We start from the raw sequence: 57,671 nt of genomic DNA, 5'->3' as shown, positions 1-57,671 counted from the left end.
ATGACGGTCTCGGTGAACGAGACGGTGCGGCCGCGGCCGTCGGTGAGCCGGCCGTCGTCCAGGACCTGCAGCAGCGTGTTGAAGACGTCCGGGTGGGCCTTCTCGATCTCGTCGAGGAGCACGACGGAGTAGGGCCGGCGGCGCACGGCCTCGGTGAGCTGCCCGCCCTCCTCGTGGCCGACGTAGCCGGGCGGTGAGCCGATGAGCCGGCTGACGCTGTGGCGTTCCTGGTACTCGCTCATGTCGATGCGGACCATCGCCTCCTCGGAGTCGAACAGCGCCTCGCACAGCGCCCGCGCCAGCTCGGTCTTCCCGACCCCGGTCGGGCCCAGGAAGAGGAACGAGCCGACCGGGCGCCGCGGGTCGCGGATCCCCGCCCGCGACCGGATGACCGCGTCGGCGACCAGCTGAACCGCCTCGTCCTGGCCGACGACCCGCTCGTGCAGGATGTCGTCGAGGCGCAGCAGCTTCTCGCGTTCACCCTCGACCAGCCGGGAGACGGGGATGCCCGTCCACCGGGAGACGATGCCGGCGATCTCGTCCTCGGTGACCAGCTCACGCAGCAGCGGCTGGCCCTGCTGGCGGCCGGTGAGCCGCTCCTCCTCCCCGGCCAGGCGCCGGCGCAGGTCCGGCAGCTGGCCGTGGCGCAGCTCGGCGGCCGTGTTCAGGTCGTAGGCGCGTTCCGCCTCCTCGGCGCGGCGGCGGACGTCCTCGACCTGCTCGCGCAGCTCCTGCACCCGGCGGATGGCCTGGCGCTCGGACTCCCACTGGGCCCGCATCGCCTCGGCCTGCGCGCGCAGGTCCGCGAGCTCCCGGCGGAGCTGGTCCAGCCGGGCGACGCTGGCCGCGTCGTCCTCCTTCGCCAGCGCCGCCTCCTCGATCTCCAGCCGGGTGACCCGGCGTGTGACCTCGTCCAGCGGGGCGGGCATGGAGTCGATGTCCGTGCGCAGCATCGCGCACGCCTCGTCGACCAGGTCGATCGCCTTGTCCGGCAGGAACCGGTCGGAGATGTAGCGGTGGGACAGCACCGCCGCGGCCACCAGGGCACCGTCCTGGATGCGCACGCCGTGGAAGATCTCGAACCGCTCCCGCAGCCCCCGCAGGATCGAGATGGTGTCCTCCACCGTCGGCTCCTCCACCGCGACCGGCTGGAACCGGCGCTCGAAGGCGGCGTCGGACTCGATGTGCCGGCGGTACTCCTCGACCGTCGTCGCGCCGATCAGGTGCAGCTCGCCGCGGGCCAGCATCGGCTTGAGCATGTTGCCGGCGTCCAGCGCGCCCTCGGCCGCACCGGCACCGACGACGGTGTGCAGCTCGTCGACGAACAGCAGGATGCGGCCCTGCGCCGCCTTGATCTCGGTGAGCACCGCGGTGAGGCGTTCCTCGAACTCGCCGCGGTACTTCGCCCCGGCGATCAGCGCGGCCAGGTCGAGCTGGAACACCACCCGGTCCCGCAGCCCTTCGGGGACGTCACCGGAGTGGATGCGCCGCGCCAGCCCTTCGACGATCGCCGTCTTGCCCACCCCGGGGTCGCCGAGCAGCACCGGGTTGTTCTTCGTCCGGCGGGAGAGGATCTGGGTGACCCGGCGGATCTCCGCGTCGCGGCCGATGACGGGGTCGAGGCGGCCCGCCGCGGCCTCGGCGACCAGGTCCCGGCCGTACTTCTCCAGGGCCTCATAGGTCTCCTCCGGGTGCTGGGACGTCACCCGCTGGTTGCCGCGCACGGCGGTGAGCGCGCCCAGCAGCTTCTCCCGGGTGAGGCCGCTGCCGGCGAGCAGGCGCCCGGCCGCGGTCCCCGGCCCCTCCTCGGCCAGGGCGAGCAGCAGATGCTCGACGGAGACGTAGTCGTCCCGCAGCCGCCCGGCCTCCCGCAGTGCGGTGTCCAGCAGCCGGGCCAGCCGCTGCGTGACGTACACCTCCCCCGGCCGCGCCCCCGGGCCGGACACCCGCGGCCGCCGGTCCAGTTCGGCGGAGACGGCCTCCGCGAGCGCCGCCGGCTCCGCCCCGGCGTCGGCCACCAGGCGGCGGACGAGCCCGTCCTGCGGTTCGAGCAGCGCCGCGAGCAGGTGCTCGCCGTCGACCTCGGCCTGACCGAGCCGGATGGCGCGGGCCTGCGCCTCGTCGAGGGCCGCCCGGGACTTCTCGGTCAACCTGTTCATGTCCATGGATGCACCTCGCCTGTGGCAGGTCGGGCTCGCAGCAGCCGTTCAAGGTCGTCGATCCGGTCGAGCAGGTCGAGCACGATCCCGGTCGCGGTGTAGGTGATCCCGAGGTCACGGCGGAGCCGCTCGATACGCCCGGCCCGGGCCACCGCCCGCGCGGTGAGGACGTACCGGCCCGCCGCGTCGACGTCGGCCTCGAGCAGGCCCAGCGCCACCAGGCGGCGGACGAGGTCGGGATGCAGCCGGGTGACGGCGCAGAACGCCTCGATGTCCAGGGCCCGGCCCGGCCGGGCGCGGACGACCAGCGCGGTCACGACGGCTCCTCGGGTTCGGTCATGACGGCCTCCTGGGATTGAAGGACGAGGCCCGGGCAAGCTCGCGGAACAGCTCCGCCTCACGCTCCGTCGGGCTCGGCGGGACCATGATCCGGACATGCGCGTACAGGTCACCCGCCCCGCCGTCGCGGCCCGGCAGGCCCCGGCCGCGCAGCCGAAGCCCGCGGCCGCTGGACGTCCCCGCCGGCACGGCGACGCTCACCCGCTCGCCGTCCGGGGTGTCCAGGGAGACCGTCGCCCCCAGCACGGCTTCCCAGGGCGTCAGCGGCAGGTCGGTGTGGACGTCCCGCCCGTCGACCCGGAAACGCGGGTCGGCCAGCAGCCGCACCACGAGGTACAGGTCGCCCGCCGGCCCGCCGGCGCGGCCGCGCCCGCCCTGGCCGGCCAGCCGCAGGCGCTGGCCGTCCCGGATCCCGGCGGGAACGGTCACCTCGATCTCGCGCGGGCCGTCGGCGCCGGGCAGCGCCACCCGGCGCCGCCCGCCCCGGTAGGCCTCGCTGAGGGTGACCTGGATCTCCGCCTCCTGATCGGCGCCCGGCACCGGGCCGCCGCCACCTGGCCGCCGGGCGAAGCCACGCGCTCCCCCGCCGAAAAGGTCGGCGAAGTCGAAGCCCTCGAATCCCTCGAAACCTCCGGCGCCGCGGAACCCGCCCGCCTCGCGGAATCCGCCGAAGCCGGTGAACCCCCCGGCACCCTCGTGGCCGAAACCCCCGGCCGCGCGCCCGCTCGCCCGCCCGCCCGGGCCTCCGCCCGCGCCCGCGCCGCGGGCCCAGTGCTCGGCGCCCTCCGGCATCCGCCGGAAGTCGGCGCCGAAACGGTCGTAGCGAGCGCGCGCGTCCGGATCGGAGAGCACGTCGTACGCCTCGGAGAGCTCCTTGAACCGTTCCTCGGCGGCCGGGTCGGAGTTGATGTCCGGGTGGTACTTCCGCGCGAGCTTGCGATACGCCCGCTGGATCGTGTCGCCGTCGGCGTCCCGCGCGACCCCGAGGACCTGGTAGAAGTCCGGGTCGGCGGTGGTGCGCCGGCCGGCGCCGGCGCCGGCTCCGCCGCTCACGGCGCGCTCCGCCCGGAGCTCTCCCGCGGGCTTCGCCCGGAGCTCTCCCGCGGGCCGGCGCTCACGGCGACGGAGGCGGGCCGCAGCACCCGCCCCTCGGCCGCGTAGCCCGGCCGGAGAACCGTCACCACGGTGCCCGCCGGCGGCGGGTCGGGCATCGACGACGAGGCGGGCATCGACGAGGCGTCCACCACCGCCCCGACCTGGTGCCGGTTCGGGTCGAACGCCCCGGACTCGTCGTCCAGCCGGACGACCTCGCAGCTGCGCAGGGCGTCCAGGGCCAGCTGGCGGACGCCGCGCACCCCGTCGATCAGGGATTCCGGGTCCGCGGACGCGTGCGACAGCGCCAGCTCCAGATGATCGAGCACCGGGAGCCAGGCGAGCACCACCCGATCCCGCTCGGCGGCCCTGGCCGCGCTGATCTCCCGCCCGGTCCGCCGGCGGTAGTTGTCGAAGTCCGCCAGCGTGCGAAGCTGCTGGGCCTGGCACTCCTCGAGTTCCCGGGCGAGGTCCGGATGCTCAGCCATCGTCACGGGTGGTGAACTCGGCGTCGATCACATCGTCCCCGCCGGGCGCCGGCGCCGACTCCCGGGACGCCGAAGCCGACTCCCGGGACGCCGACGGCAGGCCGTACAGCACCTGCTGGAGATCGTTGACCAGCGGGCGGACCCGGTCGACGTCCGCGCGCTCGTCCAACGCCCGGCGCGCGTCGGCGATCAGCTGCTCCGCCCGCGCCTTCGTGTGCACGGGCACCTCGGCACCGAGCTCCGAGATCCGGCGTTCGACCTGGTAGACGATGGTGTCCAGCTGGTTGCGGGCGTCGGCGTTCGCACGCAGCGTCTCGTCCTCGGCCCGGTTGCGCTCGGCGTCGGCCACCATCCGCTCGATCTCCTCGGGCGGCAGGTTGGTGTTGTCGGAGATGGTGATCCGCTGCTCCGCGCCGGTGTCGGTGTCCTTCGCGGTGACGTTCAGGATCCCGTTCGCGTCGATGTCGTACGTCACGTCGACCTGGGCCTGGCCACGCGGCGCGGGGCGGATCCCCTCCAGCCGGAACCGGCCCAGGGTGCGGTTGTCCGCGGCCATCTCGCGCTCGCCCTGCAGCACCACGATGTCCACCGCCGACTGGTTGTCCTCCGCGGTCGAGAACGTCTCCGTCCGCCGGGCCGGGATCGTCGTGTTGCGCTCGATCACCTTGGTGCTGACCCCGCCGAGCGTCTCCACGCCCAGCGAGAGCGGGGTGACGTCCAGCAGCAGCACATCGGAGACCTCGCCCTTGAGCACCGCGGCCTGGATGGCGGCGCCGACCGCGACGACCTCGTCCGGGTTCACGGTCATGTTCGGGTCCTTGCCGGCCGTGAACCTGCGCACGGCGGCCTGCACCGCGGGCATCCGGGTGGCGCCCCCGACCAGGATGACCTCGTCGACGTCCTGCTCCGCCGTCTTCGCGTCCCGCATCGCCTGGCGCAGCGCGGGCGTGGTGCGCTCCAGCAGGTCGGACGTGCTCGCCTCGAACTGCGCGCGGGTGAGCGCCTCGTCGAGGTGCTGCGGCCCGTTCGCGTCGGCGGTGATGAACGGAAGGCTGACCTGCGTCCGGGTCACCGACGAAAGTTCGATCTTGGCCTTCTCCGCCGCCTCGAAGAGGCGCTGCAGCGCCTGCGGGTCGTTGCGCAGGTCGATCCCGGACTTCTTCCGGAAGTCGTCGGCGAGGAAGTCGACCAGGCGGCGGTCCCAGTCGTTGCCCCCCAGATGGGTGTCGCCCGCGGTCGCCCGGACCTCGACGATGCCGTCGCCCACGTCGAGAATCGACACGTCGAACGTGCCACCGCCGAGGTCGAAGACGAGGACGGTCTCGTGCGAGCGCTTGTCCAGCCCGTACGCCAGCGCGGCCGCGGTGGGCTCGTTGATGATGCGCAGCACCTCCAGGCCGGCGATGCGGCCGGCATCCTTGGTGGCCTGCCGCTGCGCGTCGTTGAAGTAGGCCGGCACCGTGATCACCGCCTCGGTGACCCGCTCACCCAGGAACCGCCCGGCATCGTCGGCCAGCTTGCGCAGCACCATCGCCGAGATCTCCTCGGGCGCGTACTGCCGCCCGCGCACCACGATCCGCACGGCGTCGTCCTTGCCCGGCACCAGATCGAAGGTGACGGTTCTCAGCTCACTGGCGACCTCGCTGTACCGGCGGCCGATGAACCGCTTCACCGAGGTGATCGTGCCTTTCGGGTTCAGAATCGCCTGCCGGCGGGCCAGTTCACCGACCAGCCGCTCCCCGCTCTCGGTGAAGGCGACCACCGACGGGGTCGTGCGCGAGCCCTCCGCGTTGGGAACGACGGTCGGCTGACCGCCCTCGACGACCGCGATGACCGAATTAGTCGTACCCAGGTCGATTCCAACAGCCTTTCCCACGATGCCCTCCCGATTTGAGCTCTCCCGATTTGGGCGCCCCCGGTCAGCGCTCCCCTGGTCCTGGGGTGCTCCCGGTCCCGGGTGCGGAAAGCCGCCGGTCAGACCACCTGTCAGTGCGATACCACCGGCCGGTGCCCCGAAACACCGGCGGTGCACCGGCCACCATTACTCGGGCAGCGGAAAAGGGCACATCACGGACCTGCGGACCGGGCGCTTCGCCGCTTCGGCCCCTTCGGTGGCTTCGGCCGCAGTATGGTCCGTCCAGCCGTCCGCGGAGCTGCCGAGGAGACCATGGATGAGCGCACGCCGGACCTTCTCCGCTCTCACCGGCCTCACTGCCCTCGCGCTGATGGGCGGACTGGTGTCCTGCGGCTCCGCGGGCGGTGGGAGCGGCGCGGGCGGCGCGCCGGCCCCGCGACCCGAGCCGCTGTCGATCTCGTTCGCCGCCCCCGCCTTCGACACCGGCACGGCCCGGGGAGTCAGGTTCGCCGCCGACATCCCCTGCGGTGACGACGCCCGGTTCAACTCCTTCGACCTCGCGCTCCCCGCCTCGGCGACGGACGTTCCACTCGTCATCTACCTGCACGGCGGNGGGTTCGTCTCGGGCGACAAGGCCACGTTCTGGAGTAACGGGCGGGACGATCCGGCGGCCGCCGGCCCGGCCGCGCCGCGGCNGCTCTCCGCCGGCACCGCGGTCGCCAGCATGAACTACCGACTGCTGGCCGCGGACGACGGCGAGGGGGTCATCAAGCCCCTGACCGACGTCGCGCACTGCCTGCAGTACATCCGCTACCACGCCGGTTCGCTGCGGGTCGACCCCGACCGGATCGGCCTCATCGGCAACTCGGCGGGTGCGGGGGCAGCGCTGTGGCTGGCCTTCCATGACGACCTCGCCAGCCCGGGCGCCGCCGACCCCGTGGCCCGGATGTCGACCCGGCCGCAGGCCGTCGCGGTGACCCAGACCCAGGCCACCTACGACATCGTGCGCTGGCAGGACGACGTCTTCGCCGACTACGCCGACCAGCTCGCCCCCGGCCTCCTGCAGCTCATCAGATCCGTCCCCGAGGGACGCCGGATGCTCGGGTTCTACGGAATCCCGGCCTTCGACGACATCAACCGGCCCGACATCGTCGAGTACCGGCACGACGTCGACCTGCTCGGCCTGATGGACGCCGACGACGTCCCGTTCTGGGTCGCCAACGCCCGAACCCCGGAATCGCTGCCGCTGGATTCGGAGATCATGTTCCACCATCCNTGGCATGCCCGCGCGCTGGGCGAGCGGGCGGAGCAGGTCGGCCTGGACGCGGTCGCCACCTGGGGCGAGGGGAAGATCCCCCGGATCTCGCAGGTCGACTACGTTCTGCAACAGCTCCGTCATTGACAGTGGCCGGCACTCGGGTGGACCCGGCATCCAGGTCTCGTCGCCCCGGGCCATGGAACACCCCGCCGAGTGATGTTCCTGCTGTCAGCACGAATTCTTCAGGCTCCTGCGCGCAATCGCGGCCGGGTCGGCGATGTTCTGATGGCTTCCGGTGGGGCAGGAGCAGACGGAGAGCGATGCCTCGGCCACCGGCGGATGGAAGGGGGCCCGGCGAGATGCTTTTCCGTGATCGAACACAGGCGGGCTATGAGCTTGGCCGGCGGCTGTCCGACCTGCGCGGCCAGGACGTGGTGGTGGTCGGGCTGCCCCGCGGCGGCGTGGTCGTCGCCTACCAGGTCGCACGCGCCCTCGGCGCGCCGCTGGACGTCATCGTCGTCCGCAAGCTCGGTGTCCCCGTCCAGCCGGAGCTGGCCATGGGCGCCATCGCCGAGGGGGACGTGCGGGTGGTCAGCGACGAGACGCGCGCGGTCGCCGGCATCACTCCCGCCGACCTCGCCATGGTCGAGGCCCGGGAGCGGGTGGAACTTGACCGCCGGGTTCGGCGCTTCCGGGGGTCCCGGCCGCGGATCCCGCTGCGCGGCCGCACCGTGGTCGTGGTGGATGACGGGATCGCGACCGGCGCGACGGCATCCGCCGCCTGCCAGGCCGTGCGCGCCGCGGGTGCCGCCCGCGTGATCCTGGCCGCGCCGGTCGCGCCGGCGGAGCGGATCCGCTGGCTGCGCGGCGACGCCGACGAGGTGATCACCCTGGCCGTCCCCGAGGAGTTCTTCGCCATCGGCTCCTTCTACGCCGACTTCACCCAGACCTCGGACGAGGAGGTGACGGGCCTGCTGAGGCGGGCCGTACTCACCGCCCCGCCGCCACCCGCCGAGACCGCCAGGACCGCCGAGACCGGTGGCCGGGGCCATCCGGAGCTCGACGTCAGCATCCCCCTGGACACAGCCAGGCTGGCCGGAACGCTCGCCCGGCCGGACCGGGCGCACGGGCTGATCGTGTTCGCCCACGGCAGCGGAAGCAGCCGGCACAGCCCGCGCAACCGGTACGTCGCCGAGGTCCTGGGCGCCGCCGGGTTCGCGACCCTCCTGCTCGATCTCCTCGTCCCGGACGAGGAGGCCGACCGGGCGAACGTGTTCGACATCGGCACGCTCGCCCGCCGGCTGGTGCGGGTCACCCGCTGGCTGCGCGAGGAACCGGCGGTCGCCCGCCTGCCCATCGGCTACTTCGGTGCCAGCACCGGGGCGGCCGCGGCACTGTGGGCGGCGGGCGAGCTCGGCTCCCAGATCACCGCGGTGGTCTCCCGCGGCGGCCGGCCGGATCTGGCCGGCCGCCGGCTGACCCTGGTGACGTCACCGACCCTGCTCATCGTCGGCGAACGGGACGAACTCGTGCTCGACCTCAACCGGCGGGCGCAGTCCGAGCTGCGGTGCGAGAACCACCTGGCGGTGGTGCCGGAGGCCACCCACCTGTTCACCGAGCCGGACGCCCTGGAGACGGTGGCGGCACTGGCACGGGACTGGTTCCTGCACCATCTGGCCCTGGTCGGGCATCCCGGCCGCTGACCGCGGAGCTACCGCAGGGCGGCCAGGTGCGCGCGAAGCCCCTCCCCGTAGGCCGTCGGCGTGCCCGAATAGTCCTTGATCAGCGCGGGGAACCCGCCGCAGTCGTAGGTGTTCCAGGCCCAGCCGAGATAGCTGTCACCGTGGTTGTCGAGCCAGGTCATCGTCCGGTCGCTGAAGTCGTGGTTGCAGTCGCTGTCGCCGAACTCGCCCACCACCAGCGGGACGGCCGCGGACACCGGCGCGATCTGGCTGTCGTAGCAGGAGGGCGTCACACACCCGCCGAAGTCGTACATGTGCCAGCCGGCGGCCAGGTTGCCGCTCGGGTCGGTCGGCCGGCTCGCCAGCCAGCCGGTCAGGTCACCGCCCCAGCCGTTGCCGGTCGCGAGGACGATGTTCGTCGCGCCGGTGCCGCGGACGGCGTCCAGCATGTCCTGCATACCGGCCACCTGGTAGCCGATGCCGCAGTCGCCGCCGTCACGCCAGCAGGCCCAGGAGATGTCGTGGGGCTCGTTGTACAGGTCGAACAGGACGGCCCGGTTGTTCTTGAACGTCGTGGCCACCGAGCGCCAGAAGTCGGGGGCGTGGTCGGCGTCGGCCATCTGCCGCTGGCCGGTGGCCTTCTCCGTTCCGGGGGCGGCCCAGTGCAGGTCGAGGACGGCGGCCATCCCGCGGGCGTTCAGCCGGCCGACGAAGTCGATGATCGCCTGCCGGTAGACCTGGCCGGAGTACTGCGCGGGAGCGCCGTTGATGCCGAGCCAGCAGGTCTCGTTCAGCGGGACCCGCACGGCGTTGACCCGCCAGGCCGCGATGGCCGCCACGGACGCGTCGTCGCTGGGGCCGTCGAAGATTCCCCAGCCCTGGATGCAGGCGTATTCGGTGCCGGACCGGTTCACCCCGAGCAGCCGTACCGGCGCACCGGCGGCGTCGACGATCGACGTGCCGGCGACCCGCAGCCCGGCGATGCTCCCGGTGCCGCCGCCGGCCGGCGGTGGGGACGTCGTCGCGGGGGCGGACGGGCTGGCCGTCGCCGACGGCGACCCCGTGGCCGAGGAGGTCGGCGTGGTGGTCGGCGACGGCGTCCCGCCCGAGGTGGGCGTGCCACCGGCCGGGGAGGCCGGGGGGGTGGCGGGAGTCGCCGGCGCCCCGGTCGTGGCCGGGCCCGGCGCGGTGCCGGGATCCGAGCCGCCCTCGATCGGGGTGCAGCCGCCGAGAACCACCAGCGCGGCGAACCCGATCGCGAGCACCCCGGTCCGCGACGTCATCAGCCGCAACCGCAGCCGTGACCTCAGTCGGGTGCCCAGCCCTGGCCGGATGATCATATTCATCTGTCGTTTTCTCACAAACCTGTCGACGACGTGTCGGTCTCGACCCCCCGGCCAACGGCCCCACCTACTCTGTCGCCGGGCGGGGGCTGAAACGTTGCCAACCGCGCCGAAAACGCACGGACTACGTGTCGCCACCTCGCCCGGAATTCCATGCACGCGAAGGGCGGTCACCACGGGCTGATTCGGCCACGCGTTCCGCACGGGCCTTCTGTCGCTTATCGCGGACGTTCTACGTCGACCAGGCCTACTGGCAGGAACACCGCTGAGCCTGGACCGCCCGGGACGACCCCGTCAGATCCGCATCGTCCGCGCCGGGCGCACGACGATTTCCGGGATGTTCAGGCGCAGCGGGAGGCCAACGACGTAGTACACGGCGTCGGCGATGTCCTCCGGCCGGGCGATGTGGGTCCCCAGCGCATTCTGCGCGGCCTCGAGGACCTTCTCGGGGAGGCGTTCGCCGGGTGCGGTCTCCAGCGGCACCCCGACCAACGCGCCGATGCCGGCCACCGACTCGGGGGTGAAGTTCCGCACCACGTTGGTCGCCACCACACCGGGCAGCAGGGACGTCACCCGGATGTCGTCGTCCTCGAGCTCCCGGCGAAGACCCTCGCTCAGGTACCCGACCGCCGCCTTGGTGGCGCCGTACACGCCGGAGTCGGGCTGCCGGGCCGCGGTCGAGGAGATGTTGACGAGGTGCCCGCCGCTGCCGGTGCGACGCATCGCCCCGACGGCGGCCCGGCAGCCCACGAGCAGGGCGAGCACATTGACGTCGAACATCTCCCGGGCCGCGTCGACCTCCTCGGCGAGGATCGCGCGGTTGCTGGCGATGCCGGCGTTGTTGACCATCACATCCAGCCGGCCGGACTCGTCGGCGACCCGGTCGATCAGGGCGGCGAGCGCGTCGTGGTCGCGCAGGTCCAGCACGTTGGCGGTCGCGGAGCCACCGGCGGCCGCGATCCGGGTGACGGTGGCCGCCATCGGCGGCGCCGTCCGGCCCACCAGGTGCACCGCCGCGCCGGCGGCCCCGAGACGAAGGGCGATCGCCTGGCCGATGCCGCTGGACGCACCCGTCACGATCGCGGTCCGGCCGCGCATCGCCGAGTCACTGGTCATGTCACTCTCCCCGCTACAGTAAACACGAGCGATCGCTCGTGTTTCACGAGCACGGAGAATACGAGTCATCGCTCGCATTCGTCAACGAGGTCCCGCCGCGGGTTAGGGTCCGAGCGTGGCGGCGAACCGCGGAGGAGGGCGTGCGCAGTGGTGCCCCCGAACGAGCTGAGCGCGCCGGCCGGCCCGAAACGCCAGGAGCGCGGCCGCCGCCGGGCGGAGTCGATCCTCGACGCCGCCGAGCAGGTGATCAGCGAGGTCGGTTACGACCCCGCCACCACGAACCTGATCGCCGCGCGGGCCGGTGTCTCCCCCGGCTCGCTGTACCAGTACTTCGCCAACAAGCAGGCGATCGCCGAGGCGCTGGCCCGGCGGTACGTCTCCTACCTCGGCGAGGCCGGCGACAGCCTGGTCGTCCCCGGCCTCGCGCTGCTGCCCACGGCGGTGCTCGTCGACCGGGTCGTCGACCCGCTCCTGGCGTTCAACCTCGCGCATCCGGCGATCAAGGCACTGCTCGCCGGCGCGGGTATCTCCGCGGAGCTCGCCGCCTGCACGCGGTCGCTGCAGGATGACATCTGCGACCGGGTCGAGGCCCTCATCGGCGAAATCGCGCCCCACCGCGACGCCGCCGGCCGCCGCCTCGCCGCGAAGACCTCCTTCCACCTGTTCACCGGCGTGCTCCCGGCCGTCGTCGCGGCCGGCCCGGACGAACGGCCGGGAATGATCCGCGAGCTCAAGGCCGCGATCACCGGCTACTGGAACGCGCTGCGCCTCGACCCGCTCGGCGCGGGCGCACCGCACCGCGCCTGAGAACGCGGCGCGGGCTGCTCAGGCCGCGCGGCCCGGGGCCAGCGCCAGCTGGCCGGCGTGCACCCGCCGCAACATCGTCGTGACCGCGCGAGTGATCTCGGGGAGCGCGTCCCGCAGCCCGGCCTGGGCCTCCTGGTACCGGTGCAGGTCCGGCACCCCGGCGGCGGCGAGCAGCCGCACCGGATCGGCGAGCCGCGCTTCCAGCCAGCCCACCGGGTCGTCGGTGAGCCGCTGGTCGAAGACCCGGTCACCGGGCTCGTTGTGCCGCATCGTGGGGTGGTGGTGGACCCGGTCCCGGCTGCCCGGGCCGGCCGCGATCGACTCCAGCAGATCCACCCGCAACACCGCCTCGTCCACGACGACCCGCTGCGAGGCGTAGACCGATCCCCGCCACGGCTGCCGTTCGACGAGCCGCAGCTCCACCCGTACCCCCCGCTCCGGGCCCTCCTGGCCGGGAGCCGGCTCCGGGTCGACGAAGAAGAGATCCTCGATAACCACGGCAAGTCCGTCGAAGCAAAACATTGTCAGCATGTGCCCACCTTTCGATCGGCGTGGCGCTGGCGTCGGCGGCAGCCCGGCCCGCGCAACAATGCTGGCACGCCGCGCGGGATCCCGTCCGCCGCACCAATCAGGCGTGACCGCCTCGAAACAGGCCGTTTGCGTGGACGACGTCCGGGGTTTCACCGCGCGGGCGACGCCGCGCCCGTACAAATCGGGTCGGCAGACATCGGTCAGTACACGTCGCGCAGATAGCGCCGGTCGGCGGCGAGCTGGCGGACATAGGCGGCCGCGTCGCCTGGGCCCAGCCGGCCGTGGACGGCGACGATGTCGCGCAGTGCCTGGTCGACGTCCCGGGCCATCCGCGCGGCGTCGCCGCATACGTAGATGTGGGCGCCCTCGTTCAGCCAGGCCCACAGCCGCGCCCCCTGCTCACGCATCCGGTCCTGGACGTAGGCCTTGGCCCGTTGGTCACGGGAGAAGGCCAGGTCCAGCCGGGTGAGGACGCCGGCCTCGGCGAGTGCGGCCAGGTCGTCGGCGTAGTAGAAGTCGGTGGCCCGCCGCTGCTCCCCGAAGAACAGCCAGTTGGGCCCGGGCGCGCCGCGGGCCCACCGGTCCTGCAGGAATCCGATGAACGGCGCGATGCCGGTCCCCGGACCGATCATGATCGCCGGGGTGGTGTCATCCGCGGGCGGGCGGAAGTGCGGCGCCCGCCGGACGAAGACCCGGACCGGACGTCCCGCCTCCCCGTCCGCGAGAAACGTCGAGCACACGCCGCCGCGCGGGCGGTCCCCGCTGCCGGTGAACCGGACGACCGACACGGTCAGGCTCACCGTGTGCGGGTCCACCAGCGGTGAGGACGAGATCGAGTACAGCCGCGGGCGCAGCGGCCGCAGCACCGTCAGCCACTCGTCGACGTCGGCGCGCACCGGGTGCTCGGCCAGGACGTCCACGGCCTGCCGGCACCACATCCACTTCGCCAGCTCCAGCTGGTTGTCCGGCCGCAGCAGCGTGCGCAGGTGCCGGTCGCCGGCCCGCTCGGCGACGAACCGCAGCAGGTCGGGCCGCAGGGTGGTGATGTCCAGGCGGTCACGCAACGCCGCGGCCAGCGGCATCCGTCCACCCTCGCCGAGGTCGACGCCGGTGTGCCCGGCGAGGCCGGTGGCGGCGAGCCATTCCGCCACCACGGCGGGGCTGTTCGCCGGCCAGACACCGAGCGCGTCACCGGCCGCGTACTCCGGCCCGCCGCCGGCCAGGTCGAAGGTGAGCCGCCGTACCTCCTTGGCCGATCCGGGCAGGTTCAGGAGCCGGTTTCCGACCAGCGGCGCCGGCCGGGGCGCACTCTCTCGCGGCGGGCCGCCCGGCGCCGGCGCCGTCGCCCGCGCCCGGGGCGCGCCGCCGGCGGCGGGTCGCGGTGCCGGCTGGCCGGCGGGGGCGCCGAGGGCGGTCAGGACGTGCCCCAGCCAGGCGCCGAGAGCGTCGTGGTAGTCGGGTTCGCAGTCGACCCGGTCGACGAGCCGGGACGCGCCGAGCTCGGCCAGGCGCTGGTCGAGGCGGCGGCCGTGGCCGCAGAAGTCCGCGTAGCTGGAGTCGCCGAGGGCGAGCACGGCGTAGCGGCGCCCGTCGAGGCGCGGCGCGCCCGGGGCGCTCATCCCGTCCCAGAAGCCCGCGCCGTTGTCCGGGGCGTCGCCGTCACCGAAGGTGCTGGTCACCACCAGCAGGTCGCCGGGGGCCCGGAGCAGGTCACCGGCCGGAGCCGCCATCTCCTCCAGGTGGGCCTGCCAGCCCGCGTCCCGCAGCCGGTCCCGGACGGTGGCGGCCGCCTCCTGGGCGGTTCCGGTCTGCGAGGCCCACAGCACCCGCACCGCGCGGCCCGCATCGGTGGCGGTCGCGGGCACGCCACGCCGGGTCTGTTCGGGGATGGCGGGGAGACCGGGCGCGGCAACCCTTGCCAGGGTGACGGCGCAGGCCTTCAGCTCGGGCTGGAACGAGATCGGGTCGACGGCGTCACTGGTGACCGCGTTGACGCTGAGCTCCTCGCCGAACAGGTCGTTCCAGTGGAACGGCGCGAAGCAGCCGCCCGGCAGGACCCGGTCGGTGACGACCGCGGGCAGCACGGCCCGACCGCGGCGGGAGGTGATCTCGACCCGGTCACCGGCGGCGAGACCCAGCCCGGCGGCGTCCGTCGGATGAATCTCGACGAACGGGCCGGGATTGAGCCTGTTGAGTTTGGCGACCTTCCCCGACCTGGTGAGGGTGTGCCACTGGTGGGCCAGCCGGCCGGTGTTCAGCAGGAACGGGTAGTCGTCGTCCGGCAGCTCGGCGGGCGGCAGGTGCGGCCGGGGGTGGAAGACCGCCCGGCCGGTCGGTGTCGGGAAGCGCAGCCGTGGGCGGGTACCGTCGGGCCGTTCCAGCACCGGCTGGCTGGCGCCGTCGTTGCGGTAGCGGATCGGGTTCCGCTCCGCCGCGCCGGGAGGCGCCGGCCACTGCACCGGGCCGGAGCGCAGCCGCTCGTAGCTGACGCCACGCAGGTCGTAACCGGTCTCGGGGTTGTGGAAGTGGCGGATCTCGGCGAAGACGTCCTCGGCACCGGCGTAGTCGAAGGCGTCGGCGAACCCCAGCGCGGCCGCCATCCGGGCGATGAGCCGCCAGTCGGGCTCGGCTTCCCCCGGCGGGTCGACGACCTGCCTGGTCAGCGTCAGGTTCCGCTCGGAGTTGACCATGACTCCGTCGCTCTCGCCCCACATCGCCGCCGGCAGGAGCACGTCGGCGTGGGCGCTCGTCTCGGTGTCGGCGTAGGCGTCCTGGACGATGACGAGCTCGGCGGCGGCGAGCCCGGCCAGGACGGTGGAGCGGTTGCCGACGGACGCCACCGGGTTGGTGCAGATGATCCAGCAGGCCCTGATCCGCCCGGACGCCATCCGCTGGAACATCTCGACGGTGCCCCGGCCGACGTCCTGGCGCAGGGTGCCCGGCGGCAGGCCCCAGCGCCGTTCGACGAACGCGCGGTCGGCCTCGACCAGCACCGAACGCTGGCCGGGGAGCCCGGGGCCCAGGTAACCCATCTCCCGGCCGCCCATCGCGTTGGGCTGGCCGGTGAGCGAGAACGGCCCGGCGCCGGGCCGGCAGATCGCCCCGGTCGCCAGATGCAGGTTGACCAGCGCGTTGGTGTTCCAGGTGCCGTGGGTGCTCTGGTTCAGGCCCATCGTCCAGCAGCTCATCCAAGTGCCGCCGGCGGCGCCGATCCACTCGGCGGCCCGGCGCAGGTCGGCTTCGGCGAGCCCGGTCAGCTCGGCTACCGCCGCGGGCCGGTAGTCGGCCAGGAAGCCGGGCATCCGCTCCCAGCCGTCGGTGTGCTCGGCGATGAACTCCCCGTCCAGGTGGCCGCCGTCGGCCAGCAGCCACAGCAGACCGTTGAGCAGCGCCAGGTCCGTCCCCGGACGGATCTGGAGGAACAGGTCGGCCTTGGCCGCGGTGGCGGTCCGGCGCGGGTCGACGACGATCAGCCGGGCGTCGGCGCGCACCCGCTCCATCATCCGCAGGAACAGGATGGGGTGGCAGTCGGCCATGTTCGCCCCGATGACGAGGAAGACCTCGGCGTGGTCGAAGTCGTCGTACGAGCCGGGCGGGCCGTCGGCGCCGAGCGACAGCTTGTAGCCGCTGCTGGCGCTGGCCATGCACAGCCGCGAGTTCGACTCGATCTGGTTGGTGCCGAGGAACCCCTTCGCCAGCTTGTTCGCCAGGTACTGCGCCTCCAGCGTCAGCTGGCCCGACACGTACAGCGCGACCGCGTCCGGCCCGTGCTCGTCGATGATCGACCGCAGCCGGCGCGCGGCCGTGGTGATCGCCTCGTCCAGCGGGACGTCCACCGGTTCCCCGCCGCGTTCGCGGCGCACCCGGGCCGACGCCAGCCGGCCCGGGGCCGCCAGCATCTCGGCGCTGGTCGCGCCCTTCGTGCACAGCCGCCCGCCGTTCGCGGGGTGCGCCCGGTCACCGCTCACCCGGCTGACCCGGCGCCGACCGCCCGTCCCCGTGTCGGTGTCGGTGTCCGTCTCGACGATCATGCCGCAGCCGACACCGCAGTACGAGCACACGGTCCTTGTCCGGGCTGGGGTCACCGGTCCTCCTCACTGGCCGACAGCACGGGCCGGTCGTCGCGCCCCGACCGTAGGTCGGGCGCGTTTCGCCCCGGTCACACCCCACCCGGCCGCCGATGACGACTACCGCACGACGGGTTCCCGGCCCCGGTGAGGACTGTTTTCCCCGCGCGTAACGGGTCGCCGGAGATCGCGAAACAGCGTCTTCCTAACGTGCCCCCATGAACGCACCCAGCACAGACCGGAATCGTACGGGCCGGCGGACCGGCCGGTCCGGACGATGGATCGACGACTGGAACCCGGAAGATCCCGTGTTCTGGCGGGAAACCGGCCGGAAGACCGCCCGCCGCAATCTCGCGCTGTCCGTCCTCGCGGAGCACTTCGGATTCTCCGTGTGGGTTATGTGGAGCATTCTGGTGGTGAAGATGGGGGCGAACGCCGACGGCGGGCCGGGCCCCGCGGGTTTCGCCCTGAGCATCGACCAGCAGCTCTGGCTCGTCGCCGTCCCCTCGGGCGTGGGAGCGTTTCTGCGCCTGCCCTACACCTTCGCGGTGCCGGTGTTCGGCGGCCGCAACTGGACGGTCTTCTCCGCGGTGCTGCTGGTCGTTCCCTGCCTGCTGATGATGTGGGCGGTGCACCACCCCGAGCTGTCCTTCGGGGCGCTGCTGGCGATCGCGGCGGTCGCCGGGGTGGGCGGCGGCAACTTCGCCTCGTCGATGACGAACATCTCGTTCTTCTACCNGGAGAGGGAGAAGGGGTGGGCGCTCGGGCTCAACGCGGCCGGGGGGAACCTCGGGGTCGCCGTTATCCAGAAGCTCGGCGCCGTCCTGATCGCCGCCGGCACCGGAACCGCGCTCGCCCGGATCGGGCTGATCTACATTCCGCTGGCGGTGGTCGCGGCGATCGGGGCACTGCTTTTCATGGACAACCTCTCCGCGGCGAAGGCCGACTTCGGCTCGACCGCGTCGGCGGCCCGGCGCGGCCAGACCTGGATAATGTCCCTGCTCTACATCGGCACCTTCGGTTCCTTCATCGGGTACTCGTCCGCATTCCCCGCGCTGTTGAAGAACCCAGCGCTGTTCAACCGGCCGGACGTCGCGCTCAGCTACGGTTTTCTCGGCGCGCTGGTCGGCTCGGTCGCCCGCCCGCTCGGCGGAAAGCTCGGTGACCGGATCGGCGGCGCCAGGGTGACCGTAGCGGCTTTCGGGGTCATGGCACTGGGCGGTCTCGGCGCGGTGGCGTCGATCGGCCGCCGGGGCGGAATCCTCGACGAGCCGAACTTCGGGCTCTTCTTCGCCTCGTTCATGCTGCTGTTCCTCGCCAGCGGGATCGGGAACGGCTCGACCTACCGGATGATCCCGGCGATCTTCGCCGCCCGCGGGGCCCGGAACGGCGGAACCCCCGCGGCCATGCTCCGGGCCCGGCAGGAGGCCGCCGGCGCCATCGGCATCTGCTCGGCCATCGGCGCCTTCGGTGGCTTCCTGGTACCGATCATCTACGCCGAGTCGAACAAGGCCTACGGGACGATCGCCCCGGCCCTGTGGTTCTACGTCGGCATGTTCGTCGTGCTGGCGGTCGTCACCTGGCTGTGCTACCTGCGCCGCGGCACCGGCGAGACCCGGCCCACCACCCCGGCCGGCCACACCGCCGGTACTGGCGACGACCACGACCTGAGCCCGCGCCACCCGGACGGCTATCCGGCGAGGCACCCGTACGTGGTCAGGATGATGTCGAGGCCCCGGGTGTCGGAGTCGCGCATCCGGTTCATCACGTAGGAGACGGTCAGGCGGTTGTCGGGGTCGAACAGCACCACCGAGCCGCCCCAGCCGCCCCAGGAACAGGTCCGGCCCTCCAGCCGGAAACCCAGGCCGTACCGGGCCGGGGGGCCGCCCAGGACCCGGTCCACGCCGTGGAACTGCTCCTCCCAGGCGCGCGCGCAGCCCGCCGCCGACAGCAGCCGCACGCCTCCCACGGCTCCCCCGCAGGCCAGCACGGCCTGCGCGGCGGCGACCGACCGGGCGTTCCCGTGCCCGTTCGCGGCCGGGATCTCCGCGCGGCGCCAGGCGACCGTGTTGGCCTCGGCGGCGTAGAGCCGCGGGCCGGTCTCCCCCGCGTCTGCCTGGCCGGCGCCGCCCGGGGGGTTCGCCGCCTCCGAGGGCGGCGGGATGACCGGGCAGACGCGGTCGTCGTGCTCCGCCGCCAGCCCGATGTGGAAGTCGGCGCCGAGCGGCCCGGCGACCTCCTCGGCGAAGAACGTTCCCAGCGTGCGGCCGGTGACCCGGCGGATCACCTCACCGACCAGGTAGCCCTGGGTGAGGCTGTGGTAGCCGGCCTGGGTGCCCGGTTCCCAGTCCGGCGCCAGGCCGGCCAGCAGCCCCGTCACGGCGGGCCAGTCGTAGAGATCCCGGATCGTCCCCAGGCCGCGCAGTTCGGGCAGCCCGGCGGTGTGCGACAGCGTGTGGCGGACCAGCACGTTCTCCTTGCCCGCCGCGGCGAACTCGGGCCAGTACCGGGCGACCGGCGCGTCCAGGTCGAGCACGCCGCGGTCGGCGAGGATCAGTGCGCACAGCGCCGTCATCGTCTTCGTCGTCGACCACACGTTGACGATGGTGTCCCGCTCCCAGGCAACGGTGCGGGCCTCGTCGACGTGCCCGCCCCAGATGTCGACCACCGGCTCGCCGTCGACGAGGACGGCGACCGAGGCCCCGCCGTCGCCGAGGTCGAGCTGGGCCGAGAGGACCTCCCGCACCGGTTCGAAGCTGTCAGTGGATGTCCCGTGTACCTCCGCCACGACCCGGGACCCTAGGCCAGATCGCCCAGGCTGGGCCAGTCCGTTTCGGCTTGCCCGCCGCGGGCTCAGATGGTGCCGTGCGCCCGCAGCACGGCCAGCTCGTCGTCACCGACCCCGGCCGCGCGAAGCACGTCGTCGGTGTCGCCGCCGAGCTCCGGCGGCCCGGCGGGCGGCGGTGCGGCCGGCGGCGGTGCGGCCGCCCCCCGCCCGGCGGCGTCGCCGAACCGGAACGGTGCCGCGGGGACCAGCGTGCCCGCGACGTCCACGAGCGTGCCGCGGGCCACGGCATGCGGGTCGCTCACCAGGTCCGGCCCGTCGTTCACGGGGCCGATCGCCGCCTCCGGGCCCGCCGCGACCCAGTCCGCCGCCGGCCTCGTGGCGAACACCTCCTCGAACCGCTCCGCCATCGCCAGCTGCTCGTCCTCGCCGGCCCGCATCCGTTCGACCAGGTCTTCGGCGCCGAGCACCCGGCACAGCGCCCGCCAGCTCCGCGGCTCCGCGGCCGCGACCGTCACCCACCGGCCGTCGGCGCACCGGTAGAGCCGGCGGCCCGCCGCCCAGCCCATGGCGGAGTCGGCACCCGTGAAGCGGCCCGGCGAGGCGGACAGCAGCCAGGTCGCGGCGTCGTCGAGGGAGACGTCGACGAACGAGCCGACGCCGGTGTGCGCCGCCCGGACGAGCGCGGCGGAGACGGCCGAGGCCGCGAGCGCGGCCGCCGTCGGCGCGGCGATCGGCGTCTGCGGCATCCACGGGAGCCGCTGCGCGATCGCGGCCAGCGCGCCCGAGTGGCCGAGGAAGGTGATCTCGTGCCCGCCACGGCCGGCGTACGGGCCGTCGAGGCCGAACGACGACAGATTCGCCCAGACCAGCCGCGGGTTCACCTCGGCCGCCTGCGCGTACCCGAACCCCGCCGCCTCCCGGACACCCGGCGGTGCGCTGTCGACGACGGCAGCCGCCGAGGCGACGAGCCTGCGCAGCACCTCGATCCCGGCGCTGCTGCGGGTGTCGAGCGTGACGGACCGCTTGCCGTGGTTCAGCCCGACGTGGGCCGGCGACGTCCCGGCCGGGCCGCGCAGCGGGTCACCGACCCCCGGCGCCTCGATCTTGACCACCTCGGCACCGAGGTCGGCGAGCAGCCGGGTGCAGTAGCCGCCCGGGAAGGAGCGCGAAAGATCGAGGACCCGGATTCCGCCCAGGGGTGGCTGCACCAGTCGAACCTATCGAGCCCGGCCGAGCCGATCGGGCCGGCCGGTCAGTAGCGCCAGTCGTCGGTGGCGACGGCACCCCGTTCCGGTTCGAAGGCCAGGCGGTAGCCACGTTTGGCCACGGTCTGGATGATCCGGGGGTCACCGAGTGCCGAGCGCAGCCGGCCCACGGCTACCTCGACGGCGTGCTCGTCACCGCCGCCGGGCGGCAGCAGGTCACGCCGGAGGACGACGTGGCCCGGCCGGGCGGCGAGGCGGCGGAGCAGCGCCATGCTCGTCCGGCTGAGCGGGCGGACCTGCCCGTCCACGACGACGGCCTGGCCGCGGATGTCGAGCCAGTGCTCGGCGGCGGGCAGCAGCTGGCCGCGCCGGCGCGGTATCTGCTCGACGATCTCGCGCACCAGCGCGCCCAGCCGGGCCCGCGGTGGCTGGATGACGGGAATGCCCCGTTCCAGCAGCGGACCGGCCGTCACCGGCCCGACGCAGGCCGTCACCACCGGACCGTGCAGCGCCTCCCGGACGGCCTCGCCCAGCCCCTGGCCGTCCGCGCTGCGCAGGAAACTCACCGCGGCCGGCGCGCTGGTGAACGTGACCGCGTCCAGTTCGGCGGTCGCGACCGCGTCGATGAGCCGCCGCAGCGGGGTGGTGTCCGCCGGCGCGATCCACCGGTACACCGGGACCTCGATGACGTCGGCGCCGGCGAACCGCAGCGTCTCGATCAGGTCCGGGAGGGGTTCGCCGTGCTGCTGCACCGCGATGCGCCGGCCGTCGAGGTCGTGCCGCTCGATCAGGTGCTCCAGCACCTCGTTGGACGACTCCGACTCCGGCGACCAGGCCTCGCGCAGCCCGATCGCGCGGATCGCGCCCCGGGCCTTGGGCCCGCGCGCCAGCAGGGTCGCCGAGCCGATCGCCTTGGTCAGCGGGTCCAGCAGGTCCCAGGCATCCGCGGCCTCCATCCAGCCGCGGAAGCCGATCCCGGTGGTGGCGACGACGACGTCCAGCGGCGCGCTGAGGCACCGCACGGTCGCCTCCCGCAGCTCGGTGTCGTCCGCCAGTGGCACGATCTGGATCGCCGGGCCGTACAGGACGCGGGCGCCGCGGCGTTCGAGCGCGGCGCCGAACTCCTCGCGGCGCCGCGCCGCGGTGATCCCGATGGTGTAGCCGGCCAGGGGTTCGACACCGGCGGAACCGGAAGTCAAGCGACCTTCACCTCGACCATTCCCGCCCGGGCGCGCACCTCGTACACCGGGACGGTGACACCCTGCTCGTCCAGGCACTCTCCCGTGCGCAGATCAAAGATCTGCCTGTGCAGAGGAGACGCTACCGTCCGGTGTCGCGCTCTGCTGCCGACGAGGCCGCGGGCCAGCACCCAGGCGCCGGTGAACGGGTCCTGGTTGCCGATCGCGAACAGCTGGCCGTCGTGGCAGCGGAACAGCGCGAGCTGGCGGTCGCCGACCAGCGCGGCGACGCCGCGTTCCGGCAGCAGGTCGTCGTATCGGCACACGGTGGTCCAGGTCATGTCGGTGTCCTCGTCCCAGTGGTGGCGACCGGGATCTCCAGGAGCACGGGCCGCGGTTGGCCGCGCTCCGTCACGAAGGAGATGCTCGGGTCGGGGGTGTCCGGAGCGTTGACGAACGAGACGAACCGGCTCAGCCGCACCGGATCGTCCAGCACCGCCGCCCATTCGTCCTCGTAGGCGCCGACGTGCCGCTCGATCGCCGCGTCCAGTTCCGCGGCGATGCCCAGCGCGTCGTCGACGAGGACCGACCGCAGATAGGCCAGCCCGTCCACCTGCTCACCGCCGGGGCCGGTGGACAGCGACTCGACCCAGCTGGACGTCCGCTGCAACCGCTCGGCGGTGCGTACGTAGAAGACGATGAACCGGTCGATCGTGCGGATCAGGGTCTCGGTGTCGACATCGGTGAGCAGCAGGTCCGCGTGCCGGGGGCGGAATCCGCCGTTGCCGCCGACGTAGAGGTTCCACCCGTTCTCGGTGGCGATCACGCCGATGTCCTTGCCACGGGCCTCGGCGCACTCGCGCGCGCAGCCGGACACCCCGGCCTTGATCTTGTGCGGCGAGCGGATGCCCCGGTAGCGCAGCTCCAGCTCGATGGCGAGGGCGGCGGAGTCCTGGACGCCGTAGCGGCACCAGGTCGACCCGACGCAGGACTTCACCGTGCGCAGGGCCTTGCCGTAGGCGTGCCCGGACTCGAAGCCGGCGTCTACGAGCCGGCGCCAGATCGCCGGCAGCTGCTCCAGCCGGGCGCCGAGCAGGTCGATGCGCTGCCCGCCGGTGATCTTCGTGTAGAGGTCGAAATCCCGCGCGACCGCCCCGATGGCGATGAGCTTCTCCGGCGTTATCTCCCCGCCCGGTATCCGGGGCACCACCGAATAGGTGCCGTTGCGTTGGATGTTGGCGAGAAAGGCGTCGTTGGTGTCCTGCAGCGCGGCCTGCTCGCCGTCCAGGATGTGCCCGTTCCCGAGACTGGCGAGAATGGACGCCACGACCGGCCGGCAGACGTCGCAGCCGCGGCCCCGGCCGTGCCTGCCGACCAGTTCACTGAAGGTCCTGATCCGTTGCCCGCGGACGATCTCGAAAAGCTCGGAGCGGGACTGGTCGAAATGCTCGCACAGCGCCTTGCCGACCGTGACTCCGCTCTCGGTGAGCAGGGTCGAGAGCATGGGGACGCACGACCCGCAGCCGGTACCGGCCTTCGTGCACGCCTTGATCTCGGCCACGGTGGTGAGGGCCGAGCCGGCGATCGCGGTGTCGACCGCCTCGCGGGTGACCGCGTGGCAGGAGCAGACCATCGCGTCGGGGGGCAGGGCGCCGGCGCCGGGCAGGACCCCGTCGCCGCGCGGGGCGAGCATCGCGAGCGGGTCACCGGGCAGCGGACGGCCGACCAGCGGCCGCAGGGAGGCGTACTTCGACGCATCGCCGACCAGCACGCCGCCGAGCAGGGTCGTCGCGTCATCCGAGACGACGAGCTTGGCGTAGGAGCCGGCGACCGGATCGTTGATCGTCACCTCCAGCGCGCCCTCGGTGGCCGCCAGTGCGTCACCGAAGCTCGCGACGTCCACGCCGAGCAGCTTGAGCTTGGTGGCCGTGTCCGCGGCGGTGAACTCAGCCTGCCCGCCGACGAGCCGGTCAGCGAGCACGGATCCCATCGCGTACCCCGGCGCCACCAGTCCGTAGACCCGGCCGGCGGCACAGGCGCACTCCCCGATCGCGTAGATGGCGGGGTCGGCCGTCCGGCAGCCGGCGTCGACCAGCACCCCGCCCCGGTCGCCGACCGCCAGTCCCGCGGCGCGCGCCAGCTGGTCACGGGGACGCACGCCGGCGGCGAAGACCACCAGGTCGGCGGGCAGCTCGGTGCCGTCGCCCAGGGTGGCCAGCAGGGTCGCGGACCCGCCCGTCCCCGCGGCGGCGGCCACCGAGGCCGTGCCGGTACCGAGGTGGACGGTGACTCCGAGCTCCTCGACGAGCCGGCGCAGCAGCGCCCCACCGCCCTCGTCCACCTGCAGCGGCATCAGCCGCGGGGCCATCTCGACGACGTGTACGGCCAGCCCGAGCAGGCGCAGCGCGCGGGCGGCCTCCAGGCCGAGCAGCCCGCCGCCGACCACGAGGCCCACCGGAGCGGCCGCACCGCCACCGCCACCGGCGCCGGCGCCGGCGCCGGGCCGCGCCGTCGCGCGCAGGGCCGCCGCGCGGATCGCGTCCAGGTCGTCCAGGGTCCGGTAGACGAAACAGCCCGGAAGACCGGCGCCGGGCACCGGCGGAACGAACGGGGACGAGCCGGTCGCCAGCACGAGCGCGTCGTAGCCCACGGTGCGTCCGCGGCCGGTGGTGACCGTCCGGGCGGCGCGGTCGAGCGCGACGACGGCCTCGTCGAGGTGCAGCCGGTAGTCGCTCCCGTCGTAGCAGCCGGCGGCGACCAGATCGAGGCTCTCGGCGCTGGCCCCGTCGAAGTACGACGACAGTGCCACCCGGTCGTAGGCCCGGCGCGGCTCCTCCCCGAAGACAGTGACCCGCCAGTGCCGGTCGACATCCCGTTCCCGCAGCGCCTCGACGAAGTACTGCCCCACCATGCCGTTGCCGACCACGACGAGGCGGCGGCCCGCGTCCGTACCCATCACCAGCCCTCAGCCCCCATGCGCCCGGATCCGTCACGGCCCGGCTACCGCCATGGTCGCCAGGAACTGTTGTCCCGACCGTGCGGGAGTGTTAACACCCGGGCAAGGCCCGCTCACCGCGACCGCCGTGCCGTTGTGCGGTCACCGGCGCAGCGGGGGCCCGGGGCGGCCAGGCCCTCAGGACGTCGGGAGCAGCCGGCGGGTCTCGGCGCCGAGCGCGCGCAGCGGCTGCGCGAGCGTGCTGTGGAAGAAGGCCAGGAAACCGTCGGGATCAGGCCCGCAGTTCATCAGGACGAGCCGGTCGAAGCCCGCCCGCACGTATCGCCGGGCCGCCTCGACGTAGCGGGCCGGATCGGGCCCGTAGGCGACGTGGGCCGCCATGTCGTCGGCCGTGATCATCGTCGTGGCGGCCGCGAAGTTGGTCGGGTTCGGCAGTTCGCTCATCACCTTCCAGCCGGTGAGCGCCCAGCGCGTCGTCCGCAGCGCGCAGTCCAGCGCGGTCTGCTCGTCGGCGGCGAAGGCGACCGGGATCTCCGCGTACCGGGCACCCTCGCCGCCGGCCGCGGCGTAGGCGTCCACGATGCGTCGCTTCGGCTCGGTGGCGAACAGCGCGTCGCCGCACTCCGCCGCCAGCCGGGACGAGCGCTCGCCGCTCGCCGCGATGGCGATCAGCGGGGGCACGGCGGGCAGGTCGAACACCCGGGCGTCGTCCAGGCGCAGGTAGCGGCCGTCGTACGACTGGTACCCGCCCTTCCACAGCAGCCGGATGATGTCGACGGCCTCGCGCAGCATCGCGTGCCGCCGGGTCACCGCCGGGTACTCGCGGCCGACGACATGCTCGTTGAGCCGCTCGCCGGAGCCCAGGCCGAGCATGAACCGGCCGTCGGAGAGCAGCGCGACGGTCGCCGCCGCCTGCGCGATCACGGCCGGGTGGTAGCGCATCGTCGGGCAGGTCACGCCGGTGGCCAGCCCGATCCGGTCGGTGCACTGGGCGATGGAGCCGAGCATCGACCAGGCGAAGGCCGAATGCCCCTGCTCGTCCAGCCAGGGGTGGAAGTGGTCGCTCAGCTCGACGAAGTCGAACCCCGCGCTCTCGGCGGCGACCGCCTGCCGGACGATCTCCTTCGGCCCGTGGACCTCCGTCATCAGCTTGTATCCGATGCGCATCCTCGCCCCTTCCGCCTGTTCCCGAGGCATCCCCGGGATCGGCGGCCTAACGCCCGTGGGCGGGCAGCCGGCTGGTGACGCCGTCGAGGAAGATCCCCATGCTGTGGGCGAAGACGTCGTCGGCCGGGGCGGAGAGGTAGACGTCGCCGGTCTCGCGCAGTGCCGTGACGTCACCCGCGGGCAGGCTGTCCAGAAGCTCGTCGAAGCCGGCGCCGGCGGGCACGCCGCCGCCGCCGCGACCGGCCCGGCTGCGCTGGATGGCGGCGCCGCCGGCCACAAGCTCGATCATGGCGATGGCGGTGTGGACGGCCTGCTCCCCGGCGAGCCCGGCGGCGCTGAACACCGCCACCGCGGCGTTGACGATGCGCAGCATGTTGGGGCCGTAGCCGTGCAGGTTCCGCCCCACCGAGTCGGGCAGCGGCTGGCTGAGGATCACCCTGCGCATCTCGCGCATCAGCGCCTCGATGTCGGCCCGCCAGCCGCGGCCGGTGCGCTCGATCCGGATTCCGCCCATGACGTGGTCCGCGATCAGCGCGATCAGCTCGTCGCGGCTGGCGATGTGGCGGTAGAGCGAGGCGTTGCTGGTGCCGAGCCGCTCGGCGACGGCGCGCACGGTGAGCGCCTCCAGCCCGTCCGCGCGCAGGATGTCCAGCGCCGCGCCGATGATCCGCTCGGTGGACAGGCCACCGACGCGCGGCCGGCGGCGGCGGTCCAGCTCGGCGCGCTGCAACCACCAGCGGGCCGAACCGGGCTCGACACCCGCGGGCGCGTACTCGCCCACCGCGGACCCGAAGCCGCAGCCCGTAACGGCACGGGAACGATCCGCCACAGGGCTGTCCGGCTCCATGTTGCCAGTATGCAAGGCCGTTCGGACACCCCGGCCGCCGATAAGCGACCAGGGGTCGCATACCAGTGGGGCGGCCGCCGCGTCGCCTCGTCGCGCTCGGGAAACGGCCGCCCGACCCTAGCCGCCCTGGCCCGCGGCTAGCCGCCCTGGCCCGCGGCGGCGGCGGCGAACGCACGCAGTTCGCGGGCGACGTCGGGACCGGACGGCTGGTACATGATCTCGCTGAACCCGGTCGCGGCCAGCCGGCCGAGCGCGCGCCCGATGCTCGCCGGGTCCCCGACCATCGTGCGGGTGTCGATGTGCTCCAGCAGCGGGCGGTCCCGCTCCGCGAGGTGGGTGACATGCCCCTCGAAGGTGAGCAGGTGCCGCTCCGCCTCGGGGGCGAGCGCCTCGAGCGCCATCCGCCACTGTTCCCCGCCGGGCAGCGCGTCCACCGCGGCCGCGCCCCCCACGGCGTACGAGGTGTGCCAGGGAATCACCCGCCAGGGCCCGATCGCCTCCCGCACCCGGGCGGAGTCGGGGCTCTCGCCGGCGTCCAGCACGGTGCCGGAGACCATCGTCGCGGTCGGCAGCGTGGGGTGCGGCGGGCCGATCGTTCCGTCCGCCACCTCGGGGGCTCGCCGGTTGCCGCGCGGGCCGAGGACGCTGAGCCACAGCGGGACCCCGACCGGCCGCGCGGCGGCCATCCCGGGCCAGTGCAGCATCCGGGCCGGCCGGCCGTCGAGCACGACGGTCTCACCGGCGAGCAGTCCGCGCAGGGAGGCGACGTAGTCGATCATCGCGTCCAGGGGCATCGCCGGCTGCCCGATCGCCATGCGCGCGGTGTAGCCCGTGCCGAAGCAGGCCCGGAAACGGCCCGCGGACAGCCGCGCGACCGTCGCGATACCGGACGCCATCGCCATCACGGAGCGCTGGGTCGGGATCAGGACCGCGGTCGCGAGGCCGACGCGGGTGGTGCGGGCCGCCGCCAGCGCCAGGTGGGCGAACGGGTCCTCCCACAGCGGCGCCGAGTCGAAAATCCACACTCGCGCGTACCCCAGCTCCTCGGCCAGGACCGCGAGATCGGCGAAGTCGGGTCCGGGAGGCAGCCCGCAGGATAATTCGTACTCGCTCGCCAGGGTCATGAAAACGTTCTACCAGGCGCGACCCCGGGACGGAACCAGAACGGCGAGATGCCGGACCGGCGGTCCGTTTTACGTGGCGGCCGCCGGCGCGGCGTTGCATACTCCCAGCACCGGATGCGTCGACGGCCCAGCCAGGTGGCAGGTAGGCAGGCAGGCGGGAACCAGGGAACGTGAGGAGCAGCGGGTGCCGAAGGGGTACGTGATCCTGACCGAGACCATCCACGATCCGGCCGGTATGGCGGCCTACAGCCGGCACTCCGGCGGCTCGCTCGCCGAGCACGGCGGCCGGGTGCTCGTCGTCGACGACGACGTCGAGGTGCGCGAGGGCACCTGGCCGGGCAGCCGGACGGTCGTCATCGAGTACGACTCGGTCGAGCAGGCGCGGGCCTGGTACGAGTCGGCGGGCTACCAGGCCGCGATCCCGCTGCGGCAGGCGGCGGCCGACTGCAACGTCATCATCGCCGCGGGGTTCGCCCCGCGGGCCGGCACCTGATCTCACCCTCTTGATCGTGACGGGCGTATCCAGCCCGTCAGAAACGGCGTTTTCTCCGACGACGGCGGTCGCCGTGGTGACCGCGGACGGGATGACGAAGTGACAGCCTTAACGATCATTTCCGGCAAGCTGACCGGCGCGGCCGCGCGGGACGGCCGACGGTGACCGCCTCGCCGGCGCGGATCGCGCCGATCCCGGTCGAGGAGTGGAACGACGACGCGAAGGAGACACTGCCGCGCTACCTGCGGCGCCCCGAGCTGTTCGATCCAAGCCGCCCGGACGCCCTGCCGATGCCGACGTCGCTGCGGCTGTTCGCCCACCACATCCGGCTGACGGAGCCCTGGCTGGCGTTCTCCGAGGTACTCGTCGGCAAGAGCTCCGTGCTGGACCCGAAGCACCGGGAGCTGGTCATCCTGCGGGTGGCCTGGCTCACCCGCTCGGACTACGAGTGGACCCACCACGTCCGCATCGGCCGGGCCTGCGGCATCACCACCGAGCAGATCCACGCCATCCCCGAGGGGGCGGCGGCCGGCGTGTGGACGCCGCTCGAGCGCGCGATGGTGGCCGCGGTCGACCAGATGCTCGGCCGGTTCCGCGTCGACGACGAGACCTGGCAGGCCCTGGCCGCCGAGCTGGACACCGCCCAGCTGCTGGAGCTTTCCTTCGTCATCGGCAGCTACTGCTGCCTCGCGCAGGTGTTCAACAACGTCGGCCTGAACGCGGAGCCGCCGACCGAGCCCCTCGACGCGCCGGCCATCCCGGCGCTGGAGGACTGACCGCGCCACTCGAGCCGGTACCGACCGTGCTGGCCTGGCCACGGCGCCAGGCCAGCCCGGTCCCCGCGAGTGGTGGCAATCGGATAGGAATGTCAGATGACCAGCATGCAGCGGGCCGGTCTGGACGAGCCGAGCACGCGCGACCAGTTGCTTGACGCCGCCGAACAACTCCTCATGGAGGAGGGTTACGCGGCGGTCACCTCACGCCGGGTGGGCGCCCGGGCGGGGCTCGCGCCGCAGCTGGTCCACTACTACTTCCGCACCATGGACGACCTCTTCCTGGAGGTCTTCCGGCGGCGCGCCGACGTCGGCCTGGAGATGCTGCGCGAGGTGGTGCGCTCCCGCCCGACCCTGCGGGAGCTCTGGGACCTGCGCGAGACCGGCCTGACCACCACGCTGTTCAGCCTGGAGTTCATGGCGCTCGCCAACCACCGCAAGAAGATCCGCTCCGCGATCGTCGAGTACTACCGGACGTACCGGCAGCTCCAGCTGGACGCCTTCAGCGCGGCGCTGGCGGACCTGGGCATCTCGCCGGAGCGCTGCCCACCGCTGGTGGCCCAGCTGGTGATGGTCGGCATCACCCAGATCATGGCCATCGACGGCGAGGCCGGCCTGGGCTCCGGCTACGAGACGGTCATCGACTTCATCAGCGGGCAGATCGACGCGCTCGGCCCGGAGCAGCCGGCCGGCCGCTTCCGGGAGCCGGCCGCGGACGGCGGCCCTCCGCCGGCAGGCGGGTGAAAGCGGCGTGTAGGGGCGGTGAAACCCACGGTCCCTAGCCTTCCGGGTGTCAGACTTCCCCCACCCGGAGGGATCCGAATTGGGTACCGTCCCCGCGGTCCAGGCCCACGGCCTGGTCAAGACGTTCCGTGACCAACGAGCCGTCGACGGCATCGACCTCGACGTGCGCCAGGGCGAGATCTTCGGGGTCCTCGGCCCGAACGGCGCCGGCAAGACGACGACCCTGAAGATGCTGGCCACGCTGCTGTCGATCGACAGCGGCCAGGCCGAGATCTTCGGCATCGACGTCCGGGCCCATCCGCACCGGGTGCGCCAGCTCATCGGCGTCACCGGCCAGTACGCCTCGGTGGACGAGGACCTCAGCGCGACCGAGAACCTCTGGCTGTTCGGCCGCCTGCAGGGGCTGCGGGCCGGCGCGGCGCGGTCCACCGCCGACGAGCTCCTCGATCGGTTCGGCCTGCGGGACGCCGCCGACCGGCGGATCTCCGAGTTCTCCGGCGGGATGCGCCGCCGTCTCGACCTCGCCGCGTCCCTGATCACCCGCCCGCCGCTGATCTTCCTGGACGAGCCGACGACCGGCCTGGACCCGCGCACCCGCGGCCAGATGTGGGACACCATCCGCGAGCTGGTGGCCGACGGTTGCACCGTGCTGCTCACCACCCAGTACCTGGACGAGGCCGACCAGCTCGCCGACCGGGTGTGCGTCATCGACCGCGGCCGCAAGGTCGCCGAGGGCACCCCGGACGACCTGAAGGGGCAGGTCGGCGAGTCGACCCTGCAGGTGCAGTTCGAGCCGGGGGCCGATCAGGCCGCCGCGGCGGAGGCGGTGCACCGGGTCCTCGGCGAGGAGCCGGTGCTCACCCCCGAGGCCGGCCGGATGAACGTGCCGCTCCCCGACGCCGACCGGGCCGCCGACGTGCTCGTCGCGCTGCGCTCGGCCGGGGTCTCCATCCGCTCGGTCAGCGTCGCCCGCCCCACGCTGGACGAGGTGTTCCTGGCGCTGACCGGCCACGACGTCCCGGCCGACCGTTCCGACCGGGACCCCGGCGACGCACCGGGCCCCGGCGACGCACCGGGCCCCGGCGACGCACCGAACCCCGGCGACGCGTTCGACCGGGACAGCACCGTTCTGGAGGCAGCCCGATGAGCCACGCCACCATCGGCGCCGAGGCCGCGTTCGCGCGGACGCACGCCCGGCCCACCGCCGCGGACACCGTCACCCAGACGTTCGCGATGGCCTGGCGGGCGCTGAAGAAGATGCGCCGCAACCCCGAGCAGTTCTTCGACGTCGCCCTCCAGCCGCTGCTGTTCACCTGGATGTTCGCCTATGTCTTCGGCGGCGCGATCTCCGGCGACGTGCACAGCTACCTGCCGCTGCTGATCCCCGGCATCGTCGCCCAGACCGTGCTCACGACCAGCATGGCGACCGGCGTCCAGCTGCGGGAGGACATGGACAAGGGGGTCTTCGACCGGTTCCGCTCGCTGCCGATGTCGCGGGTGGCGCCGCTGGCCGGGCCGATGGTCGCCGACCTGGTGCGCTATCTGATCGCGGCCGTCCTCACCTACCTGATGGGGCTGGCGCTCGGCTACCGGCCGGGCGGCGGGGTCGCCGGTGTGGTCGGCGCGGTGGCGCTGGCGGTGTTCACCGGCTGGTCCATCGCCTGGGCGTTCACCTGGATCGGCACGATCGCGCGCAGCGCCCGCAGCGTGCAGGGCATCTCGATGATGATCCTGTTCCCGCTGACCTTCCTGTCGAACGCGTTCGTCCCGGCGGACACCCTGCCGGGCTGGCTGGAGACCTTCACGAAGGTCAATCCGGTGTCACACCTCGTCTCGGCGACCCGGGACCTGGCCAACAACGGGACGATCACCGGCCAGGTCGGCTGGACGCTGCTCACCAGCCTGGTCGTGATCGCCGTCTTCCTGCCGCTGTCGGTCCTCACCTACCGGCGCCGCCTCTGACGGGCGGCCGGATCCCGGACCGGCGGGCCCCTGGCTCCGGGCGAGACGGGTGACAGCGCCGCGGGCCTCGGCCAGCAGCGCCGAGCCCCGGCCGTCGCCGTACTCCTCCTCGACCGCGGCCAGCAGGCCCGGGGCGCACCGCTGGAGCAGTGGCTGGACGCGCGTCCAGTCCAGCGGGCTGATGTGCGCGATGTAGCCGAACCGCCGGGCCAGCACCAGCAGCCGGACGACGTCCGCGATGACGGGGCCGGGCAGCTCGGCCGAGAACCGCAGCAGCCACGCCCCGATCGCGAACAGCCCCGAGCCGAAGACGGGGTAGTCGACGTGGCCGGACGCCGTGGTCAGCAGGCTCTCGGACCGCGCGAGGCAGGAGGAGTACAGCTCGCGCCCCACCGAGACCTGCTCGGCGCCGGCCGCGTACCGGGCGTAGGCGGCCAGTGCCACCGCCTCGCCGAACAGCAGCCACGGCTCCAGGCCGGTGTGCCGCATCCCGGCGACCCGCACCGCCCGCGACTGCCGGGCCGCCGCCAGGAACTGGTCCAGCCCGTCCGGGACGTGGCCGCGGAGGGTCGTCAGCTCCGCCCGCGCCACGTTCGCCATCATGCCGCCGAGCAGCAGGCCCGCCCCGGAAGCCACCCCGGAAGCCACCCCGGAAGCCTCCCCGCCCGGCCCTTCCGCGGCCGGGCCGAGCCCGGCGAGCAGTTCCTCGGCCTCGTCGAACTCGCCGCGGTGGATGGCGTCGGTCGCCAGCAGCGTCCGCAGGTGCGCGGCGTCGTCGAGCGCGCCGAGCCGCTGCATCACCGGCAGCGCGGCCCAGGCGTGGGCCCGCATGGCGGCGGGCCGCCCCAGCCGCAGCGTCAGCGCGGCGAGCTGGGCGCGCAGGCCCGCCGTGATCCACGGGCCGTCCTCGGGCCGGGCGAGCGCCAGCGCGCCTTCCGCGACCGCCACGGCGGCCTCGCAGTCGCCGGTGTTCTCGTACACGTGGGTCAGCCACGTCATGGCGGTCAGGGCGGAGAGCCGGTCGCCCTCCCCCGCCAGCCGTTCCAGCGTCAGCTGCTGGCTCCGGTACGGGTCGGTGTCGATGTCGGTGTCGGTGTCGGTGTCGGGGCGGACAGGCTCCTCGGCCATCAGCACCCGCAGCAGGGCGGTGACCCTGGGATCACTCGGCGCCGAGGCGTGCCGGGCCACGAACTCCCGGACCGGGGCGATATCGCTCTCCCCGAGGGCCATCCCTCCGCGCAGCACCGCCGCCGCGGCGGCCAGGGCCCCCGGCACCACCGCCGCCGGGGGCTCCCAGCCCCGGAAGGCCCCGCTGATCGCCTCGGCCAGCACCAGGATCCGCAGGTGCTCGCCGCGGATCTCCCAGAAGCCGGTCAACACCGCGACCAGGACCATCACCGGCTCCCGGTCATCGTCGGCCAACGCCGCCCGCAGCTCGTCGGCGAGGTTGCTCTCCTCGGCCGCGATGGCGTCGACAGCGTGGAACTGCCCCTCGCCGTGCAGCTCCTCGCCGTGGCGACCCGCGTAGCCCACCGCCCACCGCCGCCGCGCCCGGCGGAGCGCGGCGAGCTCCCCGGCCTCCGCCAGCCGCAGCAGGCCGAACTCCCGGACAGTCTCCAGCATCTGGTACCGCACCCCGCGGGACGTCTCGCGCACCCCCAGCAGCGACTGGTCGACCAGGCTCTGCACCACGTCGACGGCCTCCACGGCCTCCGCAGACCCCGCGGCGGCGGCGAGGATCTCCTCCGCGGTGTCCAGGGTGAACCCGTCCTGGAAGACCGCGAGCCACCGCAGCGCCCGCCGCTCCGCCTCGGCCAGCAGGTTCCAGGACCATTCGATCACCGCGAGCAGGGTGCGGTGCCGGTCGGGCGCGCTGCGGTCGCCGCCGCGCAGCAGCGCGAACCGGTCGGCCAGCCGCCGGTCGATCTCCTCGACGGACATCGCCCGCACCCGCGCCGCCGCCAGCTCCACGGCCAGCGGCAGCCCGTCCAGCCGCCCGACGATCGAGGCGACGGCCGCGGGGTCCAGCCGGGCGCCGGGGCGGGCCGCCGCCGCGCGCTCACCGAACAGCTCCGCGGCGTCCCGCGCCGCGAGCACGCCGAGCGGATACACCCGCTCGGCGCTGATCGCCAGCGGCGCCCGGCTCGTCGTCAGCACCCGCAGGTCGGCCGCCGCGGCCACGAGGAAGGCGACCAGCTCGGCGACCGCCCCGACCAGATGCTCGCAGTTGTCCAGCACGAGCAGGCTCGGCCCGGTCGACAGCTGCTGGGCGATGCGGACCCGCAGGTCCGCGCGCTGCTCGCTGGTCAGCACCCGGCGGCTGCTGATCGAGTCGCGCACCCCGAGCGCCGAACCGACCTCACCGAGCAGGTCCTCCGGCGCCCCGATGCCGACCAGCTCGACCACCCGCACCACCGGCAGGGCGCTGTCCCGGGCCAGCACCTGCGCCAGCCTGGTCTTGCCCAGCCCCCCGGGCCCGACGATCGACACCACCCGGGCCTCGGCGAGCATCGCCCGCAGCCCCGCGAGGTCGCGGTCGCGCCCGAGCAGCCGGGTCGCCCCGTGGCGGATCCCGGCTCGCACCGGCCGGTCGGCCGCGAGCAGCTCCCGCTGCACCCGGACGAGCACCCCACCGGGGCTGCTCCCCAGCCGGTCCCGCAGGTCACGCCGGTAGCGCTCGAACCGGTCGAGGGCGGCGCCCGGGCCGCGCACCGCGGCCTCGCTGCGCAGCAGATCGGCCAGCAGCCCCTCGTCACCGGGGTCGTTCCCGAAGGCGTCGGCCAGCAGCGGCAGCGCGTCGGCATGCGCGCCCGTCCGGCTCGACGCCCGCGCCAGCACCGCGCGGGCCGCGGCCAGCTCGGCCAGGGCCTGCCGGCGGACGTCCGCGAGCGGGCCGTCCTCGCCCGGCCGCGGCGGGGCGACGGACGCGCCCAGGGTGAGGGCCTCGCGGGCCGTCCCGGCGGCGGCGACCGGGTCGTCCGCCAGCAGCCGGCCGGCCTGCGCCACCAGCCCCGCCAGCAGGCAGCTGTCGATCTGCGCGGGCGGCAGCGCGAGCCGGTATCCGCCGCCGTCCCGCACCAGCGTGCCGGCCCCGACGATCGTCCGCGCCCGGGACACCACAACCTGCAGGGTCTTCGCCGCGTTGGCCGGCGGTTCCCCGCGCCAGACCTGCGTGACCAGCCGCTCGGCCGGCACCGCCCGCCCGCCGGCGCCCGCGAGCGCGGCGAGCAGGGCCTGTGGGCGATCGCCGGCCACCGGGGTGCCCTTCCAGCGCACCCCGTCCAGCAGGATCAGGTTGACGCCCACCCGGATCAGTCTAGGACCGCCGTCACACCAGCCTCAGGGGCGGAAGGAGTCCGGGTCGGCGGCGGTCCAGTCCGGCGCCCAGGAGCGGGGCGGCCCGGCGAGCAGCTCCCCCGGCTCCAGCCACTCGAAGAGGTCGGCGTAGCTGCGGGTGTTGGTGTGGGTGACCCGCCGCAGCAGCATCTCCGGGCCGAGCTGGCTCGGGCTGGAGCAGCCCAGTGAGGCCATCACCCGCACCGCCTGCTCGACGGTGGCCGCCTGGTAGCGGCGGACCCGCTCGGCCTTGTCGGCGACGTCCAGCGCGCGGGCCCGGCGCGGGTCCTGCGTCGCCACCCCCACCGGGCAGGTGTTCGTGTGGCAGCGCTGCGCCTGGATGCAGCCGGTGGCCATCATCATCGCCCGGGCGGAGTTGGTGTAGTCGGCGCCCTGCGCGATCCGCTTCACGATGTCGACGCCGGTGGCGACCTTGCCGCTCACCCCGATCCGGACCCGGTCGCGCAGGCCCACCCCGACCAGGGCGTTGTGCACCATGATCAGCCCCTCCGTCAGCGGCGTCCCGACATGGTCCTCGTACTCGAGCGGGGCGGCCCCGGTGCCGCCCTCGGAGCCGTCCACCACGACGAAGTCCNGGGTGACCCCCTCGGCCACCATGGCCTTGCAGATCGCCAGCAGCTCGCGGCGGGATCCGACGCACAGCTTGAACCCGACCGGCTTGCCCGACGCCAGCTCACGCATCCGGGCCACGAACAGGACGAGCTCGCGCGGCGTGCTGAAGACGCGGTGGAACGCCGGGCTGACACAGTCCACCCCGACCGGCACCCCGCGGGCCGCCGCGATCGCGGGGGTCACCTTCGCCGCCGGCAGTACGCCACCGAGCCCCGGTTTCGCCCCCTGGCTCAGTTTCAGCTCCACCATGCGGACCGTCGGCAGCGCGGCGACGTCCTTGAACCGGGCCGGGTCGAAGTCGCCGTCGGGCGTCCGGGTGCCAAAATAGCCGCTGCCGATCTCCCACACCAGGTCGGCACCGTGGCGCAGGTGGTACTCGGTGAGGCCGCCCTCGCCGGTGTCGTGCGCGAAGCCGCCGGCCGCCGCCCCGCGGTTCATCGCCAGGACGGCGTTCGCCGACAGCGCGCCGAAGCTCATCGCGGAGATGTTCAGCAGCGCCATGTCGTAGGGCTGGGAGCAGTCCGGGCCGCCGATCCGCACCCGCGGCTGCCCCGCGGCGGGATCGACGGGCACCGGGGCGGTCGAGTGCGGCAGGTACTCGTAGCCGACCTCGTTGACGTCCCGCTCGGNACCGAAGGCCTGGTCACCGTGAATGCCCTTGGCCCGCTGGTAGATCACCGTCCGGGTGTCGCGGTCGAACGGCCGGCCGTCGTAGTTGCGCTCGACGAAGTACTGCTGGATCTCCGGGCGGATCTTCTCCAGGGCGAACCGCAGATGCCCCAGCACCGGGTGGAAGCGCAGAATCGCGTGCCGCCGCTGCGTCACATCGCGCACGGCGAGCAGCAGCAGCGCGGCGGCGACCCCGACACCGGCCCACCAGCCCGCCGAGACGAGCAGCGCCAGGGCCGCCCCCACCGCGACCAGCACCGCCAGGAGGAGAACCGTCGCAACCGGCAACATCGCGAACCGCGCCTTCCCGCCCCGGCTTCGCGTGTGGCGACCCGCGCGGCCTGGCCCGAACACCCGACCCGACCGGTTCGCCCGCGTCCGCGGCAGGTCCGACCGTATCTCCCCGTTGCGCCCAACAGCGCACAGCGCGCTTTCCGTCCGGGTACGGGGGATTATCGCAAGGGTGACCGAGACCTCCGCGCCCTCCGCACCCTCCGCACCCGGCGCACCCGGCGGCCCGGACTTCGGCCGGTTCGTGGAAAACCTCCGCCAGTTGCTCGACGTGGTGGCCGACACCCGCCCACCGGCGGCGGTGGTCGCCCAGGTCGCCGACCAGTTCGCGCAGATCAGCGCGCAGCTCGCGAAGTTCGCCGTGCCCGAGGCCGAGCGGGTCACCGGTATGCGCCTGGACCTGGACGGACGCGGCCAGACGATGGTGCCCGCCGTGCGCTGGGACGAACGGGGCAGCGAGCGCGCCGTGGCCCGGGTGACGTTCGGCCGGCACTACCTCACCCTCGGCGGGGCGGTGCACGGCGGCGCCATCCCGCTGGTGTTCGACGAGGTGCTGGCCATGCTGGCCAACCATGAGCGGCCGTTCGCCCGCTCCGTGTACATGAACGTCAGCTTCCGTGGGCTCACCCGGGTCGAGGTGCCGCTGCGGGTGGAGGCCACGGTCGACCGGGTCGAGGGCCGCAAGCTCTTCCTCACCGGGCGCCTGTTCGACGGCGACACGTTGTGCGCCGAGGTCGAAAGCCTGTTCGTCCAGCTCCGGCCGGCCGGGGCGTAAGCCGGGGCGGGCCGGCGGCCACCCCGCCCCGAGCGGCCCGCGCGGGGAATTCCCCGCCGCCGAATACGGTCGTTCACTGCGAGCGTCGTCGCGTAATCGAACGGACAAGGAGCATCGGTGCCCGCTATTTCCCCGAGTCACCGCGACCTGCTGGAGTCAGGCAACACCGTCTCGCTCGCCACGGTCGGAGCGGACGGCCTGCCCCAGGTCACCGCGATCTGGGCCATCCTGGACGGCGACCACGTGCGGACGTCGCTGCACAGGAGCCGGCAGAAGTACCGGAACCTGGTCGCTCGCCCGCAGGCAAGCCTGTTCGCGATCGACCCGGGCAACCCCTTCCGGACGCTGGAGGTACGCGGAACCGTCGAGATCACCGAGGACACCGGCCTGGAGTTCCTCCAGCGCCTGCTGGCCGTCTACGGCACCGATCTGGAGCACTTCCAGGCCCCCGTCGACGACCGGGTGGTGGTCACCATCAATCCCGTCCGCGTCGTCGAGCTCGGGTAACCGGTTCGGCCGAACCACCGCGGCCGGCGGGGTCAGAGGACGATGGGGAGCCGGTGATACCCGCGGATGGTCGCGGTGTGAATGAGTTCCGCGCGGGAGAGGTCCACGTCCCAGGTCGGGAAACGCCGCAGAATCTCCTCCAGCGCGATCCGGCCCTCGATCCGCGCCAGCGCGGCGCCGAAGCAGTAGTGCACGCCCTTGCCGAAGGTCAGGTGCGCGTCGATCCGGCGGTGGATGTCGAACGTGTCCGCGGCCGGGAAGGCGCGTTCGTCCCGGTTCGCCGAACCGGTCAGCAAAGTGACGATCCGGCCTTCCTCGACGGTCTGCCCGTACAGCTCCACCGGTTTCGCCGCCACCCTGATCTGGATCGGGGACGGCACCTCGTAGCGCAGCGTCTCCTCGACCGCGTTCGGGACGAGGGACCGGTCGGCGACGATCTCGGCGCGCTGGTCCGGGTGCTCGGCGAGGACCTTGCCGAGCCAGCCGATCAGCCGGGCCGTCGTCTCGACCCCGGCCGCGTAGAGCATGCCCACGTAGTTCAGGATCTCGGCGTCCGTCAGCCCGCGTTCCGCGCCGGTGAAGACGTCGGTGAACCGGGCCTGGATGAGGGTGGTGAGGAAGTCGTCCGCCGGGTTGGCGCGGCGGAACTCCAGGAAGGGTGCGTACGGCGCCCCGATGCTGGGCAGCCGCTGCTCCTCCTGCGGCTTCTCCTCCTTGAGCCGGGCCGACTCCTCGACGTTGTCGCGCAGGCTCAGCAGGTACTCGTCCGGAATGCCGACCAGGGCGCCGATCNCCCGCATCGGCAGATGGCCGGCGAAGTCCTGCACCAGGTCGAAACCGCCGCTGCCCACGAGCGGGTCGAGGTACTCCGCGCACAGCTCCCGGATCCGCTGCTCCAGGACGAGCACTCGCCGCGGGGTTACGGCCCGGCTCAGGATGAGCCGGTGCATGTCGTGCTCGGGCGGGTCCTCGGCGATGAACAGACCGGGCGGCGTCGGTAATCCGGCCTTGACCATCTCCATCAGGATGCCCTTGGCGGAGGTGTAGGTCTGCCAGTCGACGGACGCGGCCTCCACGTCGGCGTAGCGGGAGAGCGCGTAGAAGTCGTATNGCTCGTTGTAGTAGAGCGGCGACTCCTCCCGCATCCGCTTCCACACCGGGTAGGGATCCTGGTCGATGTCGAAGTCGTACGGGTCGTAGTAGATGTCGGTGGTGGTGTTCACGCGGTGCTCCTGTGGACGTGCGCGGCGGGCGGGGACCTGTGGGCCGGTCGAGCTGTGGGCCTATGCGGGCTCGCACAGGGTCTTGATCTGGAGGTATTCCTCGAAGCCCAGCTGGCCCATCTCGCGGCCGAGGCCACTCTGCTTGTACCCGCCGAACGGGACGTCCGGGCCGTAGTAGATGCCGCCGTCGACGATCATCGTGCCGGCGCGGATCCGGCGCGCGACCGCCTTGGAGCGCTCGTGGTCGCCGGAGAAGACCGCGCCGGAGAGGCCGAAGACGCTGTCGTTCGCGATCCGCACGGCGTCGTCCTCGTCCTCGAACGGCACCGCGACGAGGACCGGCCCGAAGATCTCGTTGCGGACGATCTCGGCATCCTCGGGCATGTCGGCGAACAGCGTCGGCTCGTAGTAGTAGCCCTGCTCGAACCGCGGTGGGCGCCGGCCACCGATCACCGGTGTGCCGCCGGCCGCCTTCGCCCGCTCCACCATGCCCTCCACCCGGTCGCGGTGCCGCTCGCTGTTAAGCGGGCCCATCACGTTCTGCGCATCGAGCGGATCACCGTANGGCACCATCGACAGCATCTGGGCGGCGAGCTGGACGCCCTCCTCGAACCGGGAGCGCGGCAGCAACAGCCGGGTCAGCGTGGCGCAGCCCTGGCCGGCGTGGACGCAGACCATGAACGTGGACATGCCGATCGCGGTGGCGAAGTCGGCGTCGNGGAAGACGATGTTGGCGGACTTGCCGCCGAGCTCCAGGAAGCACTTCTTCACGGTCTCCGAGCCCAGCTTCATGATCCGCCGCCCGACCGCGGTGGAGCCGGTGAAGCTGATCAGGTCGACCCGCNGGTCGGTGACGAGCTCCTCGCCGCGGTCGTTGACCGAGCTGGTGATGACGTTGAAGACCCCGGGCGGGATGTCGGTGTGCTCGGCGACGATCCTGCCCAGCGCGCTGGCGCACCACGGGGTCGTCGGGGCCGCCTTCAGGACGACCGTGTTCCCGGCGGCGAGCGCCGGGGCGACCTTGGCCAGGTTCACCTGGGTCGGCTGGTTCCACGGGGTGATCGCGCCGACCACCCCGTAGGGCTCCCGCTCCGTCCAGCGGCGGGAGCGGAAGTGCTCGATCTGGCCGATGCCGTGTGCCTGCGTGAACTCGTAGCTCTCCAGCAGGTCGGCGACCCAGCCGATGCCTTCGACCGGCCGGTCGAAGGTGGAGCCGGAGATCTTGCTGGGCAGGCCCACCTCGGCGGTCGACATCGCTTTGAACGGCTCGGCGTGCTTGGACAGCGCGNCCTGCAGCTGGCGCAGGCAGCGCACCCGGAAGGCGACGTCGGTGCTCCAGGTGGTCTCGTCGAAGGCCCGGCGCGCGGCGGTGATCGCCGCGTCCACGTCGCCGGCCGAGGCATCCGCCGCGACGCCGATCACGGCCTCGGTGGCCGGGTTGATGTTGTCGTAGGTGGCCCCGCCGTCGGCGTCGACGAGCCGGCCGTCGATGAGCAGTTTCGCGAGATCCAGACCCGCATAGGTCATGCCGTGCTCCTGTCAGGTGAAGGGCTTCTCGGGCGCTCCTGCCGGGCGACCCCGGCGACCACCCATTCGGTCTGGCTCTTGGTCGCGGTGGCCGGCGGGCTCAGGCAGTCGGGCATGGCGACGGTGCGGCCGGGGCGGACCTCCGCCGACCAGGTGACGACCCTGTCCTCGGCGACCCAGGTCAGCTCGGCCCGGGGGCCGTCGACCGAGCCGGCACGCCGGCGGTCCAGCACGCCCCAGCCCGCACGCCGCAGCACCTCCAGCTCCAGTGCCTGCACCTGCGGGCCGGCGAGCCCCGCGCAGCCCCGGTAGTGCCCGGCGAGCCGGTCGAGATCCCCGGACCGGCCGAGCACCGCGTCGACGAGGTCGAGATCGGCGAAGGCCCAGCCGGTTCCCTCCGGGAGCACCAGGCACACCGGCGCGAACCGGTGGCCGCCCAGGTGGCTGGACCGCCACAGGTTCACCCCCGGGCGCGGACCGGCCGCCTCCAGCGTCACCGCCAGGCCCGCGCCGAGCCGGCCGCAGCAGGCGTCCCGGCGCCCGTGCCCGCACACCAGGACGTCGACGGCGGGGCTCTCCAGCTCCGAGGGAGCCGGGTCAGCGGCCGCCGCGACCAGCGCGCCGACGGTCTCGTACAGCGAGGCGCCGACAGCGCTCTCGAACCTGCGGTACCCGGCGAACCCGGGCTCGCCGGGCACCCGGGCGTGCAGGATCACCCGGCGCTCCTCCCCCGCCGGCCGCCGCTGCGCGGGGACCACCGCCTGCAGCCGGTAGCCCGGCGGGCCGATCAGCGGCTCCAGGGCGGCGGCCTGGGCGGTCTCGCCGACGTCCCGCGGCCACGGCAGCGGGATCTCGACGAGCAGGAAACCGGGGTAGCTGCCGGCCGTGCCCGCCGGGGACATCGCCGCCACGCGCGCCCAGTCGGAGCATCTGATCTTCGCTTCGGGATCCATGCCCTCAGCCTGCCGGTGCCCGGGCCGGGGCGGGGGCCGCGACGTGGTCGCGCAGCGCCGGCGTGACCGGGGGGCTGGAACGCCAGTCGGCGATGCCGTCGTCGCCGGCCGTCGCGACCGGCATTCCGCCCTCGTGCACCCAGGCCCAGTGCGCGTGGTTCAGCTCGTGGAGGCTGAAGCAGGCGTTCAGCGCGTTGTAGAAACCCATGTTGTCGACGCTCTGGTTCACCGACTCCTTGATGAGCAGCGCGGCCATGGTGGGGGTCGCTGCGATCCGCCGGGCGAACCGCAGCGCGGCGTCGGGCAGCTCGGCCCGCGGGAAGATCTTGGAGACCATCCCGAGGCGCCAGGCCTCCTCGGCGTCGATCGAGTCGCCGGTGAGCAGCAGCTCCTTCGCCCGGCGCGGGCCGAACTCCCACGGGTGCGCGAAGTACTCCAGGCCGCACATGCCGAGCCGGGTACCCACCATGTCGGCGAACGTGGTGTCCTCGGCGGCGACGATGAGGTCGCACGCCCACATCAGCATGAGGCCCGCCGCGTACACCTCGCCGTGCACGGCCGCAATGGTGATCTTCCGCAGGTTCCGCCAGCGGCGGGTGCTTTCGAAGAAGTGGTGCCACTCCTGCAGCATCAGCTTCTCGGCGCCCTGGCGCGTTCCGCCGTTGACCTTCGCCGACGGATGCTGGTGCGGGCCGGGAAGCATGTCCTGCCGGCCCTGGCGAGAACCCATGTCATGACCCGTCGAGAACATCGGGCCGTGTCCGCCGAGAATGACCACGCGGACGGTGTCATCCGCCTCGGCGCGCAGGAAGGCGTCGCCGAGTTCGACCAACAGGCCGCGGCTCTGCGCGTTCCGGGTCTCGGGGCGATTGAGCATGATCCGCGCAATCACCCCGTCGTCCAGTTCCTCGTACGTGAGGTATTGGTAACGCGAGCTCATGGAGGAGGCCCTTCTCTCCAGGCGGCACGGTCCGCTGACAAAGAGTCCGCTGACAAAGAGGCAGAAGCCCCCCACCTGCTGTCTTACCGTCCATATTTACACTAGGTTCAAGTACCTGTACTGTCAACCCGGCCGCGGGCGAAGTCTGGCGGGGCCCGTTTTTTCCCGCGGGTCAGGACGAGTCGGAGGGTGTGAGGCATGACCGAGACAGCGGCATTTCGCTATGACGGAAAGCAGGTTCTCGTGGTGGGGGGCGCCACGGGCATGGGCGCGGCGGCGGCCCGGGCAGCCGCCGCGCTCGGCGCGCGGGTCGTGGTCATGGACCGGGCCCCGGTCGACTTCCCGGTGGCCCGGCAGATCACCGTCGACCTCACCGACCCCGCGGCGCTCGACGCCGCGATCGACCAGGTCACCGGGCCGCTGCACGCCGTCTTCTCGGCGGCCGGGATCGCCGGTGGGCCCGCCGTCATGCGGGTCAACTTCATCGCCCACCGGCATCTCGCCGAGCGCCTGGTCCGGGACGGAACGCTGGTGCCCGGCTCGGCGATCTGCCTGATCTCGTCGGTGGCCGGCCTCGGCTGGCAGAACCATCTTCCCCTGCTGACCGAGTTCCTCGCCACCGCCGACTATGCCGCCGCCGACGCCTGGATCGGTGCGCACGAAGGCACCTGCACCTACATGTTCAGCAAGCAGGCCATCAATGCCTACGTCGCCCGTGAGTCCTTCCCGCTGCTCACCCGGGGAATTCGGATCAACGCGGTCTGCCCGGGGCCGACGGACACTCCGCTCGCCCGCGCCAACACCTGGCTCGGATTCGACGAGCAGTACCGGAAGGCGACCGGAACGGCCCCGTTGCGGGCCGAGGAGATCGCCGACGTGATGGCTTTTCTGAACAGTTCCGCGGCGGCCGGTGTCAGCGGCGTCAGCCTGCTGGTCGACTCCGGGCACGTGATGTCCTCGATCGGCGGCTCGTGGGAGGCCGGCCGGCCGGTCATCGACTTCCTGATGACCCAGCGCTCGGTCTGACACCAAAAGCGAACCGGGGCCAGCGCCGCCGTTCACGGCGCTGGCCCCGGTTGCGTTCCCGGGCTCGGTTCCCGGCCCGCTGCCCGGCTGCTCGGCCCTAACCCCGGAGGAATTCCGGGGCAGCCGGATTCCGCGACGGGAACGGCGGCAGGTCGAGCAGGGACAGCACCCCCGGCGCCGCCGCGCACACCCGGGGCACCGCGTTCACGATGCTCATCGCCGACGCCACCGCCACCGGGTCGCCGGTGTAACCGGCCGGTGCGGAGATCTTCAGGTCCAGGCTGATGCCGGGCAGGCCGTCGACCACCGCCCGGTAGCCGTCACCGGCGAAGCCCAGCTCCGCGAAGTCGTCCTCACGCAGCTTCTCCACATGCTCAAGGACGATCTTCGCCTCGTCGCCGACCATGCCCTTGACCCGGTACCTGACCCCGGCGATCGTCCCGGCCGGGATGTGGCCCGAGGCCACGTCGAAGGCCTCGTCCGCGTAGCGCAGTGTGTGGTCCTCGACGATCCGCTCGATCGTCACGCCGAGGGCGTCGGCCATCAGGTGCAGCGTCGTCGCGTGGTAGCTGGTGGTCACCCCGGGGGCCAGGATCGGCGAGGCCGCCGCGTCCCGCTGACCGAAGCCGAAGAACTTCGTGATGCCCTCGCCCTCCCAGTGGGCGTTGTTCATGAACTGGTACATGTGCACGCCGCGGACCTCGCGGGCGAGGGTCAGCGCGGACAGTGCGAGGCCCGCGGTGCCGTAGCCCGGATCCATCCCGACCGTGACGATCGACGAGCCGCCGTCGAGGCAGGCCCGTTCAAGCTCCTTGTACAGGTCGTCGTCCTGGGCCCGCGGGTAGACCAGCGTCGGCCACCACAGGTTCACCACGTTCTTGCCGGAGCGCAGGATGCGCAGCAGGTCCCCGAACGTCTCGCGCGGGTTCTCCACCCAGTCGCGTCCGACGGTGAAGCAGACNCAGTCCGCGGGCATGGCCAGCAGCGCGTCCCGGTCGCGGGTCGCGGCCACGCCGAGCGGGCCTAACCCGCACAGCTCGCCGACGTCCTGGCCGTCCTTGTGTTCGGAGTGCACCCAGGCACCCACCAGCTCCAGATCGGCGTGCCCGAGGATGCCCGCCACCGCCTCCCTGGCCACGGTGCCGGTTGTCCATTGGATGACGCGGTATGTCACGGTGTCCTCCGCGGTTCGAGTGGCCTGGCCTGGCCTGGTGGGCGGCGGCGGTCAGGTGACGGCGCCGTCGATCTTCATCTGGATGATCTGCTCGTCGGTGTGCCCGAGCTCGCGGAGCAGGTCGTCGGTGTGCTCGGCGAACTGCGGCGCCCGCCGGGTGTCCGGCGGCCGGTTGTCGAACTGGACGGGGTTGGCGACCAGCCGGCGCTGCCTGCCCTCACTGTCGGGGAACGTGCTCAGGTAACCGTTGGCGTGCATCTGCGGGTCGTCGAGGATGTCGAGCGGGCCCTGGACAGGGGCCCAGGGACCCTCCATCGTGTGCAGGTGGCTGACCCAGTGGGCGTACGGCTTCGCCGCGATCGCGTCGGCGATGTACTGCCCGGCCGCGGCGGAGTTGGCCATCAGCTTCTGCGCGGTGTCGAAGCGTTCGTCGTCGATCAGGTGGTCGAGCCCGAGGTGGCGGCAGACGTCCGCGAAGTAGCGGAAGGCCTGCGGCATGGTGAAGTTGATCCACCGCCCGTCGGACGTCCGGAAATGGCCGACGGTCGGGTTGAGCGCCACGTTCATCATCGTCTGGTTGAGCGGCACCGGCGCCTTCTCGGCACCGGTGAGGGCCGCGTTGCCCAGGTCGAGGGCGAAGGCCCAGGCCCCCACGCTCATCAGGGAGACGTCGACGACGGAGGGCTGGCCGGTGGTCGCGCGGCCGTACAGCGCGGCGGCGATGCCGCCGGCGATGGTCATGCCGCCCATCGAGTCGCCGTAGGCACCGGCCGGCATGCTCACGACCCGGGGGCTCTCCGGCGGGGTGACTCCCCAGGCGCTGCCCATCCGGCACCAGAAGGCGGAGCCGTCGTAGCCGCCCTTCTCCGCCCACGGCCCGCGCTGGCCGTGCGCGGACCCGCGCACATAGATGATGTCCGGATTGACCTTGCGGATGTCGTCGACGTCGAGCCGCAGCCGGTTGCGCGCGTCGGGGAGGAAGTTGGTGAGGAAGACATCCGCCTCGCGGCACAGTTCAAGCAGAACCTCGTAACCGGCCGGCGTGGCGAGGTCAAGCCCGATGCTGCGCTTCCCGCGATTGGGATGATCCATGATCGGCTGGAATGTGCCGTCCTTGGGATGGTTCACCATCCCCCGCNGGGCGTCACCCGCCACGGCGTGCTCGACCTTGATCACATCGGCACCCNACTCGGCGAGAATGCCACCCGCCGCCGGGGTGAACGTGAACTGGGCGACCTCGACCATCCTGACGCCCGCCATCGGCTGATGCACTGGCCCGCACTCCCTTCCCGAACGGCCTGAAAGGCCGCTGGACGCCTGTCGCCCCGACCGCTCCCTCGACACCATAGTTAGACTGAGTCAAAGTATGCAAGAGCCCGCGGCCGAGCCGTCGCGGCCGCCGGGGCGGCAGTGACCTCGGCATCCGCCCCAGCACGCCGACGCCACCCACCTGCCGGCATCCGAGCTGGACAGAGGGTTGTGCGACCCGCGCCCACCTGTTAAAAAGTAGATCCCGCGAAATTTGACTCAGTTTAAAACTGAGCTTCCACCCCAGGGCCGAAACGGACATAACGCACTCGTCGGGACGGAGCGGCCCAACGGGTGCCACCGGAACGCGGTTGGCCGGAAATACCGGCGCGGCCGACGACCGCTGCCCAAAAAAGATGGAAAAGCCTGTGCCGTCATGTCCCGGGCCGGGCCGGTACAGACGAGTCTCCCGTTCCTTTCCGCCGGGAGACCACCGGGAAGGGAAGTTCCACCATGAGGAATCACAGGTCACTCGCGGCCGTCGCCGCGGCCGGGCTCTTATCCGCCGCCCTCGCGGCCTGCGGCGGCGGCGCCGACGACAAGGCCGCGGCGGACACCGCGGGCCTCACCGGCGACCCGATCGTCGTCGAGGTGATCACGCCGCTGTCGAGTGTCACTCCGCCCATCGAGGTGTATCAGGGCGCCCTGGCCGCGGCCTCCGCGGTGAACGCCTCCGGCGGCATCAAGGGACGCCCGCTCGAGGTCAGGGTCTGCGACGCCGGCGGCACCGACGGCCCGGCCAAGGCCATCGAATGCGCCCGCAACCTGGTCGCCGACAAGGCGATCATCGCCGAGGTCGGCGACTACGAGGCCTACCAGGAGCAGGTCAACACCATCCTCGCCGCGGCGGGCGTGCCCAACATCGGGCCGCCGCCGCAGAGCCAGTCCGTCCTGAACTCCCCGAACTCCTTCCCCCTCGCCGGCTCGGAGGGAGCGGCGCTGGGCACCGTCCTGGCCGACGCCGGCGCCACGAAGATCCAGGTCGCCTACACCAACATCGCGCAGGCCGCCTCCGCGGTCCAGTTCAACGAGATCACCCTGGAGCGCGGCCGCGGCATGAAGATCGCGGGCAGCATCCCGATCGACCTGACCGCCACCGACCTCACCCCCGCGGTGACCCGCGGCGGCGACGGTGACGCGGTGGCGCTCGCCGCGATGCCCACCCACTTCGCCGCCTGGCTCAACGTGGCCAGGGGTGGCGACTTCGACCAGAAGATCTCCGCCAGCGCGTCCGCGCTGGTACCCAGCGCGCTGTCCGCGCTCGGTGACAAGGCCGACGGCGTCCTGGTCTCCGCCGGGCTGCCCATCGTCACCAGCGACGAACCCGGGATCGTGCGCTTCCGCGAGGAGATGGCCAAGTACCAGCCGGGGAAGGTCATCGACCAGATCAGCCTGTACGGCTGGCTCGACACGTGGGCGTTCGCCCAGGTGGCCCGCACGATCGACGGCCCGGTCACGCGCGAGTCGACGCTGAAGGCCTTCAGCGGTCTCAACGACTTCAACGTCTTCGGCCTGCTGCCGGACGGCTTCTCGACCACCAAGCCCTTCGATGCCCTTCCCGGCATGCCTCGCCTGTTCAACCAGCAGATCGTCGAAGGCGTGGTCAAGGACGGCCGGCTCGAGCAGACCTCCGAGGGCTACGTCCCCGTCTTCACCAAGCCATGACCGCGGCCAGCACGGGCGGCGGGAGCCGAAAGGTGGCGCAACGATGATTCGCTTCGCCCTGCTCGGCCTGGGGCTGGGGGCCATCTACGCGCTTGCCGGCCAGGGCCTGCTCCTCGTGTACCGAGGCTCCGGCGTCGTGAACTTCGCGCAGGGCGCGTTCGCCGCGGTGGGCGCGCTGGCCTTCTACCAGCTGCATCTGGAGGCCGGTGTACCAACCGCGCCCGCCGTCGTGCTGGCGCTGATCATCTCCGGTGCCCTCGGCGCCCTCATGCACCTGGTGGTGATGCGTCCGCTGCGCAGCGCCCCGCCGCTGACCAGGGTGATCGCCACCCTCGGCGTGATGGTGGCGCTGCAGCAGGCCAGCCGGATCATCTTCGGCACCGAGGTACGCCTCGTGCCCTCGTTCCTCCCCACCCGCAGCGTCCATCCGTTCGGCGGGCCGGCGGTGGGCGCCGACCGGCTGGTTCTGCTCGGGGTCGCGGTGGTGATCTCCGGCCTGCTGTGGCTGGTCTACCGGTACAGCAGGTTCGGTGCCGTCACCGCCGCGGTGGCGGAGAACGAACGCACGGCGCAGCTCACCGGCCACTCCCCGGACGTGGTCGCCGTCATCAACTGGACGCTCGGCGCCGTGNTCGCCGGGGCGGCGGGCATCCTCGTCGTCCCGATCACCGGTCTCGACGTCAACACCCTCATCCTGCTGATCATCCCCGCGCTGGCCACCTGCGTGGTCGCGGCGTTCGCGTCCTTCCCCATCGCGCTCGCGGCCTCGCTGGTCATCGGCATAACCCAGTCCGAGATCACCAACTACGTGAGCGCCGCGGGCTGGGGCGAGGCGGTCCCGTTCCTGGTCGTCGTGCTGGTGCTGGTCGTGNGGGGCCGCGGGCTGCCGCTGCGCAGCCACGTCAACGAGGTGCTCCCCGAGATCGGGACGGGTGTGCTGCGGCCCGGCCGGGTCGCGGCCGCACTCGCGGCGCTGACCGTGATCATCGTCTCCACGCCCGACAACTGGACGGACGCCTTCACCACCACGATCATCGGCGCGATCGTCTGTGTCTCCCTCGTGGTCGTCACCGGCTACGGCGGCCAGCTCTCGCTGGCGCAGTTCGCGTTCGCCGGCTGGGGCGGCTACGTCGCCTCGCGCCTCGCCGCCGTACACGGGTTGCCGTTCCTGCTGGTCCTGGTGATCGGCGTGGTCGCGGCGGTGCCGCTGGGCGTGATCGTCGGCCTGCCGGCGCTGCGGACCAGGGGCATCCACCTGGCCATCGCCACCTTCGGGCTGGCCTACTCCCTGCAGGCGGTCCTCTTCCAGAGCGTTCCGCTGACCGGCGGCCTGGCCGGCACCGTCGTCGAGCCGGCCTCGCTGTTCGGGTGGGCGGTGGACCCGGTCAGCCATCCGAAGCGGTATGCCGTCGTCTGCCTGGTCGCCCTGCTGCTGGCCGCCGTGGTGGCCGGCAACCTCCGGCGCGGGCGGTCGGGCCGGCGGCTGGTGGCGGTGCGCGGCAACGAGCGCGCGGCGGCCTCGCTGGGCATCAGCGTGTACGGGGCCAAGCTGGTGTCGTTCGCGCTGTCGGCGGCCATCGCCGGGCTCGGCGGCGTGCTGCTGGCCTTCCAGTCCAGCTACGTCGACTTCAACCAGTTCAACGTCTTCAACTCGATCGCCGTCGTCATCAACACGGTCATCGGCGGCGTCGGCTTCCTGCTCGGCGGCGTGATCGCGGGCGCGAGCAGCACGGGCGGCCTGACGTCGAAGATCCTCGGCGAGATCTTCCCGAACGGGGACATCAACCAGTACGTGACGCTCGCGCTCGCCGCCCTGCTCGCGCCGACGCTGATCAGCTTCCCCAACGGCCTCGCGGCCCGGGTCGCGGGCAGCCGCCTCCCGGCCGCCCTCACCGCCCGCCTCCGCTCCCGCACCGCCCGGCTCCGCGGTACCGGCACACCGGAGGCAGGCACACCGAAGGCAGGCACACCGGGGGCAGGGCCGGCGAAACCGGCCCACGTCCGGCCGGCGGTCCCGCACCGGGTGGCACCCAAGGTGCTGCGGGTGGCGGACATCGCCGTCCGGTACGGCGGCGTGCACGCGCTCGGCGGGGTCTCGCTGGACGTCCGACCAGGTGAGATCGTGGGCCTCATGGGCCCCAACGGCGCCGGCAAGACCACTTTCATCGACGCCGTCACCGGGTTCACCCGCCTGTGGAGCGGCAGCATCCACCTCGACGGCGACCGGATCGACGCACTGAATCCGCGCCGCCGGGCCCGGCTGGGCATCGGGCGCACCTTCCAGTCGCTGGAGCTGTTCGACCAGCTCAGCGTGCTGGAGAACCTGCGTACCGCGGCCGACCCCCGCGACTCGATCGCCTACCTCACCGACCTGGTGCACCCCAGGCGCACCCAGCTCACCCCCGCGGCACGCTCCGCCGTCGAGATGTTCGCACTCGCCGACGACCTCGACCGGCTGCCGTCCGAACTCTCCTACGGCCGCCGCCGCCAGGTGGCGATCGCCCGGGCGATCGCGGCCGAGCCGTCGGTCCTGCTGCTGGACGAGCCGGCCGCCGGCCTGAACGAGTCGGAGACCCAGGAGCTCTCCGACCTGCTGCGCCGGCTGGCGGACGAGTGGGGCATCGGCATCGTCCTGGTCGAGCACGACGTGCCCATGCTCAACCGGGTCTGCGACCGCCTGGTGGTCATGGACTTCGGCGAGGTCATCGCCACCGGCACCCCGGCCGAGATCCGCTCGGACCCCAGGGTGATCGCCGCCTACCTCGGCGCCGACAACACCGACAACACCGACAACGCCGACAACACCGCTCCCGAAGAGCCGGAGCCAACCGTCAGCCAGGACGTCGCCGCGGTCGNCGCGGGTGCGTTCCCGCTGCCGGGCTCCGGACAGCCGGTGGACCAGATCACGCAAAGCGAAGGGTCTGTGTGAGCATCATGGAAAAAGAGGACATGATCCTCGTCAGCATCGACGACCATTCGATCGAGCCGCCGGACATGTACCAGCGACACGTGCCCGCGAAGTACCGGGATCTGGCGCCGAAGGTCGTCCGCAACGACGCGGGCATCGACCAGTGGGTCTTCCAGGGCGCGGCGACGTCCACCCCGTTCGGGATGGCGGCCACGGTCGGCTGGCCGGCCGACGAGTGGGGCCGCGACCCCGGCACCTACACCGAGCTGCGGCCCGGGTGTTTCGACCTGAAGGCACGGGTCGACGACATGAACGCCAACGGCGTCCTGGCCTCGATGTGCTTTCCCAGCATGGCCGGCTACAACGCCCGCACCTTCGCCGAGGCGCCGGACAAGAAGCTATCGATGATCATGCTTCAGGCCTACAACGACTGGCACGTCGACGAGTGGTGCGCCGGCGCCCCGGGCCGGTTCATCCCGATCGGGATGCTCCCGATGTGGGACGCGGACCTCGCCGCGGCGGAGGTGCGCCGGCTCGCCGCGAAGGGTTGCCGCGCCGTCAGCTTCCTGGAGGCCCCGCACGCGCAGGGCTACCCGAGCCTGCTGTCCGGCTACTGGGACCCGATGCTGCGGGCCGTCGTCGACGCCGGCAGCGTGCTCTGCCTGCACATCGGCGGCGGGATGAGCCTGCTGAAGCTGCCGCCGGAGGCCCCGCCGGACCACTCGATCATCCTGTCGACGCAGATCATGACGCTGGTCGCGCAGGACCTGCTGTTCGGGCACGTGCTGGAGAGGTACCCGACACTGAAGATCGCCTTCTCCGAGGCCGGGATCGGCTGGATTCCCTTCTACCTCGAACGGGCCGACCGGCATGTGCGCAACCAGGTGTGGCTGCACAACGACTTCGGCGGCCGGCTGCCGTCGGAGATCTTCCGGGAGCACGTTCTGGGCTGTTTCATCACCGATCTCGCCGGGCTCAAGGCCCGGCATGACATCGGTATCGACATCATCGCCTGGGAATCCGACTATCCGCACACCGACACCACCTGGCCGGAATCACCCGAACTGCTGTGGGACGAGCTGACGGAGGCCGGGGTCACCGAATCCGAGACCCACCAGATCACCTGGCAGAACGCGTGCCGCTTCTTCGACTTCGACCCGTTCACGGCGGTTCCGCGGGAGCAGGCGTCCGTCGGCGCGCTGCGGGCCCGGGCCCGGGCCGCGAACGTCGACACCACCCGCATGTCGAAGGACGAATGGCGGCGGCGCAACGAGGCGGCCGGGATCGGGGTGCTCACGCGATGACGGCGACGACCCAGCTCACCGGCAAGGTGGCCGCGGTGACCGGCGCGACCAGCGGCTCGGGCCTGGCCGTGGCCCGGCGCTTCGCGGCCGAGGGGGCCTCGGTGGTCCTCCTGGCCCGCGGGCCGGACCGCCTCAAGGCCCTCGTGGACGAACTCGGCCCCCAGGCCGTGGGCCTGCCGACCGACGTCGGCGACCCGGACAGCGTGCGCGACGCCTTCGGTGCCATCGAACAGCGGTTCGGCAAGCTCGACATTCTCATCAACAACGCCGGGCTGCACCGCCCGTGCCCGTTCGACGCGCTTTCCGACGGCGACATCCTGGCCCAGGTCCGCACCAACCTGCTCGGCCCGGTCTACACCTGCCGGGCGGCGATTCCCCTGCTGCGGGCGGCCGGCGGCGGCGACATCGTCAACACCTCGTCCGAGGTGACGATCGAGGTCTTCCCCTTCGAGTCGGTGTACCGGCTCACCAAGGCCGGGCTGGAGGCGCTCGGCCAGGCCCTGAACCTGGAGTTCGAGAAGGAGGAGATCCGGGTGACGACCCTCGTCCAGGGGGTCGCCCTGGGTGCNGGCGGCGGGTCGACCGACTGGGAGAGCCAGGGGGCGCACAGCGACGTGGTGTGGCCCCGGCTGCAGGAGGAGGGCACGATCCGCCGGGTCATGGGCAAACACGGCGGTCAGACCGTCGAGAGCGTGGCCGACGTCCACGTCTTCATCGTCACGCGGCCGCGCGGCCAGAAGCTCGATGTCATCCGCGCCCGCAGTTACTAGCGCGGGGAGAGCCAGTGGCTGACTTCCACGACGCCGTGCCGGTCGACTGGATCGGTCCGGGCGAGACCGCGACCGTCATCGTCGACGGGTTCCCGGTGGCCGTCGCGAACGTGGACGGCGAGTACTTCGCCTTCCAGAACCTCTGCCCCCACCAGGGCAGCGTGCTGGGCGGGCGCCCGCTGGACGAGGGGTGCTTCATCATCTGCCCCCAGCACGCCAGCCGGTACGACGTCCGCACCGGCACCTGTGTGCGGCCCTCGTCCTCGGACGGGTTCAACCAGGATCTGATGGTGTTCCCGACCCGGGTCGAGGACGAGGTCGTGCAGATCCAACTCTGACCGGTCAGGCCGCGTGCTCGCCGCCGAGGTATGCGCCCTCGATCCGACGGAGGTCCCGCCGGGCCTCGGCGGCCGAGCCCGACCACACCACCCGGCCGCGCCGCAGCACGAAGGCCCGGTCGGCCACGGCGAGGGCCTGGCGGGCGTGCTGTTCCACGAGCAGGACGCCCGCACCCCGGTCGGCGGCCTCCCGCAGCGCGCGCATCAGCCGGGTGACGATCTGCGGCGCCAGGCCGAGCGACAGCTCGTCGGCGAGGAGGACGGCGGGCTCGGCGGCCAGCGCCCGGGCGGTCGAGAGCATCTGCTGCTCACCACCGGAAAGCAGCCCGGCCCGGCGCCGGAGAAGCCGCTCCAGCTCGGGGAACAGCTCCAGTGCCCGCTCGACGGGCCCGGGGCCGATCCGGAGGTTGTCACGCACCGACAGCCGCGAGATGACCGAGCGCTCCTCGGGAACGACCCCGAGGCCACCGCGGACCCGGTGGTGCAGGGCCCCCCGGGTCGGCTCCCCCCGCCAGCGGATCTCCCCGCCGAGCGCGGGCAGCGCACCGGAGAGGGTGAGCAGGGTCGTGGTCTTGCCCGCCCCGTTCGGGCCGAGCAGGACGACGATCTCGCCGGGCCGGACGTCGAGGTCGACGTCCCACACGCACGGGACCCGCCGATACCCGGCGGAGAGGTTCCTCGCCTGGAGGACGGGAGACGGTCCGACGCTCATCTCTTTCCACCTTCTCGATAGGAGATTTATACGGAGTTGAATTTGCGAGATCTTCTTTCTAACAGTTCGGGAGTGGCCACACANCCCTCCCCCACGCCCGCCACCGCCAATCGAAAAAATCAACGGTTCGCTCTTGCATACTTAGACTCGGTCTAACTAAGCTCGGAACACGAACGACCCCCGGAACACGAACGACACAAGGAGCCACCGCACGTGAGCTTCACGATCGATCTGAGCGGCCGGGCGGCCATCGTCACCGGCGGCGGGCAGGGCGTGGGCCGAGCGAGCTGCCTGGCCCTGGCCGCCGCCGGCGCCAGGGTCGTCGTCAACGACTTCGTGGCCGACCGGGCCGCCGCCGTCGCCAAGGAGATCGAGCAGGCCGGCGGCAGCGCGACGGCCAGTCCGTTCGACGTCTCCGACTACCAGGCCGTCACCAGGGCGATCGGCGCCGAGGGCATCGACATCCTGGTCAACAACGCGGGCAACGCCGGGCCGGCGGCCGTGGATGGGCGCGGCCCCTCGGTCAGCCTCGGCGAGTTCGCCGACACCGACCCGGCCGACTGGGAGCGCTACTTCGCCGTGAACCTCTACGGCGTCATGAACTGCACCCGCGCCGCCCTCCCCCACATGATCGGCTCGGGCGGCGGCCGGATCATCACGATCGTCTCCGACGCCGGCCGGGTCGGCGAGCCGCACATGGCCCCGTACGCGGCGGCCAAGGCGGGCGCCGCGGGGTTCACCCGCGCGATCGCCCGGGAGGTCGGCCGGGACGGGATCACCGTCAACAACATCGCGCTGGCCACGGTCGACACCGTCGGCCTCGCCGAGCTCGCGCGCGACTCACCCGAGATGCGTGACCGCATCGAGCGGCAGCTGCGGCGTTACATCGTGCCCCGGCTCGGGCAGCCCGACGACGTCAGCGGGCTCGTCGTCTTTCTCGCCAGTTCCGCCGCGTCCTGGATCACCGGTCAGACCTATCCCGTCAACGGCGGCTACTCGGTCAACCTCTGACCGGCCCGGCCAAGGCCCGGAAGGAAACAGGAATGGATCCCGACCTCACGCCCGACCAGCGTCTCCTCCGGGAGACCGCCGAACGGTTCGTCGAGACGAGCCTCCCGCTCGCGAAGCTGCGCGAGCTGATCGACGCGGGCGGCGAAGTCGACCCGTCCTACCGGCGCGCGGCGGCGGAGGTCGGCTGGTTCGCGTTCCTGGCCCCGGAGTCCCTGGGCGGCGGGAGCGTCTCCGGCGTCGGTCTCCTGGACGCCGCCGTCCTGGCCGAGGTGCGCGGCCGGCAGCTGCAGCCGGGTTCCTTCATCGACACGAACCTGGCCGTGGCCACGCTGAGCCGGGAGGGGTCCGCGCACCAGCAGGCGGCGATTCTGCCCGATCTCATCACCGGCGAGGCGGCGGCCGCGTGGGCCGTCGCCGACCCGTCCGGAGACTGGTCCGGCGGCGCGGGGGCCCGGGCCGAGGCGGTGCCCGGCGGGTTCCGGCTGAGCGGGCGCAAGGGGCTGGTGGTGGAGGCGCAGTCGGCGCGGTGGCTGCTGCTGACGGCCACGGCTCCGGAGGGGCCCACCCAGTTCCTGCTGCCGGCGTCCACCCCGGGGGTGGCGGTGGAGGTCCTGCCCGGGCTCGACCTGACCCGGCGGCTGTGCGAGGTCACCTTCGACGGCGTCGTGGTGGACGACGCCGCGCTCCTGGGCGCCCCGGGGCGGGCCGGGGCCGCCGTCGACGCGCAGCTGCGGCTCGCCGCGGTGCTGAGCTCGGCGGAGACCGCCGGTGCCATGCAGTACCTGTTCGACCTGACGGTGCGGTACTGCAAGGACCGCATCGCCTTCGGCCGGCCCATCGGCTCGTTCCAGGCGATCAAACACCAGCTCGCCGACAGCAGCCTGGCGCTGGAGATGAGTCACGCGGTGGTTACCGCCGCGGCCCGCGCCCTCGCCGCGGAAGGCGATGACACCCCCGGCGACGGCGGCGACGGCGGAGCGGCGGCCGCCCGGGCCGCTCACGCCGCGAGTCTGACGAAGGCGTTCGTCTCGGACGCGGCGATCGAGCTGGCCCACAACTGCTGGCAGCATTTCGGTGGCATCGCCTACACCTGGGAGCACGACTTCCACCTCTACCTGCGTCGCGTCACCACCGACGCCTCGCTGTACGGATCGCCGGCATGGCACCGCGAGCGGGTCTGCCAGCTGGCCGGGATCTGACAGACGATGGGAAGCGAAGGAGGCGTCATGCCCAGCGAGACCGACGGCGGTGCTCCCGACGGCGGTGCTCCCGACGGCGCCGCGCTCGACGAGTTCCGCCTGGCGGCGCGGCGGTGGCTCGCGGCGAACCTGGAGCGCCGCGACGCGGCCGGCCAGGCCGGTGTCGTCCGCGGCGGCGGCACCCACAGCGCCGAGGAGTACCTCCCGGAGCGCGCGCTGCAGAAGAAGATCTACGAGGCCGGTTACGCGGGCATCAACTGGCCGAAGGAGTACGGCGGGCAGGGGCTCAGCGACGCCCACGCCCGGGCCTTCGCCCAGGAGGCCGCCCCGTACCGGATGCCCGACCTCGGCCACGCCGGCGGTACGACGTACGGCCCGGTCAGCCAAACCCTGCTGCGGCACGGCTCGCCGGAGTTCCTGGCCCGCCACGTGCCGCGCATCCTGGCCGGCGACGAACTGTTCGTGCAGCTCTTCTCCGAGCCGGACGCCGGCTCCGACATGGCCGGCATCACGACCCGCGCCGTCCGCGCCGAGGGCGGCTGGCTGCTCACCGGGTCGAAGGTCTGGACCAGCGGGGCCGCCTACGCCGACTTCGGCCTCTGCCTGGCCCGGACGAACTGGGACGCGCCGAAGCACCGCGGGCTGACCTGGTTCGCGGTCCCGATGCACGCCAAGGGCATGTCCATCCAGCCGATTCGCGAGATCACCGGGGAGGCCGAGTTCTGCCAGGAGTTCCTCGACGAGGTCTGGGTGAGCGATGACGAGGTGATCGGCGAGGTCGACCAGGGCTGGACCGTCGCGCAGACCATGCTGCTGGTCGAGCGCGGCGCCGGCCGGGACGACCCGGTCAACATGCCCGAGACCGACCCGGCCGTGATCGACCCGTTCCTCGTCGAGCTGGCGCGTTCGGTCGGCCGGGCCGAGGACCCGGTGGCCCGCCAGGCACTGGCCCGCATCCACACCGCGGACTGGGCGCGGGGGCAGCTGGGCCGGCGGATCACCGGCCTGCTGCGGACGAGCGACCGACCCGCGAGCGGTATCGCCTCGTACTGGAAGCTCGCGGCGGGTGTGTACAACCCGCAGCGGGCCCGGCTCATCATGGAAATCGGGCAGGGGCAGCCGCTGGTGTGGCGGGACGCCGCCGGTCAGCGGGCCGCGCTGGAATATCTGAACAGCCGGGTCTGGTCGATCGCCGGCGGCTCCAACGAGATGCAGCGCAACGCGATCAGCGAGCGCGTCCTGGGCCTGCCGCGGGAGCCGAGCTTCGACCGGGGCAGGCCGTTCGGTGAAGTCCTGCGCAGCGCCCGCCAGTGGTCGGAGAATAACTGAAGTCGGCGTGCGGGCCACCCAGGTATACTCCGGATGGTGAGCATTTCGCATGAGCCGCGGCGCCGGGCAGGGCTTCTGCAGGAGCGTTCGCGGGAGACC

The 57,671-nt window shown here is 72.7% G+C and carries 39 protein-coding genes and 22 pseudogenes (1 of these 61 running past the window's edge); 26 read left to right on the top strand and 35 right to left on the bottom strand.

Annotated elements, in window-relative coordinates; all coding sequences use genetic code 11:
• The 5 genes in view from clpB to dnaK are tightly spaced (at most 19 nt apart) and all read right to left on the bottom strand, a layout consistent with a single transcriptional unit that may run on beyond the window.
• Nucleotides 1-2,165: the 5' portion of an ATP-dependent chaperone ClpB gene (clpB, locus tag UG55_RS11265; RefSeq protein WP_066066817.1), read on the bottom strand. Its footprint begins 481 nt before the window's first position; 2,165 of the gene's 2,646 nt are visible here — the first part of the coding sequence; its start codon is at nt 2,163-2,165; the stop codon falls past the left edge of the window.
• Entirely contained in the window at nt 2,156-2,476 is a 321-nt protein-coding gene (locus UG55_RS11260) for a chaperone modulator CbpM (RefSeq protein WP_066066815.1), read from the bottom strand. Before UG55_RS11260 ends, clpB begins: the two co-directional genes overlap by 10 nt.
• 19 nt (nt 2,477-2,495) lie before the next feature.
• The gene (locus UG55_RS11255; protein WP_066066812.1) at nt 2,496-3,551 is read right to left on the bottom strand and encodes a DnaJ C-terminal domain-containing protein; all 1,056 of its coding nucleotides are present in this window, start codon (nt 3,549-3,551) and stop codon (nt 2,496-2,498) included.
• On the bottom strand, nt 3,548-4,078 hold the full coding sequence (locus UG55_RS11250; protein WP_066066810.1) for a nucleotide exchange factor GrpE: 531 nt from the start codon (nt 4,076-4,078) through the stop codon (nt 3,548-3,550). The genes UG55_RS11255 and UG55_RS11250 overlap by 4 nt, the downstream gene beginning before the upstream one ends.
• Nucleotides 4,071-5,954 (bottom strand): molecular chaperone DnaK, encoded by a 1,884-nt coding sequence (dnaK, locus tag UG55_RS11245; RefSeq protein ID WP_066066808.1) that lies wholly within the window; start codon nt 5,952-5,954, stop codon nt 4,071-4,073. The genes UG55_RS11250 and dnaK overlap by 8 nt, the downstream gene beginning before the upstream one ends.
• Here dnaK and UG55_RS47030 point away from each other — a divergent pair.
• The 4 genes and pseudogenes from UG55_RS47030 to UG55_RS11235 all read left to right on the top strand — a co-directional run.
• Nucleotides 5,908-6,545, top strand: a pseudogene (locus UG55_RS47030) (hypothetical protein); the annotation flags it as partial. The gene dnaK and the pseudogene UG55_RS47030 overlap by 47 nt on opposite strands.
• A 1-nt stretch (nt 6,546) precedes the next feature.
• Nucleotides 6,547-6,628, top strand: a pseudogene (locus UG55_RS47025) (hypothetical protein); the annotation flags it as partial.
• A gap of 1 nt (nt 6,629) precedes the next feature.
• Nucleotides 6,630-7,208 (top strand): annotated as a pseudogene (locus UG55_RS47020) (hypothetical protein); the annotation flags it as partial.
• Nucleotides 7,209-7,550: 342 nt separating this feature from the next.
• Nucleotides 7,551-8,894, top strand: coding sequence for a phosphoribosyltransferase family protein (locus UG55_RS11235; protein WP_066066804.1), 1,344 nt, complete (start codon nt 7,551-7,553; stop codon nt 8,892-8,894).
• 8 nt (nt 8,895-8,902) lie between these two features.
• Here UG55_RS11235 and UG55_RS11230 read toward each other — a convergent pair whose 3' ends face one another.
• Complete coding sequence (locus tag UG55_RS11230; protein WP_242424159.1) at nt 8,903-10,156, bottom strand: glycoside hydrolase family 5 protein; 1,254 nt, start codon at nt 10,154-10,156, stop codon at nt 8,903-8,905.
• 354 nt (nt 10,157-10,510) lie between these two features.
• On the bottom strand, nt 10,511-11,332 hold the full coding sequence (locus tag UG55_RS11225) for an SDR family oxidoreductase (RefSeq protein ID WP_066066802.1): 822 nt from the start codon (nt 11,330-11,332) through the stop codon (nt 10,511-10,513).
• A gap of 147 nt (nt 11,333-11,479) precedes the next feature.
• Here UG55_RS11225 and UG55_RS11220 point away from each other — a divergent pair, with 147 nt between their 5' ends.
• Nucleotides 11,480-12,139, top strand: a complete 660-nt coding sequence (locus UG55_RS11220; RefSeq protein WP_199865106.1) for a TetR/AcrR family transcriptional regulator — start codon at nt 11,480-11,482, stop codon at nt 12,137-12,139.
• 18 nt (nt 12,140-12,157) lie between these two features.
• Here UG55_RS11220 and UG55_RS11215 read toward each other — a convergent pair whose 3' ends face one another.
• Nucleotides 12,158-12,670 carry a hypothetical protein gene (locus UG55_RS11215; RefSeq protein WP_066066800.1) on the bottom strand — a complete coding sequence of 171 codons (513 nt, stop codon included), beginning with the start codon at nt 12,668-12,670 and terminating at the stop codon, nt 12,158-12,160.
• A 200-nt stretch (nt 12,671-12,870) separates the two neighbouring features.
• Entirely contained in the window at nt 12,871-16,755 is a 3,885-nt protein-coding gene (locus UG55_RS11210) for a bifunctional nitrate reductase/sulfite reductase flavoprotein subunit alpha (protein WP_313954603.1), read from the bottom strand.
• A gap of 200 nt (nt 16,756-16,955) precedes the next feature.
• Between UG55_RS11210 and UG55_RS46215 the strand changes: the two are divergent.
• Nucleotides 16,956-17,475, top strand: a pseudogene (locus tag UG55_RS46215) (MFS transporter); the annotation flags it as partial.
• Nucleotide 17,476: 1 nt separating this feature from the next.
• Nucleotides 17,477-18,509: pseudogene (locus tag UG55_RS35480) on the top strand (hypothetical protein); the annotation flags it as partial.
• Here UG55_RS35480 and UG55_RS11200 read toward each other — a convergent pair.
• From UG55_RS11200 to UG55_RS11165, 8 genes are all read right to left on the bottom strand, one after another.
• Complete coding sequence (locus UG55_RS11200) at nt 18,428-19,525, bottom strand: serine hydrolase (protein ID WP_066066796.1); 1,098 nt, start codon at nt 19,523-19,525, stop codon at nt 18,428-18,430. The pseudogene UG55_RS35480 and the gene UG55_RS11200 sit on opposite strands and share 82 nt — an antisense overlap.
• Before the next feature lie 65 nt (nt 19,526-19,590).
• Complete coding sequence (locus tag UG55_RS11195; protein WP_066066795.1) at nt 19,591-20,733, bottom strand: CaiB/BaiF CoA-transferase family protein; 1,143 nt, start codon at nt 20,731-20,733, stop codon at nt 19,591-19,593.
• A gap of 44 nt (nt 20,734-20,777) precedes the next feature.
• Nucleotides 20,778-21,929, bottom strand: coding sequence for a uroporphyrinogen-III synthase (locus tag UG55_RS11190; RefSeq protein WP_066066793.1), 1,152 nt, complete (start codon nt 21,927-21,929; stop codon nt 20,778-20,780).
• Nucleotides 21,926-22,249: a nitrite reductase small subunit NirD gene (gene nirD / locus UG55_RS11185; protein ID WP_066066791.1), complete on the bottom strand. Its 324-nt coding sequence runs from the start codon at nt 22,247-22,249 to the stop codon at nt 21,926-21,928. Before nirD ends, UG55_RS11190 begins: the two co-directional genes overlap by 4 nt.
• The gene (nirB, locus tag UG55_RS11180; protein ID WP_066066788.1) at nt 22,246-24,864 is read right to left on the bottom strand and encodes a nitrite reductase large subunit NirB; all 2,619 of its coding nucleotides are present in this window, start codon (nt 24,862-24,864) and stop codon (nt 22,246-22,248) included. The genes nirD and nirB overlap by 4 nt, the downstream gene beginning before the upstream one ends.
• Before the next feature lie 177 nt (nt 24,865-25,041).
• Nucleotides 25,042-26,031 carry a TIGR03557 family F420-dependent LLM class oxidoreductase gene (locus UG55_RS11175; RefSeq protein ID WP_066066786.1) on the bottom strand — a complete coding sequence of 330 codons (990 nt, stop codon included), beginning with the start codon at nt 26,029-26,031 and terminating at the stop codon, nt 25,042-25,044.
• Between the two features lie 46 nt (nt 26,032-26,077).
• Nucleotides 26,078-26,860: a TetR/AcrR family transcriptional regulator gene (locus tag UG55_RS11170; RefSeq protein ID WP_396230871.1), complete on the bottom strand. Its 783-nt coding sequence runs from the start codon at nt 26,858-26,860 to the stop codon at nt 26,078-26,080.
• A gap of 155 nt (nt 26,861-27,015) precedes the next feature.
• Nucleotides 27,016-28,002 (bottom strand): LLM class flavin-dependent oxidoreductase, encoded by a 987-nt coding sequence (locus UG55_RS11165; protein WP_083986673.1) that lies wholly within the window; start codon nt 28,000-28,002, stop codon nt 27,016-27,018.
• 184 nt (nt 28,003-28,186) lie between these two features.
• Between UG55_RS11165 and UG55_RS28440 the strand changes: the two genes are divergently transcribed.
• From UG55_RS28440 to UG55_RS11140, 5 genes are all read left to right on the top strand, one after another.
• The gene (locus UG55_RS28440) at nt 28,187-28,495 is read left to right on the top strand and encodes a DUF1330 domain-containing protein (RefSeq protein WP_128422942.1); all 309 of its coding nucleotides are present in this window, start codon (nt 28,187-28,189) and stop codon (nt 28,493-28,495) included.
• 161 nt (nt 28,496-28,656) lie between these two features.
• Nucleotides 28,657-29,271, top strand: a complete 615-nt coding sequence (locus tag UG55_RS11155; protein WP_066066781.1) for a carboxymuconolactone decarboxylase family protein — start codon at nt 28,657-28,659, stop codon at nt 29,269-29,271.
• Nucleotides 29,272-29,367: 96 nt separating this feature from the next.
• A complete protein-coding gene (locus UG55_RS11150; RefSeq protein ID WP_066066778.1) occupies nt 29,368-30,012 on the top strand; it encodes a TetR/AcrR family transcriptional regulator in 645 nt (214 codons plus the stop codon).
• A 79-nt stretch (nt 30,013-30,091) separates the two neighbouring features.
• On the top strand, nt 30,092-31,159 hold the full coding sequence (locus UG55_RS11145; protein WP_083986671.1) for an ATP-binding cassette domain-containing protein: 1,068 nt from the start codon (nt 30,092-30,094) through the stop codon (nt 31,157-31,159).
• Nucleotides 31,156-31,974: an ABC transporter permease gene (locus UG55_RS11140; protein WP_066066775.1), complete on the top strand. Its 819-nt coding sequence runs from the start codon at nt 31,156-31,158 to the stop codon at nt 31,972-31,974. The genes UG55_RS11145 and UG55_RS11140 overlap by 4 nt, the downstream gene beginning before the upstream one ends.
• A gap of 1,836 nt (nt 31,975-33,810) precedes the next feature.
• On the opposite strand, the pseudogene UG55_RS46210 reads toward UG55_RS11140, so the two are convergent.
• The 4 pseudogenes from UG55_RS46210 to UG55_RS35465 form a co-directional block, all read right to left on the bottom strand.
• A pseudogene (locus tag UG55_RS46210) lies at nt 33,811-35,052 on the bottom strand (ATP-binding protein); the annotation flags it as partial.
• 261 nt (nt 35,053-35,313) lie between these two features.
• Nucleotides 35,314-35,905: pseudogene (locus UG55_RS35475) on the bottom strand (glutamate synthase-related protein); the annotation flags it as partial.
• Between the two features lies 1 nt (nt 35,906).
• Nucleotides 35,907-36,572, bottom strand: a pseudogene (locus UG55_RS35470) (glutamate synthase-related protein); the annotation flags it as partial.
• Nucleotide 36,573: 1 nt separating this feature from the next.
• Nucleotides 36,574-36,903: pseudogene (locus UG55_RS35465) on the bottom strand (FMN-binding glutamate synthase family protein); the annotation flags it as partial.
• A 172-nt stretch (nt 36,904-37,075) separates the two neighbouring features.
• Between UG55_RS35465 and UG55_RS11130 the strand changes: the two are divergent.
• Complete coding sequence (locus UG55_RS11130; RefSeq protein ID WP_066066771.1) at nt 37,076-37,678, top strand: PaaI family thioesterase; 603 nt, start codon at nt 37,076-37,078, stop codon at nt 37,676-37,678.
• Nucleotides 37,679-37,795: 117 nt separating this feature from the next.
• Nucleotides 37,796-38,185: a PPOX class F420-dependent oxidoreductase gene (locus tag UG55_RS11125; RefSeq protein WP_066066769.1), complete on the top strand. Its 390-nt coding sequence runs from the start codon at nt 37,796-37,798 to the stop codon at nt 38,183-38,185.
• Nucleotides 38,186-38,217: 32 nt separating this feature from the next.
• Here the strand turns inward: UG55_RS11125 and UG55_RS35460 are convergent.
• From UG55_RS35460 to UG55_RS11105, 9 genes and pseudogenes are all read right to left on the bottom strand, one after another.
• Nucleotides 38,218-38,977, bottom strand: a pseudogene (locus UG55_RS35460) (cytochrome P450); the annotation flags it as partial.
• Nucleotide 38,978: 1 nt separating this feature from the next.
• Nucleotides 38,979-39,295: pseudogene (locus UG55_RS35455) on the bottom strand (cytochrome P450); the annotation flags it as partial.
• A 173-nt stretch (nt 39,296-39,468) separates the two neighbouring features.
• Nucleotides 39,469-39,972 (bottom strand): annotated as a pseudogene (locus UG55_RS35450) (aldehyde dehydrogenase family protein); the annotation flags it as partial.
• Nucleotide 39,973: 1 nt separating this feature from the next.
• Nucleotides 39,974-40,126: pseudogene (locus UG55_RS35445) on the bottom strand (aldehyde dehydrogenase); the annotation flags it as partial.
• A 1-nt stretch (nt 40,127) separates the two neighbouring features.
• Nucleotides 40,128-40,252: pseudogene (locus UG55_RS35440) on the bottom strand (aldehyde dehydrogenase family protein); the annotation flags it as partial.
• Nucleotide 40,253: 1 nt separating this feature from the next.
• A pseudogene (locus UG55_RS35435) lies at nt 40,254-40,696 on the bottom strand (aldehyde dehydrogenase family protein); the annotation flags it as partial.
• Nucleotide 40,697: 1 nt separating this feature from the next.
• On the bottom strand, nt 40,698-40,935 hold a 238-nt coding region (locus UG55_RS35430), incomplete at its 3' end, for an aldehyde dehydrogenase family protein (RefSeq protein WP_242424157.1).
• The gene (locus tag UG55_RS11110; protein WP_066066764.1) at nt 40,932-41,888 is read right to left on the bottom strand and encodes a sucrase ferredoxin; all 957 of its coding nucleotides are present in this window, start codon (nt 41,886-41,888) and stop codon (nt 40,932-40,934) included. The genes UG55_RS35430 and UG55_RS11110, both read right to left, overlap by 4 nt.
• 4 nt (nt 41,889-41,892) lie before the next feature.
• Nucleotides 41,893-42,828, bottom strand: a complete 936-nt coding sequence (locus tag UG55_RS11105; RefSeq protein ID WP_066066762.1) for an enoyl-CoA hydratase — start codon at nt 42,826-42,828, stop codon at nt 41,893-41,895.
• A 198-nt stretch (nt 42,829-43,026) separates the two neighbouring features.
• On the opposite strand from UG55_RS11105, the gene UG55_RS11100 reads away from it, so the two are divergent.
• Nucleotides 43,027-43,854 (top strand): SDR family oxidoreductase, encoded by an 828-nt coding sequence (locus UG55_RS11100; RefSeq protein WP_066066760.1) that lies wholly within the window; start codon nt 43,027-43,029, stop codon nt 43,852-43,854.
• Nucleotides 43,855-43,951: 97 nt separating this feature from the next.
• Here the strand turns inward: UG55_RS11100 and UG55_RS35425 are convergent, their stop codons facing one another.
• The 4 genes and pseudogenes from UG55_RS35425 to UG55_RS35415 form a co-directional block, all read right to left on the bottom strand.
• Nucleotides 43,952-44,398, bottom strand: coding sequence for a hypothetical protein (locus UG55_RS35425; RefSeq protein ID WP_242424189.1), 447 nt, complete (start codon nt 44,396-44,398; stop codon nt 43,952-43,954).
• Nucleotides 44,399-45,079: 681 nt separating this feature from the next.
• Nucleotides 45,080-46,166, bottom strand: a pseudogene (locus tag UG55_RS11090) (CaiB/BaiF CoA transferase family protein); the annotation flags it as partial.
• 1 nt (nt 46,167) lies between these two features.
• Nucleotides 46,168-46,214 (bottom strand): annotated as a pseudogene (locus tag UG55_RS35420) (hypothetical protein); the annotation flags it as partial.
• 1 nt (nt 46,215) lies between these two features.
• Nucleotides 46,216-46,288, bottom strand: a 73-nt coding sequence (locus UG55_RS35415) for a hypothetical protein (protein WP_396230873.1), incomplete at its 3' end; no start/stop codon positions are given.
• A gap of 501 nt (nt 46,289-46,789) precedes the next feature.
• Here UG55_RS35415 and UG55_RS11085 point away from each other — a divergent pair.
• The 8 genes and pseudogenes from UG55_RS11085 to UG55_RS11065 all read left to right on the top strand — a co-directional run bounded on the left by UG55_RS11085 (nt 46,790) and on the right by UG55_RS11065 (nt 53,321).
• Entirely contained in the window at nt 46,790-48,001 is a 1,212-nt protein-coding gene (locus UG55_RS11085; RefSeq protein ID WP_066066752.1) for an ABC transporter substrate-binding protein, read from the top strand.
• A pseudogene (locus tag UG55_RS35410) lies at nt 47,886-48,632 on the top strand (branched-chain amino acid ABC transporter permease); the annotation flags it as partial. The gene UG55_RS11085 and the pseudogene UG55_RS35410, both read left to right, overlap by 116 nt.
• A 1-nt stretch (nt 48,633) precedes the next feature.
• A pseudogene (locus UG55_RS35405) lies at nt 48,634-48,872 on the top strand (hypothetical protein); the annotation flags it as partial.
• 1 nt (nt 48,873) lies between these two features.
• Nucleotides 48,874-50,856, top strand: a pseudogene (locus UG55_RS35400) (branched-chain amino acid ABC transporter ATP-binding protein/permease); the annotation flags it as partial.
• Nucleotides 50,857-50,935: 79 nt separating this feature from the next.
• Nucleotides 50,936-52,213 carry an amidohydrolase family protein gene (locus tag UG55_RS11075; RefSeq protein ID WP_066066963.1) on the top strand — a complete coding sequence of 426 codons (1,278 nt, stop codon included), beginning with the start codon at nt 50,936-50,938 and terminating at the stop codon, nt 52,211-52,213.
• Nucleotides 52,165-52,781, top strand: a pseudogene (locus UG55_RS11070) (SDR family oxidoreductase); the annotation flags it as partial. The gene UG55_RS11075 and the pseudogene UG55_RS11070, both read left to right, overlap by 49 nt.
• A gap of 1 nt (nt 52,782) precedes the next feature.
• Nucleotides 52,783-52,983, top strand: a pseudogene (locus tag UG55_RS35395) (short-chain dehydrogenase); the annotation flags it as partial.
• Nucleotides 52,984-52,997: 14 nt separating this feature from the next.
• Entirely contained in the window at nt 52,998-53,321 is a 324-nt protein-coding gene (locus UG55_RS11065; RefSeq protein ID WP_066066751.1) for a Rieske (2Fe-2S) protein, read from the top strand.
• 4 nt (nt 53,322-53,325) lie between these two features.
• On the opposite strand, the gene UG55_RS11060 is transcribed toward UG55_RS11065, so the two are convergent.
• Entirely contained in the window at nt 53,326-54,033 is a 708-nt protein-coding gene (locus UG55_RS11060) for an ABC transporter ATP-binding protein (protein ID WP_066066750.1), read from the bottom strand.
• Between the two features lie 213 nt (nt 54,034-54,246).
• Between UG55_RS11060 and UG55_RS11055 the strand changes: the two genes are divergently transcribed.
• Genes UG55_RS11055 through UG55_RS11045 form a run of 3 tightly spaced genes read left to right on the top strand, consistent with a single transcriptional unit; the run spans nt 54,247 to nt 57,572 of the window.
• Nucleotides 54,247-55,044: an SDR family NAD(P)-dependent oxidoreductase gene (locus UG55_RS11055; RefSeq protein ID WP_066066748.1), complete on the top strand. Its 798-nt coding sequence runs from the start codon at nt 54,247-54,249 to the stop codon at nt 55,042-55,044.
• A 32-nt stretch (nt 55,045-55,076) separates the two neighbouring features.
• Entirely contained in the window at nt 55,077-56,243 is a 1,167-nt protein-coding gene (locus UG55_RS45970) for an acyl-CoA dehydrogenase family protein (protein ID WP_066066746.1), read from the top strand.
• 27 nt (nt 56,244-56,270) lie between these two features.
• A complete protein-coding gene (locus UG55_RS11045) occupies nt 56,271-57,572 on the top strand; it encodes an acyl-CoA dehydrogenase family protein (RefSeq protein ID WP_066066743.1) in 1,302 nt (433 codons plus the stop codon).
• Nucleotides 57,573-57,671: the final 99 nt, after the last annotated feature.

It is taken from the genome of Frankia sp. EI5c (assembly GCF_001636565.1).
Classification (GTDB): Bacteria; Actinomycetota; Actinomycetes; order Frankiales; family Frankiaceae; genus Parafrankia.
Note: the sequence above shows the minus strand (reverse complement) of the source record. Positions and strands in the feature narration are given on the sequence as shown.

Coding starts and splice junctions, on each gene's coding strand:
- UG55_RS11250 (WP_066066810.1), bottom strand. CDS start 4,078: ATGGCTGAGCATCCGGACCTCGCCCGGGAACTCGAGGAGTGCCAGGCC.
- UG55_RS11215 (WP_066066800.1), bottom strand. CDS start 12,670: ATGCTGACAATGTTTTGCTTCGACGGACTTGCCGTGGTTATCGAGGAT.
- UG55_RS11100 (WP_066066760.1), top strand. CDS start 43,027: ATGACCGAGACAGCGGCATTTCGCTATGACGGAAAGCAGGTTCTCGTG.
- UG55_RS11230 (WP_242424159.1), bottom strand. CDS start 10,156: ATGACGTCGCGGACCGGGGTGCTCGCGATCGGGTTCGCCGCGCTGGTG.
- UG55_RS11175 (WP_066066786.1), bottom strand. CDS start 26,031: ATGCGCATCGGATACAAGCTGATGACGGAGGTCCACGGGCCGAAGGAG.
- UG55_RS45970 (WP_066066746.1), top strand. CDS start 55,077: ATGGATCCCGACCTCACGCCCGACCAGCGTCTCCTCCGGGAGACCGCC.
- UG55_RS11235 (WP_066066804.1), top strand. CDS start 7,551: ATGCTTTTCCGTGATCGAACACAGGCGGGCTATGAGCTTGGCCGGCGG.
- UG55_RS11085 (WP_066066752.1), top strand. CDS start 46,790: ATGAGGAATCACAGGTCACTCGCGGCCGTCGCCGCGGCCGGGCTCTTA.
- UG55_RS35425 (WP_242424189.1), bottom strand. CDS start 44,398: ATGGCCGACGCCCTCGGCGTGACGATCGAGCGGATCGTCGAGGACCAC.
- nirD (WP_066066791.1), bottom strand. CDS start 22,249: ATGACCTGGACCACCGTGTGCCGATACGACGACCTGCTGCCGGAACGC.
- UG55_RS11165 (WP_083986673.1), bottom strand. CDS start 28,002: ATGACCCTGGCGAGCGAGTACGAATTATCCTGCGGGCTGCCTCCCGGA.
- nirB (WP_066066788.1), bottom strand. CDS start 24,864: ATGGGTACGGACGCGGGCCGCCGCCTCGTCGTGGTCGGCAACGGCATG.
- UG55_RS11225 (WP_066066802.1), bottom strand. CDS start 11,332: ATGACCAGTGACTCGGCGATGCGCGGCCGGACCGCGATCGTGACGGGT.
- UG55_RS11045 (WP_066066743.1), top strand. CDS start 56,271: ATGCCCAGCGAGACCGACGGCGGTGCTCCCGACGGCGGTGCTCCCGAC.
- UG55_RS11150 (WP_066066778.1), top strand. CDS start 29,368: ATGACCAGCATGCAGCGGGCCGGTCTGGACGAGCCGAGCACGCGCGAC.
- UG55_RS11060 (WP_066066750.1), bottom strand. CDS start 54,033: ATGAGCGTCGGACCGTCTCCCGTCCTCCAGGCGAGGAACCTCTCCGCC.
- UG55_RS11105 (WP_066066762.1), bottom strand. CDS start 42,828: ATGAGCTCGCGTTACCAATACCTCACGTACGAGGAACTGGACGACGGG.
- UG55_RS11140 (WP_066066775.1), top strand. CDS start 31,156: ATGAGCCACGCCACCATCGGCGCCGAGGCCGCGTTCGCGCGGACGCAC.
- UG55_RS11110 (WP_066066764.1), bottom strand. CDS start 41,888: ATGGATCCCGAAGCGAAGATCAGATGCTCCGACTGGGCGCGCGTGGCG.
- UG55_RS11075 (WP_066066963.1), top strand. CDS start 50,936: ATGGAAAAAGAGGACATGATCCTCGTCAGCATCGACGACCATTCGATC.